Annotated in this window: 45 protein-coding genes and 1 pseudogene; 29 read left to right on the top strand and 17 right to left on the bottom strand. The window is 61.4% G+C overall.

Translation table 11 applies throughout. From position 1 onward, the window contains the following. Positions 1-353: MFS transporter (locus tag GCT13_RS34600; protein WP_152766083.1), on the bottom strand; the 353-nt coding region annotated here is incomplete at its 3' end. A 779-nt stretch (positions 354-1,132) separates the two neighbouring features. On the opposite strand from GCT13_RS34600, the gene GCT13_RS34605 reads away from it, so the two are divergent. The 6 genes from GCT13_RS34605 (at position 1,133) to GCT13_RS34630 (ending at position 7,066) form a co-directional block, all read left to right on the top strand. Then, positions 1,133-1,978 carry an ABC transporter substrate-binding protein gene (locus GCT13_RS34605; protein ID WP_152766085.1) on the top strand — a complete coding sequence of 282 codons (846 nt, stop codon included), beginning with the start codon at positions 1,133-1,135 and terminating at the stop codon, positions 1,976-1,978. A gap of 49 nt (positions 1,979-2,027) precedes the next feature. After that, positions 2,028-2,723, top strand: a complete 696-nt coding sequence (locus GCT13_RS34610; RefSeq protein ID WP_152766087.1) for an amino acid ABC transporter permease — start codon at positions 2,028-2,030, stop codon at positions 2,721-2,723. A 2-nt stretch (positions 2,724-2,725) separates the two neighbouring features. After that, on the top strand, positions 2,726-3,418 hold the full coding sequence (locus GCT13_RS34615) for an amino acid ABC transporter permease (protein WP_152766089.1): 693 nt from the start codon (positions 2,726-2,728) through the stop codon (positions 3,416-3,418). Positions 3,419-3,420: 2 nt separating this feature from the next. Continuing rightward, positions 3,421-4,170 (top strand): amino acid ABC transporter ATP-binding protein, encoded by a 750-nt coding sequence (locus GCT13_RS34620; protein ID WP_152766091.1) that lies wholly within the window; start codon positions 3,421-3,423, stop codon positions 4,168-4,170. Between the two features lie 72 nt (positions 4,171-4,242). Next, the gene (locus GCT13_RS34625; protein ID WP_152766093.1) at positions 4,243-5,481 is read left to right on the top strand and encodes a Zn-dependent hydrolase; all 1,239 of its coding nucleotides are present in this window, start codon (positions 4,243-4,245) and stop codon (positions 5,479-5,481) included. A 214-nt stretch (positions 5,482-5,695) separates the two neighbouring features. Beyond that, entirely contained in the window at positions 5,696-7,066 is a 1,371-nt protein-coding gene (locus tag GCT13_RS34630; RefSeq protein WP_152766095.1) for an MFS transporter, read from the top strand. 128 nt (positions 7,067-7,194) lie between these two features. Here GCT13_RS34630 and GCT13_RS34635 read toward each other — a convergent pair whose 3' ends face one another. Beyond that, a complete protein-coding gene (locus GCT13_RS34635; RefSeq protein ID WP_227747162.1) occupies positions 7,195-9,639 on the bottom strand; it encodes a mechanosensitive ion channel family protein in 2,445 nt (814 codons plus the stop codon). A gap of 500 nt (positions 9,640-10,139) precedes the next feature. Here GCT13_RS34635 and GCT13_RS34640 point away from each other — a divergent pair, with 500 nt between their 5' ends. The 5 genes from GCT13_RS34640 (at position 10,140) to GCT13_RS34660 (ending at position 15,377) form a co-directional block, all read left to right on the top strand. After that, entirely contained in the window at positions 10,140-11,192 is a 1,053-nt protein-coding gene (locus GCT13_RS34640; protein ID WP_152766097.1) for a hypothetical protein, read from the top strand. A gap of 230 nt (positions 11,193-11,422) precedes the next feature. Further along, positions 11,423-12,871 carry a DUF3300 domain-containing protein gene (locus GCT13_RS34645; protein WP_152766099.1) on the top strand — a complete coding sequence of 483 codons (1,449 nt, stop codon included), beginning with the start codon at positions 11,423-11,425 and terminating at the stop codon, positions 12,869-12,871. 12 nt (positions 12,872-12,883) lie between these two features. Continuing rightward, the gene (locus tag GCT13_RS34650) at positions 12,884-13,801 is read left to right on the top strand and encodes a DUF2950 domain-containing protein (protein WP_152766101.1); all 918 of its coding nucleotides are present in this window, start codon (positions 12,884-12,886) and stop codon (positions 13,799-13,801) included. A 68-nt stretch (positions 13,802-13,869) separates the two neighbouring features. After that, positions 13,870-14,748, top strand: a complete 879-nt coding sequence (locus GCT13_RS34655) for a hypothetical protein (protein WP_152766103.1) — start codon at positions 13,870-13,872, stop codon at positions 14,746-14,748. A 125-nt stretch (positions 14,749-14,873) separates the two neighbouring features. Then, positions 14,874-15,377 (top strand): hypothetical protein, encoded by a 504-nt coding sequence (locus GCT13_RS34660; protein ID WP_152766105.1) that lies wholly within the window; start codon positions 14,874-14,876, stop codon positions 15,375-15,377. 63 nt (positions 15,378-15,440) lie between these two features. Here the strand turns inward: GCT13_RS34660 and GCT13_RS34665 are convergent, their stop codons facing one another. The 3 genes from GCT13_RS34665 to speC form a co-directional block, all read right to left on the bottom strand. After that, positions 15,441-17,756: an Orn/Lys/Arg family decarboxylase gene (locus GCT13_RS34665; protein WP_152766107.1), complete on the bottom strand. Its 2,316-nt coding sequence runs from the start codon at positions 17,754-17,756 to the stop codon at positions 15,441-15,443. Between the two features lie 85 nt (positions 17,757-17,841). Then, the gene (gene potE, locus GCT13_RS34670) at positions 17,842-20,091 is read right to left on the bottom strand and encodes a putrescine-ornithine antiporter (RefSeq protein WP_152766109.1); all 2,250 of its coding nucleotides are present in this window, start codon (positions 20,089-20,091) and stop codon (positions 17,842-17,844) included. A 32-nt stretch (positions 20,092-20,123) separates the two neighbouring features. Continuing rightward, a complete protein-coding gene (gene speC / locus GCT13_RS34675; RefSeq protein WP_152766111.1) occupies positions 20,124-22,487 on the bottom strand; it encodes an ornithine decarboxylase in 2,364 nt (787 codons plus the stop codon). An 866-nt stretch (positions 22,488-23,353) separates the two neighbouring features. Between speC and arcA the strand changes: the two genes are divergently transcribed. The 3 genes from arcA to arcC all read left to right on the top strand — a co-directional run bounded on the left by arcA (position 23,354) and on the right by arcC (position 26,692). After that, the gene (gene arcA, locus GCT13_RS34680) at positions 23,354-24,607 is read left to right on the top strand and encodes an arginine deiminase (protein ID WP_152766113.1); all 1,254 of its coding nucleotides are present in this window, start codon (positions 23,354-23,356) and stop codon (positions 24,605-24,607) included. A 54-nt stretch (positions 24,608-24,661) separates the two neighbouring features. After that, entirely contained in the window at positions 24,662-25,672 is a 1,011-nt protein-coding gene (locus GCT13_RS34685) for an ornithine carbamoyltransferase (RefSeq protein ID WP_152766115.1), read from the top strand. Between the two features lie 81 nt (positions 25,673-25,753). Then, positions 25,754-26,692 carry a carbamate kinase gene (arcC, locus tag GCT13_RS34690; protein WP_152766118.1) on the top strand — a complete coding sequence of 313 codons (939 nt, stop codon included), beginning with the start codon at positions 25,754-25,756 and terminating at the stop codon, positions 26,690-26,692. A 49-nt stretch (positions 26,693-26,741) separates the two neighbouring features. Here arcC and GCT13_RS34695 read toward each other — a convergent pair whose 3' ends face one another. Further along, positions 26,742-27,743: an AraC family transcriptional regulator gene (locus GCT13_RS34695; protein ID WP_152766120.1), complete on the bottom strand. Its 1,002-nt coding sequence runs from the start codon at positions 27,741-27,743 to the stop codon at positions 26,742-26,744. A gap of 225 nt (positions 27,744-27,968) precedes the next feature. Between GCT13_RS34695 and GCT13_RS34700 the strand changes: the two genes are divergently transcribed. From GCT13_RS34700 to GCT13_RS34750, 11 genes and pseudogenes are all read left to right on the top strand, one after another. After that, the gene (locus GCT13_RS34700) at positions 27,969-29,024 is read left to right on the top strand and encodes a BKACE family enzyme (RefSeq protein ID WP_152766122.1); all 1,056 of its coding nucleotides are present in this window, start codon (positions 27,969-27,971) and stop codon (positions 29,022-29,024) included. Between the two features lie 164 nt (positions 29,025-29,188). Beyond that, positions 29,189-30,511, top strand: a complete 1,323-nt coding sequence (locus tag GCT13_RS34705; RefSeq protein ID WP_152766124.1) for an MFS transporter — start codon at positions 29,189-29,191, stop codon at positions 30,509-30,511. Between the two features lie 116 nt (positions 30,512-30,627). After that, positions 30,628-31,608, top strand: coding sequence for a quinone oxidoreductase family protein (locus GCT13_RS34710; protein WP_090873278.1), 981 nt, complete (start codon positions 30,628-30,630; stop codon positions 31,606-31,608). 10 nt (positions 31,609-31,618) lie between these two features. Next, complete coding sequence (locus tag GCT13_RS34715) at positions 31,619-32,467, top strand: TauD/TfdA dioxygenase family protein (protein WP_152766126.1); 849 nt, start codon at positions 31,619-31,621, stop codon at positions 32,465-32,467. Positions 32,468-32,486: 19 nt separating this feature from the next. Beyond that, positions 32,487-33,047, top strand: a complete 561-nt coding sequence (locus tag GCT13_RS34720) for an RBBP9/YdeN family alpha/beta hydrolase (RefSeq protein WP_152766128.1) — start codon at positions 32,487-32,489, stop codon at positions 33,045-33,047. 36 nt (positions 33,048-33,083) lie between these two features. Further along, entirely contained in the window at positions 33,084-33,437 is a 354-nt protein-coding gene (locus GCT13_RS34725; RefSeq protein WP_152766130.1) for a Rieske (2Fe-2S) protein, read from the top strand. Then, on the top strand, positions 33,425-35,053 hold the full coding sequence (locus GCT13_RS34730; protein ID WP_152766132.1) for a 3-(methylthio)propionyl-CoA ligase: 1,629 nt from the start codon (positions 33,425-33,427) through the stop codon (positions 35,051-35,053). Before GCT13_RS34725 ends, GCT13_RS34730 begins: the two co-directional genes overlap by 13 nt. A gap of 84 nt (positions 35,054-35,137) precedes the next feature. Further along, positions 35,138-36,283, top strand: a complete 1,146-nt coding sequence (locus GCT13_RS34735) for a porin (RefSeq protein WP_152766134.1) — start codon at positions 35,138-35,140, stop codon at positions 36,281-36,283. A gap of 30 nt (positions 36,284-36,313) precedes the next feature. Continuing rightward, positions 36,314-36,703, top strand: a complete 390-nt coding sequence (locus tag GCT13_RS34740; RefSeq protein WP_152766135.1) for a BON domain-containing protein — start codon at positions 36,314-36,316, stop codon at positions 36,701-36,703. A gap of 129 nt (positions 36,704-36,832) precedes the next feature. After that, positions 36,833-36,958: pseudogene (locus GCT13_RS51385) on the top strand (AI-2E family transporter); the annotation flags it as partial. Positions 36,959-37,342: 384 nt separating this feature from the next. Continuing rightward, positions 37,343-38,698 (top strand): epoxide hydrolase family protein, encoded by a 1,356-nt coding sequence (locus GCT13_RS34750; protein ID WP_152766136.1) that lies wholly within the window; start codon positions 37,343-37,345, stop codon positions 38,696-38,698. Positions 38,699-38,779: 81 nt separating this feature from the next. Here the strand turns inward: GCT13_RS34750 and GCT13_RS34755 are convergent, their stop codons facing one another. The 5 genes from GCT13_RS34755 to GCT13_RS34780 form a co-directional block, all read right to left on the bottom strand. Beyond that, complete coding sequence (locus GCT13_RS34755; protein WP_227747165.1) at positions 38,780-39,208, bottom strand: nuclear transport factor 2 family protein; 429 nt, start codon at positions 39,206-39,208, stop codon at positions 38,780-38,782. A gap of 303 nt (positions 39,209-39,511) precedes the next feature. Beyond that, entirely contained in the window at positions 39,512-40,282 is a 771-nt protein-coding gene (locus tag GCT13_RS34765) for a TerC family protein (RefSeq protein WP_152766138.1), read from the bottom strand. Between the two features lie 243 nt (positions 40,283-40,525). Next, on the bottom strand, positions 40,526-42,043 hold the full coding sequence (locus tag GCT13_RS34770) for an MltF family protein (RefSeq protein WP_407670906.1): 1,518 nt from the start codon (positions 42,041-42,043) through the stop codon (positions 40,526-40,528). 367 nt (positions 42,044-42,410) lie between these two features. Beyond that, on the bottom strand, positions 42,411-44,147 hold the full coding sequence (locus tag GCT13_RS34775; RefSeq protein ID WP_152766139.1) for a PHA/PHB synthase family protein: 1,737 nt from the start codon (positions 44,145-44,147) through the stop codon (positions 42,411-42,413). A gap of 13 nt (positions 44,148-44,160) precedes the next feature. Then, positions 44,161-44,631 (bottom strand): MaoC family dehydratase, encoded by a 471-nt coding sequence (locus GCT13_RS34780; RefSeq protein ID WP_152766140.1) that lies wholly within the window; start codon positions 44,629-44,631, stop codon positions 44,161-44,163. 576 nt (positions 44,632-45,207) lie between these two features. Between GCT13_RS34780 and GCT13_RS34785 the strand changes: the two genes are divergently transcribed. Next, positions 45,208-45,387, top strand: coding sequence for a hypothetical protein (locus tag GCT13_RS34785; RefSeq protein ID WP_152766141.1), 180 nt, complete (start codon positions 45,208-45,210; stop codon positions 45,385-45,387). A 52-nt stretch (positions 45,388-45,439) separates the two neighbouring features. On the opposite strand, the gene GCT13_RS34790 is transcribed toward GCT13_RS34785, so the two are convergent. Further along, positions 45,440-45,739 carry a hypothetical protein gene (locus tag GCT13_RS34790; protein WP_152766142.1) on the bottom strand — a complete coding sequence of 100 codons (300 nt, stop codon included), beginning with the start codon at positions 45,737-45,739 and terminating at the stop codon, positions 45,440-45,442. A gap of 395 nt (positions 45,740-46,134) precedes the next feature. Between GCT13_RS34790 and GCT13_RS34795 the strand changes: the two genes are divergently transcribed. Both GCT13_RS34795 and GCT13_RS34800 read left to right on the top strand, forming a co-directional pair. Further along, entirely contained in the window at positions 46,135-46,566 is a 432-nt protein-coding gene (locus GCT13_RS34795; RefSeq protein ID WP_152766143.1) for a hypothetical protein, read from the top strand. Beyond that, the gene (locus GCT13_RS34800) at positions 46,567-47,043 is read left to right on the top strand and encodes a c-type cytochrome (protein ID WP_227747163.1); all 477 of its coding nucleotides are present in this window, start codon (positions 46,567-46,569) and stop codon (positions 47,041-47,043) included. A gap of 519 nt (positions 47,044-47,562) precedes the next feature. Here the strand turns inward: GCT13_RS34800 and GCT13_RS34805 are convergent. The 5 genes from GCT13_RS34805 to GCT13_RS34825 form a co-directional block, all read right to left on the bottom strand. Beyond that, entirely contained in the window at positions 47,563-48,282 is a 720-nt protein-coding gene (locus tag GCT13_RS34805) for a DUF1223 domain-containing protein (protein ID WP_152766145.1), read from the bottom strand. Between the two features lie 54 nt (positions 48,283-48,336). Then, positions 48,337-49,182: a YkgJ family cysteine cluster protein gene (locus GCT13_RS34810; protein WP_152766147.1), complete on the bottom strand. Its 846-nt coding sequence runs from the start codon at positions 49,180-49,182 to the stop codon at positions 48,337-48,339. A 716-nt stretch (positions 49,183-49,898) separates the two neighbouring features. Further along, positions 49,899-51,086: a beta-ketothiolase BktB gene (bktB, locus tag GCT13_RS34815; RefSeq protein WP_152766149.1), complete on the bottom strand. Its 1,188-nt coding sequence runs from the start codon at positions 51,084-51,086 to the stop codon at positions 49,899-49,901. A gap of 60 nt (positions 51,087-51,146) precedes the next feature. Beyond that, entirely contained in the window at positions 51,147-52,841 is a 1,695-nt protein-coding gene (locus tag GCT13_RS34820; RefSeq protein ID WP_193727830.1) for an electron transfer flavoprotein-ubiquinone oxidoreductase, read from the bottom strand. Positions 52,842-52,856: 15 nt separating this feature from the next. Further along, positions 52,857-54,647, bottom strand: coding sequence for an acyl-CoA dehydrogenase (locus GCT13_RS34825; protein WP_152766151.1), 1,791 nt, complete (start codon positions 54,645-54,647; stop codon positions 52,857-52,859). Between GCT13_RS34825 and GCT13_RS49765 the strand changes: the two genes are divergently transcribed. After that, positions 54,646-54,867: hypothetical protein (locus GCT13_RS49765; protein WP_227747164.1), on the top strand; the 222-nt coding region annotated here is incomplete at its 3' end. The two genes, GCT13_RS34825 and GCT13_RS49765, sit on opposite strands and share 2 nt — an antisense overlap.

Here is a 54,867-nt window from a genome sequence, read left to right on the forward strand (position 1 = left end):
GTGCCGAGCGCCATCATGATCATCGTCATCGCGAGCACGCGCTGACGGCCGATGCGGTCGCCGAGCGGGCCGAACACCATGCCGCCGATCGGGCGCACGAGGAACGCGGCGGCAAATGTGCCGAAGGTCGCGATCAGCTGCGCGGACGGGCTGCTCGACGGGAAGAACACTTTGCCCAACGTGACGGCGATATAGCTGTACACACCGAAGTCGAACCATTCCATCGCATTGCCGAGGGCCATTGCGCCGACGGCACGCCTGAGAAGGGTGTTGTCGACGACCGTGATGTCGTCGAGGGTGAGGGGCACGGCTGCCGAATAGCTTCCCGCGATGCTCTCTTGCGAAGGTCTCAATTGACGCACTCCTGGAATGGCGCTGCAAACCCGCCGGACGGAAGAAGTGTCCGACCGGACGAGGTGCTGATTGGGCGCGAGGCCTGGTGGGATGTCGATGGCGCGAGCGGGCGTTGGCATGCAGCCGTGTCGAAAGCTGCGGACGACCATGCAAGCCAGCGCGACACCCGGCAAATTCATGTGTCAAGGAGAGTGTGCTGTCGCGCTTGCAGCGAGGCCTTCGCTCACGCGTCCAGAAAACGGCGGAAAACGACACCTGTGAACGGGATGTCGAGACCGTCAGGGATTACCCTGAGCTTGAAATAAATATTTTCGGATCGGCTAGAATCGAAAACCACGGTCTATTTTTTCAAAGAATCGGCAGTTTCTTTAGAAACAAATTCCCATATCGGCTCCGTAACATAGTTGTGGATGGGAACAAGAAAGCGGGACGCACAAGCGGAACAATACAAGCGCGGTAAGCAACACTACAAGCAGAGTCAAGATTGCCCGATATGAATACATTGGCCCGCGTTTTCGAAGCACTCAGCACGTCAGCAGGGGGTCTGTTCTTTTCAAAGGCCAGTGCCCGTTCCGATCTTTTCTTTTTTCATGCGTCCGGCTGACCACGGCGGCTATTCCGCCGTCGCTAAGGTTCGCAAGTACGCAGTTCACCGCAGTACCCCCTCACGCCATTCAAACCGGCAGTCGCTCAGGCTGCGGGATGCGAATGTCGTATGCTTCGGCTCGCGACGTCAAACGAAAACTGATTAGTTGTACCACCAAAAAGAGGAGATTCCATGAAACGCATCAACACACTTCGCGTCGTTGCACAAGTTGCCGCATTGTCGGTGCTGTCGATCACGACGCTCGCCGCGAAGGCCGATCAGCTTGCGGACATCAAGCAGCGCGGCGAGCTCGTATGCGGTGTGCTGGGCACGGACGAGCCTTTCAGCTTCATGAAAGACCCGATGAGCCGCGAGATCGTCGGCTATGACGTGGACATGTGCAACGCCGTGGCAAAGAGCATCGGTGTCAAGCCGGTTCTCAAGCAGCTGGCCGTGGCCGCGCGCATTCCTGAACTGCAACAGGGCCGCGTCGATCTGCTCGCCGCTTCGCTCACGCACAACAAGGAGCGCGAAGCGCAAATCGACTTCTCGGTATCGACCTTCATCACGGGCCAAAAGGCGATGGTCAGGAAGGACAGCGGCATTACGACCCTCGCTCAACTCGATGGCAAGAAGGTGTTGACGGTCAAAGGCTCCACGATGGAGACCAACATCGCGAAGACGATCAAGAACGCGGATGTCGTATCGTTCGACACCAGCCCTCAGGCGTTGCTCGCGCTCCAGCAGGGCAAGGGCGTGGCCTATGTGAACGACGAGACGACGCTGGTCGGCAACCTCGCGAAGCTCGGCCCGGCAGGGAAAGACTACGCACTGGTGACGGAGAACATCTCGACGGAACACATCGCGCTGGGTATCCGCAAGAATGAGCCGGCATTCCGCGAGCAGGTGAACAAGGTGCTGCTCGGCATGGAAGGAGATGGCCAGGCGCAGCAAGAGTTCAACAAGTGGTTCGGTCCCGGCACGAAGATGAACTTCCCGCCGCGCACGTTCAAGATCGCAACCGACAAGATCGACTAACTCCAACTATGGCCGCCGCCCGCTCCGACGACGGGCGGCCAGATACTTCATGCCTACATTCAATCTGTCGGCGCTGCTTTCGGGGCAATATGGCCAATGGCTCGTCAGCGGCTTCCTGATGTCGATCAAGCTGTCTGTGCTTGCCTTTGCATTCTCGCTTCCGCTCGGCATCGTCGTTGCGTTGACACGCCTCGCTCCCATCGCGTTCATTCGCGGGCTCGGTCAGGCGTACGTCGAAGCGATCAGAAACGTTCCGTTGCTTGCGCACATGTTGTTCTGGTACTTCGGCGCGCCGGAGCTGCTGCCGCTCGTCATCAAGACATGGCTCTATAACAAGAATTACGAGGCGGCTAGCGCATTGATCGCACTGGTTCTCTATACGTCCGCCTATATGGCCGAAGACATTCGCAGCGGAATTCGCTCGATTCCGAAGGAGCAACTCGAGGCGAGCCGCGCGCTCGGTTTCGGCTTCCTGCAGGCGATGCGGCTCGTGGTGTTGCCGCAATCGTTGCGCGTCACGGTTCCGCCACTCGTCAACCAGACGCTCAATCTGTGGAAGAACTCGAGCATCGCGATGGTGATCGGCGTGGCTGAATTGATGTACCAGGCGCAGCAGGTGGAAAGCGCAACCTTCCGGGGCTTCGAATCGTTTGGCGTGGCAACGGCCGCGTATCTGACGGTGTCGATCGCCATCACGCTGTTCTCTGCGTGGTATCAGCAACGCTATCCCGTCCGGAGCATGTAGCGATGATCGACATACTCCAGACTTACGGCATGTACTACCTGGTGGGCCAGTATCCGAATGGGCCGCTCGGAGGACTCGTCCTCACGCTGATGCTCGCTTCCGCAGGTCTTGTGCTGGCGCTGCCCGTGGGCATCGTCTTTGGATTGTGCCGCATCAGCCCGTTTCGCGTGCTGCGCTGGCCCGCCACCGCGCTCGTCTATGGCGTGCGCGGCACGCCGCTGCTAATGGTCATTTTCTGGGCGTACTTTCTGCTGCCGACGCTCACCGGCCATCGTACGAATCAGTTCAGCACGATGCTCACGGCACTGGTCGTTTTCGACGGCGCGTATCTCGCCGAAATCGTGCGGGCGGGTATTCAGGCTTTGCCGAAGGGGCAGATGGAAAGTGCGCGCTCGCTTGGCCTGTCGTATATGCACGCGATGGCGTTCGTGATCCTGCCGCAGGCGTTGCGCAACATGCTGCCGTCGCTCGTGAACCAGCTGGTCTCGACCATCAAGGAGACATCGCTCGGCTACATCATCAGTCTGCCGGAAGTGTCTTTCGTGGCAGGACAGATCAGTACTCAGGCGCTGACGCAATCTGCACAGATCTATCTGCTGCTCGCATTCAGCTACTTCGTGATGTGCTTCGGGCTGACCCGTTGCGCGTATCTGCTCGAAAGGCGGCTTGCGTCACGCTTGCCGGCAAAGGTGTGAACATGATCGAGATCGAAAACGTCAACAAGTGGTATGGCGAATATCAGGCACTCGTGGACGTTAGCGAGAGCGTTGCGAAAGGCGAGGTCGTGGTGGTGTGCGGGCCATCGGGCTCCGGCAAGTCCACGCTGATTCGCACGCTGAACCGGCTCGAACCGATCCAGAAAGGCCGTATCGTCGTGAACGGCCAGGATGTGCATGCGCGCGGAATTGACGTGAATGTGCTGCGCTCGGGAATCGGCTTCGTGTTCCAGCAGTTCAACCTCTTCCCGCATCTGACGGTATTGCAGAACTGCGTGCTCGCGCCTATGCGTCTGAAGCGCATGTCGCAGAAGGATGCTCGCGAGTTCGCAATGAGCCTGCTGGAACGCGTGGGTTTGCCGCACAAGGCGAACACGTATCCGGGTCAGCTATCGGGCGGACAGCAGCAACGCGTCGCGATTGCTCGCGCGCTTGCGATGAAACCGCCCGTGATGCTATTCGACGAACCGACATCGGCGCTTGACCCCGAAATGGTGAACGAGGTGCTGCTAGTGATGAAAGACCTCGCTCGCGACGGCATGACGATGATGTGCGTCACGCACGAAATGGGTTTTGCGCGCGAGGTGGCCGACCGCGTGCTCTTCATGGACCAGGGCAAGGTACTCGAACGCGCGGAGCCCGACCGCTTTTTCCAGCGGCCCGAGCATCCGCGCGCGCAGCGTTTCCTGTCGGATATCCGCTCGCCGTGGGCGAGCGCTGTCACTGTCTAGTGTGTAGAGAGACGGTGCACGCGCGGTTACGATGTAGCTTTACCGATTGCGCGGGAAAGAGGAATTGCAAAGTTGAAGATCAACGCAGACCGTTTGTTGAACGACCTCAAGCAGCTTCGCAGTTTTGGTGCAACAGGGCCTGGAGTCGTGCGTCTCGCGCTGTCGCCCGTCGATATGGAGTCGCGCCGCTGGCTCGCCGAGCGGATGATGGATGCGGGCCTGGATGCCGTCATCGATGGTGTGGGGACGGTATTCGGGCGTTCTTCGAAGAGCGGACCGGCGCTGCTGATCGGCTCCCATACCGACACGCAACCGACGGGCGGCTGGCTCGACGGCGCGTTGGGCGTGATCTACGGCATCGAGATCGCTCGCGCACTCGCTGAAAGCGATGCGACCCGTCATCTGGCCGTCGATGTCGCGTCGTGGATGGATGAAGAAGGCATGTTCTCGTCCTTTCTCGGTAGCCGCAGTTTTGTCGGGGAGCCGGTCGACGAGTCGATTCTCAACGCGAGGGATAGGGAAGGGCTGCTGCTGCGCGACGCACTGGCGAACGCCGGACTCGACGGGACACCGCGTGTGCGCCTCGACAAGAGCCGGCACAAAGCCTATATGGAGCCGCACATCGAACAGGGCGGCCGCCTTGAAGCCGCAGGCAAGTCGATTGGCGTCGTGACCACCATCGTCGGCATACGCGAGTTGAGGCTGCGCTTCAAGGGGCAGCGCAATCATGCGGGTACTACGCCGATGTCGATTCGCCGCGATGCCGGCGCGGCTCTCGTTTCGTTCATCTCGCGGATGGACGAAGTGTTCGGCGCGCTCGCCGACGCCGATACTGTATGGACGGTCGGGCGTATCGAACTCGACCCCGGCTCGTTCAGCGTGGTGCCGGGCCAGGCCGAAATGTATTTGCAGTTCCGCGATGCAAACGCTCAGCGACTCAATGCAATGGGGGCAGCGCTCGCGACGCTCGTTAGCGAATTCAACACGGCACACAAGGTGACGGTTGAAATCATCGCATGCGAACAGCCGGAAGAGCCTGTCGTCATGGATAGCGCGCTACAGCAGCATCTCGCGAGTGCCGCGGAGGCGCTAGCGCCGGGGCAATGGGAGCGCATGCCGAGCGGCGCTTCTCACGATGCCCAGGTGCTCGCGCATCATTTGCCGGCGTGCATGCTATTCGTTCCCAGCATCGGCGGAGTCAGTCACGACTTCATCGAAGATACGGCCGAGGAACATATCGTGCTGGGCTGCCAGGTCGCGGCGAACGCGGCCGTCGCTATTCTTCAGGACTTGTGGGCACGGCAAAGCTGAAGAATGGTTGCCGATTCATCCGATCGTTCGGCTTTGAAACTCAAGTATCGTTGCGCGCCGAAAAAACGCCTGATTTGAAGCGGAATTACGTTGCCTGGTAGTAACCATTAAGGTATTTCGAGCAGATCGGAATCACTCATGTTGTGATCCATTTAGGAACCTCTCAATGGGCTCAATGTCCATATTGGATGTTGCCCTCTTTTAGGGGATCGAAATGGCTGCCACGCAATCAGGGGCCGTGCCCCTTACTGCTGAAGACTACCGGCGTCAGTTGCGCCGCGCCGTGATTGCCAGCACGATCGGCACAACGATCGAATGGTACGACTTCTTCCTCTATAGCACCGTCACTGGCCTGGTTTTCGCAAAGCTGTATTTTCCGGAATCGGACCCGCTCGTCGGTACGCTACAAGCATTTCTCATCTATGCCGTCGGCTTTCTCGCAAGGCCGGTCGGCGCGGCCATTTTCGGTCACTACGGCGATCGCATCGGACGCAAGGCAACGCTGATCGTCACGCTCTTGCTGATGGGACTCGCCACATTTGCCGTTGCATTCGTCCCCACCTACGCGACGATCGGCATCTGGGGCGCCGTCATTCTGACGGTGCTGCGCTTTATTCAGGGCGTCGGCGTCGGCGGCGAATGGGGCGGTTCGGTCCTGATGTCGATGGAGTGGGCACGCACCAACTCGCATCGCGGCTTCGTCGCTTCGTGGCCGCAATTCGGCGTGCCGGCGGGTTTGTTTATCGCCAATCTCGCCGTGCTGGCGATGAGCCAGATGTCGGGCAACGCGTTCCTCACGTGGGGCTGGCGGGTGCCGTTCTTCCTCAGCATCGTGCTGGTCGCGATCGGCCTGTACATCCGCTTGAATATTCTCGAAACGCCGATCTTCGCAAAGCTCCTCTCTGAGCAGAAGATCGAGAAAGCGCCGATGCTCGAAGTGCTGCGCAGACAGCCTAAAGATATTTTTCTTTCCGCTTTTGCACGGATGGCCGAACAGGCGCCTTTCTATATCTTCACCGCCTTCGTCTTCACCTATGGCGTCAGGACGCTGGGCGCGACGCGCGATCTGCTGCTCACTGCTGTTCTAGTAGCGTCGGTTCTGGAGTTCTTCACCATTCCGTTCTTTGGCCACGTGTCGGATCTCATCGGGCGGCGGCGGATGTATATGATCGGCGCGGCCGCAGCCGGCATATTCGGCTTCATCTATTTCGCCATGGTCGACACGAAGGACCCGGTGTGGATCTTCGTGGCCATCGTGCTCTCACTGGTGCCGCATTCGATGATGTACGGTCCGCAGGCGGCGTTGATCGCGGAGTCCTTCACGGGGCGTCTGCGGTATAGCGGGGCGTCGCTTGGTTATCAACTGGCTTCCGTCATTGCGGGCGGTCCCGCGCCGCTGATTGCGACTGCGCTTTTCGCGTACTACCACTCGGGCTACGCAATCGCGGGCTATATCCTCGTGTGTGCGCTGTTCAGCCTCGCCGCCTCGTGGCGAATGGGCGATTACACGAACAAGGACATCTCGCGCGAATATGACGAAGGGCGCATGATGGACGACCACGGACACGCAAGGCCGGCACACTGATCGATTGGCACATTGACCCGGCGCGCGTTTGTCACGACGCGCGCCGCGACACGCGTGGACACGCGGCTCAAGCAAGGCGTGATCTGGCAATCAAAGCTCGATGCATTTCCGGATCGGGTCACAAGCCGTCATTCACGCCGCTTATGGACGCTATCGTCGCCAGCGGAACCGGCTTGCGACGTAGAAGCCGTCTGGCCGACAGGCGACTCGGCGAGAGTCGGCTCCTTCAGCACGCGAAGCTCCTGTGGCACAGCGATGTCGTGACTGCGTCGGGCCGCCTTGCCCGTATCCATTGCCTGTCGGTTCTCGCGATGGGCGAGATCGTCAGTCTGCGGCCACACGTTGCGCTCGTTCGGCGATGTGTGTAGCTGCATTTGCGGCAGAGGAATCTCGATGCCGGCCGCGTCCATCTTGAGCTTGAGCCGCGCGTTGAAAGCACGCGCCACGCTCCACTGCTGAAGAGGCCGCGTCTTGATCTGTCCTTTGACGACGATGCAGTTGGTGTCGAAGCGGTCGAGTCCCCACACTTCGACCGGTCCGAGTATTTCGTTGCGAAAGCGAAAATCGTCGATCAGATCGGCGCCCACTTCCGCGATCATGCGTGTCACTTCATCCATGTCGGCGGAGAAGGGAACCCGCACTTCGAATATCGCATTGGCGAAGTCGCGCGACAGGTTCTTCACGATCTTGATCTGCGAAAACGGGATGGTATGAACCGCGCCTTGTCCGTCGCGCAGCCGTACAGTGCGGATCGTCAGATCCATCACAGTACCCGCGTGGCCGCCGTCGACGTCGATCCAGTCGCCCACCGAGATAGTCTCCTCGATGATGATGAAGAGTCCCGTGATCAGGTCAGTGACGAGCGACTTTGCGCCGAAGCCGACCGCAAGCCCGATCACACCTGCGCCCGCGAGCAACGGCGTCAGATTGATGCCCAGGCTGGCGGCGGCAATGACGGCCGCAAGGCTTGCAACCGTTACGAAGATTGCGTTGCGCACGAGCGGCAACATCGTGCGCGCACGCACGCCTGGATCGAGTGCCTTGTTGCGTGAACTGCTCGGGCCCAGTGCTTCGAGAATCACGGTGTCGATCAGAATCCACATGAACCACGCGCCGAAGACCGTCGCAACGACTGCGATGAGCGCATGCCTGAAACCGGGCGTCATCGCGCTGTGCTTGATCAGCCGTGCAATCGGTCCGCTCCACAGTTCCATTTCGAATCGAATGTACGCGAGCCACATCAGGAGGACGAGCAGCGTGCTCGCAAAGCGCAAGAGCCGCATCAGATGAGGTGCCCGGCGCCGTGCGCGGGTCTCCCGTCGACGCGTCAGATGCAGCAGCAGCGCCGACACGAACAGCGTGAGGACGAGCAGCAGCGCACTGAGCAGCGACGGCCTCAACACGTTTCCTTCTTCGCCGCGCCCGTCGATGATCGCGACGACGGAAGCTATTGCGATCAGCAGCATCGGGATGTGCCACAGCGATGCGAGGATATCGAGCGATTCAGTGGCGAGCTTGTGGTCGCGCCTTCGCGAATAAGGACGGTTGCGGATCAGATGCGTGACGGGCCGCCGGTACGCAATCGCGAAGAATCCGCACAGAACGGCCGCAGCCAGGTTTGCGAGGCTCGATATGAGCCCCGCGAAGTTCGCGCCGAGAAGATGCGTGACGTCGGGGTTGGCTGCCGCGTCGCCGAGTGCGGCGCACGCGCCTATCGCGAAGAGCGGCCAGAGGCTGCGCGCCAGCAGGCGATGCACGGCGACACGCCGATGCGCCGTGTTGAACACCGAGAAAACGATCAGGCATATCACCGAAAAAATCGAACCCGCGACGATCGCATAAGCAATCACGAGCCCTAGCGTGCGGCCGAGCGCATCAGGCATTCCGCGCACGAACACCAGTACCGCAACGAAGGCGACGATCCACGGTCCTGACTGCCGCAACGCAAAGATCAGCAGGTCGATCGACGTCGGATTCGGCTCTAGCGCGAGGTCTCGACCATAGCGCGCGAGGACGCGCCGCTGCAGATAGATCAGCAAGCCGGCACACGCGCCCCATCCCGCAAGCGTCGAGGCCATGCCAACCAGAACCTCACCGAACGATTCGCCCCTTGACCCTGCGAGAATCATTCGCAGATCACTGGCTGCCCCGCTGAATCGGGCCGCCCAGAAATGAAGCGGTGTTCCGCCGCCGTTCAGATTCGTTTCCACCGATGCGATGCCCGACGCAATCGCGCCGAGCAGATCGCTATTGGTCTGCGCGCGCGGCACGGGCGCGACACCTTGCGTGGCTTCCCGAAGTCCCTTCAACTGCTCGACGAGCGCTTTGCGTTGGGTATCGTTGTCGAGCGTGCCGATCAGGTTGTTTAGCGAGCGCGTCATCTCCGCCTGGCTGGCGGGCGCAGGAGCGGATGCAGCCTGTGCCGCCGAGGCCGGCTGTGTCGATGCTCCCTTCGCAGTGTTGAGAATAGTTTGCAAGCCGGCGGGCAGTGGTCCGGCGACAGCGGGGACGATCGATCCCGTCAACAGCATGACAATGCCTGTTGCGACCAGCCACGCGTGAGCGCAGCGCATCGCGCGTCCTGCGACAAGGCGCACCGCCGGCGCCGTCGGGGCGCGCGAGCCGGCAGAGGGAAGCGCGAGATTAGTCGGCCGCGGCGAGAGCATGGCTGGCTTCGCGCCGCATGAACGCGTTCATGGAGATCCCTACAAAAGGTCCCCCTCGTTGAGAGCCGGGTAGTTGAGAGCGGTAGTCAGTCTGACGATGGCGCGATTCGATCGCCAGAAATAATGCCTTCAAAGTCCCGCGCAAAGATTAGCTCATTAGATGCCGCCATGCCATCTCCATCGACACTGCGATGAAATGGGGGACGAGAGATGAGTAAGGTTCTCCATCGAATGACGCACGACGTTCGAAGTAATCAAGTACTCCGTTTAACAGATTTCGCATAAACACAAGCTCGATACTCGACGCAAAGTCTCCACATAATTACGCTTAAATCGAATATAGAGTTGTGCATGGCTCCGACAGGAAGTGAAGAGTGCGATAAAGGCCGCAACAACAGGAGTTCGTCATGCGTGGTCGATACGACGAGTCAGCTCGCAGTCTGCCGCGTCACTGGCGACGGCTTCTGGATTGTTTTAGTCAGTGGAAATTCTCCCGGCATACATTGGCCGGGGCATGCGCTGGTCTGATCGCGTTCCTGCTGCCTCTGCCGTCACACGCACAGGCGACATCCGAGCCGCCACTTTCGAACCGCACGGTGATTGGAGGCAATGTCAAGCAGCACGCCGATGCCGTGCTCGCGATCATGACTTACACGACGGTTCCCGATGTCACGACCAGTTCCCTGTCGATCAACAGCGGTTCCAGCGGCAACCCCGGCTTCGGCCAGACCCAGTTCGGGGGAGGATTCACGATCAGCAAGTCCTTCCCTTTGTATCTCGAGGGCACGCTCGCATACAGCCGATACGACCCGACATTCGTCGCCTCGGATGGCGCCGAGCAGCGCTCACTGCCGACACGATGGAACACATTCAGCACCACGGTCGGCGTCGGCTGGGATTTCCATATTACCGATGAACTCGTATTCCGTCCGATCGTGAACGGCACGATTGGGCGCGTCGCGAGCGACCTGAAGGTCGGACAGACGATCGTCAATCACGTCACGGACAGCAACCTTCAGTTTCTGAACAGCGGATCGCTCGACGCATATGGCTACGGCGGCTCGCTGGTGCTCGATTACGAACATTACCGCGAGGAACACGAGATCGACGTCGAACTGCGCGCGACGGACATCTACCTGCGAAGCTTCGGTGGTTCTTCGACGGCCGTGCAGGGCTCGGCGATGGCGCAGCAACTGAGTCTATGGACACGCTGGCGCGCGCCGACAGGCTGGCGCGCGCTCGATCGGCCGGTTCGCTATGTACTCGAAGCGGCCTACTCGCATTATTTCGGCGACAGCGCCGGCGTGCTCGGCTTTAACGATCTCACGTCGCTCGGCGTCGGGCTCGAGCTCGACAGCAGCAAATACCCGATCGTGATCACGCGCACGCGCGCGCTGGTCCGCTATGTCTTTGGACACAATGTACATGGCGTGTCGTTTGGTTTCGCCGTGAGCTTTTAGGCCGATATTCGCCGTTCATTAGACGGCAAGTTCTGCTTTATCAAACGCAACAATCACGACCATTATTCGTTGAGTCAGTACGCTGAGTATTTGCATCCATAACGCGACGAATGTTCTAACATCAAATTGAGTCGACGCCGCAATCCGCTGCAAACCCATTTTGCAATTGCCATCAGTCCAGACAGGGCCGATTAGTCGGGACCCCTGTCATACCGTCTGAAGGAGCGGCCATGTCCCTGTGGAACCAGCGACGAGCCAAAGTCTCGTGCTTGTGGTTTCTCTTTGTCGCGCTGACGTTGGGAGCGGGCGCCGCGCGCGCCCAATCGCAACCGCAACCGCAACCGCAACCGCAACCGCAACCGGAATCGCAGTCGCAACCGGAATCGGCACAGCCCGCGTCATTCAAGCCTGAAGAACTCGAAGCGCTCGTCGCGCCGATTGCGCTCTATCCGGATTCCGTGCTCGCGCAGGTACTGATGGCATCGACGTATCCGCTCGAAATCGTGCATGCGGCGCGCTGGGTGAAGGCCAATCCGAACGTCAAGGGAGACGCCGCCGTGAAGGCCGTCGGAAACGAGCCGTGGGATGCCAGTGTGAAGTCGCTGGTCGCGTTCCCGCAAATTCTCGAGCCGATGAACGACAAGCTCGACTGGACCCAGAAGCTCGGCGACGCTTTTCTCGCGCAGCAAAAAGACGTGTTCGCCGCCGTTCAGCGCTTGCGCGCCCGTGCGAAGGACTCGGGCAACCTCAAGTCGAACGAGCAGCAGAACGTGGTCGTCGAACAGCCTCCCGCCGGCGGCGGGCAGACGATCGTGAAGATCGAGCCGGCGAATCCGCAGGTGATCTACGTGCCGGCCTATAACCCGACCGTCGTGTATGGCGCATGGAGTTATCCGGCCTATCCGCCGACCTACTGGCCGCCGCCCCCGGCCTACTATCCGGGCGGGGCACTGATGACGGGTTTCGCCTGGGGGATCGGGCTCGCTGCCGCCGGCGCGATTTTCAGCAATTGCAACTGGGGCGGCGGCGACGTCAATATCAACGTCAACAAAGCCGCGAATATCGACCGCAATTTCGACCGGACCAAGGTCGAGGGCGGCGGACGCTGGCAGCACGACGGGAGCCATCGCCAGGGCGTGGCCTACCGTGACAACGCGACCCGCGACAAGTACGCGCGCAACGTCGGCGGCGCCGAAGGACGCAACGATTTCCGCGGCCGCGACACGGGCGCGGGCGGGCGCGCCAATACAGCCGACCGGGCGGGCGCAGGCAACCGCGCCGGGACGGCGGACAGGGCCAACGCAGGCAACCGTGCCGCGACCGCGGACAGGTCCAACGCGGGCAATCGCGCATCGGTGGCGGACAGGTCGAATGCCGGCAATCGCGCGGGCGGCGGCGCAGGCGTCGCGGACAGATCGGCCGGCGGCGGCGATTTCGGCGGCGCCTCGAACCGCGCGGGCACCGGCGACGTCTCGCGTGCGAGCGATCGCGTGGGCAGCGGCGGTGGCGGCGGTTTCAGCGGCGGCCGCGACAACGCATTTCAGGGCGTAGGCGCGGGCGGCGCGACGCAGCGCAGTTATGACCGGGGACGCTCCAGCATGCAGGGCTCGGGCTTCAATCGACCGAGCGGCGGTGGCGGCATGCGGGCGGGCGGCGGCGGACGTGGCGGAAGACGCTAGGGAGACGCGAGCATGAGAGCATCGTCACGATTTCGGCTGGGCTTGCTGGCGCAAGCGCTGCGGGCGGTCGCTGTGATGGGCGCGCTGTATTTGGGCGTCGTGCCTTTGGCGCATGCGGAGAAGGACTTTAGTTCTCCCGATGCCGCGATGAACGCGCTCGGCGAAGCCATCGGCAACAACGAGGAGGCCACGCTGCAAGCCATTTTTGGACGCAACTTTCGCGATCTGATTCCGCCTGTCGGCGCTGAAATACGCGGCCGCTTCCTCGATGAATGGGGTAACTCGCACCAGATCGAGCAGACGGACGACGGCCATGCGCACATTGCAGTGGGCAACGACGGCTGGACTTTCCCGATTCCGCTCGTGAAAAGCGACAAAGGATGGCACTTCGACATGCGCGCGGGTGCGGAGGAAATGCGCTTGCGCCGCATCGGCCGAAACGAGCTCGCCGTCATCCAGACGATGCTCGCGGTCTACGACGCGCAGCGCGAGTACGCGCTCACCGACCACGACGGCGTGGGCCTGCTGACGTACGCGTCGAAGATGTCGAGTTCACCGGGCAAGCACGACGGTCTGTACTGGCCGACGCCGCCGGACGCGCCGCCCAGCCCGCTCGGACCGGCCTTCGTTCAGGCGAGCGCGCGTAACACCGAGGACGCCGGATATCACGGCTATCACTACAGGCTGCTGACGTCGCAAGGCCCGCATGCGCCGGGCGGCGCATACGACTATGTCGCGCATGGCAAGCTGTTCGGCGGCTTTGCCGTCATTGCATGGCCCGTCCGGTACGGAGAGACGGGGATCAAGAGCTTCATGGTCAGTCACGCCGGGCAGGTCTATGAAAGCGATCTCGGCCCGGATGGTGCGGCGAGGGCGAAGGCCATGTCGTCGTTCGATCCCGGACCCGGCTGGTCGAAGGTGCAGCCCTGACATCCCGCCCCGGTGCCGACATTCACGGGCAAACAGACGCGTATAGCGCTTCAGTACCGCGAGGCAACATGAGACGTTTCGCCTCTCACGCCGCTACGCTGATCGTGGCACTGGCGGCAACGGCATTGGCCAGTGCCGCGATACGCAGCTATCCGGACGTCCGTCCGCCGCCCATCGATCCCGCAGCGGCGGCTAGTGCCGACTCGGGACAGGCCGATCTGGAGGCGCTGTTTTTCAGGCATGGCATCGACCCGGATTCGAACAAGGCTCGCATCATCGTCGCGTGGGTGGAGAAGATCCGCGAGGACCCCGTCATCGCGACGGGCATCGCGGGTGGAGCGCAGAGCGTCGGACAGATCTTTCTTGATCCTGCCGCACGCGAGAACCTGATGTCGCAAGGACTCGTCCGTCTCGCACCACCGGACCGCCTGAAGTATGTGCAGCTTGTGACGAAGTTCCTCGACGAACTCGTCCCCGTCAACTGCTTTGGTCTTTCCAACATGCGCGCGGTGATGAACCAGGTCTCGCTGCGCGAGATGACGGACGCCGACGTCGACCAGTACTTCAATCTTCTCTTCAAGGTTCTGCTCAGCGATGCGTCGAATGCGCCCGTCCCCAATCCGACGCCGCAACAGTACGCCGCTGCCGAGCGGCAACTGACGCGCATGCTCGTCGCTGAGCTTCACGGCGATCAGACGAACCTGGCGCGGTTCGCGTCATACACGTCGAATCCGTCGATGGCGACGCCGTCGGACGCGTGCTGGGCCACCAGAGTGACCTTGCACGCGATCATCGCGATGCCCGACCCCGAACGGGATCTCGTTCTGCTTCGGACCATCATGCCGAACAGCGCACATGATGCTTCATCTCGCGGGCAACCGGACGCGCCGGGCACCGCCGCACCGTTGCGCGCGGCATCGCAACCAGGCGGCGCCGATGCGCCGTAGCGCTTGCCAACCGGCGGCGCGTCGCCTCGATGCCGCGGGCCGCTCGTGTCTTTGAATGTCGAGTCGCTCAAGAGGACTTCGCGGCCGCTCCGGCTGCGATGAACTGTCACTGCGGGAGAAAGGTGATGAATAATCGAACCGCACGCGTACTATTTTTTGCGCTGACATCGGCGCTCGTGGGATGCGCGCAGCCTTATCAGCAATTGCAGTCGGGCACGGACCAGTCGACGGTCATCGCCCGCCTGGGACCACCAAAGGAAACCTACAGTCTTCCGAATGGCGGCAAGCGCCTGATGTGGCCGACCCAGCCGATGGGCACGACAACGACGGCAGCCGACTTCGACGCTTCCGGAAAGATGGTGAGCGTCCGGCAGGTGCTTCAGGAAAGCGAGTTCTATCGCGCCGAAGTCGGCAAATGGACGCGCGACGATGTACTCGTCAATTTTGGCCGTCCATTCGAGACGTCTTATTTCCCGCTGATGAAGCGCGAGGTCTGGTCGTATCGCTATCAGGAAAGCAACGTCTTCTACATGATCTTCAACTTCTATTTCGACGATCAGGGCATTGTGCGGCAAACGCAAAAGTCGCCTGATCCAATGCGCGATCCGAGTCGGCGCGGCATGTTCTAGCGGTTCGCCAGAACCTGTGATGCAGGGCGGAAGCCGATCACTCGCCGCGCGCGCGGCGAATCCCTACGGTTTGCGTATGCAGGCGATTCGATAGACTCCGTCCTCGACTTCGACGCCGTGCGTATCGTGAGTGAAGCCCGGAAAGCGCAGGTCGAACTTTTCGAGCGCCTTCAGGTAGCCGAGCAACGGGCCATCGTCGGGGCCCGCATTTTCGCCGGGCATCAGCAGCGGAATACCCGGCGGATAGGGCACGACCGCGTTAGCGACCGTGCGGCCTGCCATTTGCGACAGATCCAGCGTTTCAACCTGGTTGTGCACGAGCAGCTCGAATGCCTCCTGCGGACTGTATTCCGGATCGGGAAGCGTCGAGAAGCCGCGCGACATCATCTCCGTCGTCTTCAGATCGCCCATCGCGCGGAACATGAGATCGCAGAGATCGCGCAATCCGAGGCGGCTATAGCGTTCCGGATAGCGAGCGACCAGATTCGGCAATGCCTGATCGAGCGCGAGATTGGCGTCATAGTCTTTCTTGAAGTCGAGAAGCGTGTTGACGAGCGTTCCCCATTTGCCCTTCGTGATGCCGATCGAGAACAGCAGCAGAATCGTGAAGTCGGTTGTTTTCTCGACGACGATGCCGTGGCGGTCCAGGTAAGCCGTCACGACACATGCGGGAATTCCGACGGGCAACAGCCCGCCTTGCGGCGCGACGCCGGGTGTCAGGATCGACACCTTGATCGGATCGAGCATGCAGTAGCCGTCTTCGATGGTCCCGAAGCCGTGCCACGCGTCGTTGGGATGCATGACCCAGCACGACGGATCGGTCGCGAGCAGTTCTTCGTCGGCCTCATGGAAAAGCGTGCGCCGGCCGGTGTGACGATTGACGACGATTTCGGGTTGCCAGCCGTTGAAGAACCAGTCGCTTTGCTCGTCGAATTGCGCATGAAGCCTGCCGAGCATCTGGCGAAATGCGATCGCCTCGCGGATCGCGTCTCCCGTCAGCGCTTCGCCACCGGGGCCGTCCATCATCGCGGCGCTGACATCGTTCGATGCAATGATTGCGTATTGCGGCGAGGTGGATGCGTGCATCATGTACGCTTCGTTGAAGCGCGCGTGCTCGATCGGATTGCGCCCGTCGCGAATGTGTATGAATGATGCCTGCGACAACGCTGCGAGCAGTTTGTGCGTCGAGTGCGTCGCAAACACCGTCGGCTTCGAAGCGTCATGATCGGCGGGGTCGCCGTGCATCGCAAAGCGGTCCTTGTAGAGCGGATTGAAGCGCGCATAGCCGTACCAGGCTTCGTCGAAATGCAGCCGGTCGACGCTTTCGCCCAGCAGTTCTTCCAGTCGCGTCACGTTGTAGCAAAGTCCGTCGTAGGTCGAATTCGTCACGAGCGCGTGAACGGGCGTGGGGTCGACGCCATCGCGATTCCTGACGAGCGGGTTCTGTTCGATCAGAAGGCGAATAGCCGCAGCCGTGAGCCGCTCGGGCATGATCGGACCAATGATGCCGTAGTGATTGCGTGAGGGCACGAGATAAGTCGGTATTGCGCCCGACATCGTCATCGCGTGCTCGGATGACTTGTGACAGTTGCGATCGCATAGTGCAATCTGATTGCGCGTCACGCTCGCCATCAGGATCACGCGGTTCGACATCGACGAGCCATTCGTTACGTGATACGTGCGATGCGAGCCGAAGACTCTCGCCGCATAACGTTCGCTTTCGCCGATGGGCCCGCTGTGGTCGAGCAGCGAGCCGAGTTCTCCGACTGAAATCGACAGGTCCGAGCGAAACAGCTGTTCGCCGAAGAACTCGAAGAATGCCTGTCCGACCGTCGACTTCATGAAGGCCGTGCCGCCCGTATGACCGGGCGTATGCCACGAGTATTCGAACACCTTCGAGAATCGCGCCAGTGCGCCGAACATCGGCGGCAGCACGGTCTCGCGATAGCGCTCGATCGACGCGACGATTCTTCCGGCGATAAATGCCGTGGTGTCTTCCAGCATCCAGATGAAGTCGTCGGCTTTTTGCATCGCGTCCACGGGGACGGTCGATGCGCTCGTGCGGCTCGCGAGCAGGAAGATCGGCACGGTCGCGCTGCGCACCCGCTGCGCATCGAGCACGCGCTGGGCTTGTCGATGGCTTTCGTCGTTTTCGAGTTCCCAATCGAGCAGCAGACACTGAATCAGCGGGTCGGAGCGGATGACCGACACGGCGTCGTCGGCCGAGGTCGCTATCACGACGCGCACGCGCCGTTCTTCCAGTTCGGCTGCAAGCGACTGGGCGGCGCGGCCGCTCGCGGTGCGGGCATCGACTTCGTGATGCACCAGCAACGCTTTCATGCCAAGGCGGCGATAGATGGATTCGGACGAGGCGGACATGTGCATTCCCCTGGTTCGCATACTGACGGCAAGCGGCCTGGCGCGCGATGCAAGCGGACGCCAGGCCGGGGCCTCGGGTACGTACTTACTCGGGCAAGACAGCAAGACGATAGAAGTTCTTTGTGTATTCGTCCGGCTCGCCGAACCACTTCACGAAAAGCCCGCGATAGTTGCCCGATGCGTACATCTTGCTGAGCGCGCTGTCGACGAAAAGGCGCATGTCCTCGTCGTCGCGCGCGACGCCCAGCGAAACGGGCACAACGGTGAAGCGGCGCTGAAGGACGAACAGGCTATCCGACGCGGTGCTCCGCTTGACGGCATCCTGCAGGATCTGCCGCTCCGCGAAGAAGACATTGATTTTCCGGTCGAGCACGAGCCGCACGCCCTCTTCATAACTCGACACGTTGACGACGCGCGCTGTCAGCTTGAACTCGTTGATGCGGTCGTTCAGCCATCGCTGCGTGGGCGAATCCTTGATGGTCGAAAATGTCTGCGCATTCAGGATCTCCGCCGGCGATGCGCGCCATACCGGCCGGTTGGTCTGCGTGTCGCCGCTGAGTATCGCCTTGAGGCCGGGTGATGCGTCGGCGCGCATCAGCGCGGCAATACCGCCCGGATAGACGGGCAGCGAATAGCTGATGAACTTGCGGCCCGTCAGTGTTTCAGCGTCGCCGCACAGCAAGTCGATCCGGTGTTCTTGCAGCGCGCGGTAGCGGTCGTCGGATGAGACCTGCGTCCAGTTCACCGTCAGCGCGGGAAGGCCCAGTCCGCCTTTGATCTGATCCGCCACGCCCTGGCACATCCCCGCGAGAAAGCCGACGGCACGGCCCTCGTTGTCCCGGTACACGAACGGGCTCGCCACGTCGACATAGCCGATGTTGACCTTCCCCGATTGCTTGATCCGTGCGAGCGCGCCCGACAGGACGGCGCTCGCCCCCGCTGCGTGCGCGGGACGCGGCGCCGGCGCGCACAGCACGGCGAACGCGATGATGCTCGCGGCCGCGATCGCCGGCTTGCGCGCCTTGGCGCCCAGCAGCGAAAGCCGTGGCGCGATGAAGCCATAGATGATGTAGCCGATCGCCATGACCAACATGCCGCCCAGCACGGCGTCCTTACCGGATGCATAGAGCGCGTAGACGGAGTACACCATCGCGATGACTGCGACCACTGCGTTACGCCTGTAGACGGCGGGTTCCGTCCCTGCGTCTCGCATCATGACGAACAGCGCGGACAGCGACACGATATACGGCACCACGTTCGTCACGACGGCCAGATTGACGAGCGCCGCGAACTGTTCGGACAGATTCGGCGAAATGGTCGACAGCGCCATTAGCGACTGCACGATTCCCATGATGATCATGCCCGCGATCGGTGCGCCATTGTGGCTGGCCTTGCTGAAGATCGACGGGAACATGTTGCTATCGGCGGCGTCCTTTGCCGTCTGGGCCAGCGTGAACTGCCAGCCGAGCAGAGAGCCGACGCACGCCATGGCCGCGAGCGCCATCACGATCGAACCGACAGCCGGGTTGAACATATGCGCGAAGGCGAGACCGAACGGGCCCGTCGATTTCGCGAGGTCCGCATTGGGGACGATGCCCTGGATCGCCGTCGTCGAAAGAACGTAGATGACCGCGGCGCCCAGTGTGCCGAACATGCATGCGAGCGGCACATCGCGCTTCGGGTTCTCGACAGCCGACGAGTTCTGCACCGCCGATTCCATGCCCAGAAATGCCCACAGCGTCAGCGAGATGCTGGAGCCCATGCCTTCTATGAGCCGCATTCCTTGCGGGTTCCAGGCGGCTGCAAAGGTGCTGGAGTGAAACCAGAACCATCCGGCAAACGACATGAATCCGACGGGCAGAATCACGCCCCAGACCGTGATGGAGCCGATACGCCCCGTCAGCTTCGGACCGCCGAAGTTCGCGACCGTGGTGATCCACAACAGCGCGATCACGCCGATGCACGTTGCGACGGGCGACGACGTCAGCACGGGGAAAAAGGCGGCCAGATAGCCGAGCGCCGAGCTTGCGACGGCGACATTCGCAATTGCAAGCGACAGGAAGTAAAGGAAGAACACCTGAAAGTAGCCGGGCTTTCCGTAAGCGTCTTCAGCGTACGCCGCCATGCCGCCCGCACGCTGGTTGAGAATGCCCGCTTGCGCGAAGCCGTAAGCGATCGCCATCGAGCCCAATGCCGTCACCACCCATGACAGCAGCGAAATGGCACCGACCTTCGCCATATTGGTGGGCAGCATGATGATGCCCGAGCCCATCATGTTTACGGTAACGATGAACGTCAATTGCACGACACTCATCTTCTTCGGTTCAGCAGCCATGGCGCACACTCCTTAGTGGCTTTCCTTGTCGGTTATTCACTGACCACGTAGGTATAAAAACGGATGCGACCGTCTTCGCGTTCCTGGAACACGCCCTGAACTTCGTAATTGAAGCCGGGAAACCGATTGAAGGATTCCTGGAACGCCATGAAGTAATCCAGCATCGGTTGGGCACGGTCATCCCAACGCTCGCCGGGGAGCACGACACCGATTCCTGGCGGATAGATGAGCGCCAGAGTCGCGGAGACGCGGTTTTTGACACGATCGAGCGGCACGTACTCGACCCGGTTTGCGACGAGCGCCTCATACGCTTCTTCCGGCGACATTGCGAGTTCCGGGAAGCTCGACGCGCGGAAGCACAACCGCTGCAAATTCTTGACGTTCGCTTCTCGATAGAAGTTGTGCATCTCGTTGCACACGCGCCGCAGCGTGTAGCCCTCGTAGCGTTCGCTGTGAGCGGCGCAGAGCGTGGGCAGTACTTCGGGCAACGAGGCATCGCGATCCCACAGGTTCTTGAACTTGACGAGACGTGCTATCAGCGTATTGAGCTTGCTTTCGTCTTCTGCCGGTGTCATCAGAAAGAGAATGCTGTTCAGGTCGCACTTTTCGGGGACGATTCCTTCTTCGCGCAGGTAGTTCGCCACGACCGTCGCGGGCACGCCGAAACTCAGATATTCGCCTGTGCTCCGGTCGATCCCGGGCGTCAGCAGATTCAGCTTGTTCGGATCGGCCATCACGTAGCCGTCGGCGTAGCCCGTATAGCCGTGCCAGGTTGCTTCCGGGCGGAATTCCCAGCACTGCTGCTCGCGCTTGATGACGTTGATCGGAATGTCTTCCCACGCGACATTCGATGCATCCGCGATGAAATTCGAATTGCTGATATCGACGACGTCGGGAACGAAAGGATCGAAGAACCACTGTTCCTGTGCGGTCTTGCCTGTCTCCTCATAGTGGCGGGCGAACTGGCGGAATTTCTTGCGCGCTTCGATGCCAAGCTCGATACAGCTGTCCCACAGCACTTCGCCCGCTTTTCCTTCGTGCACCTTTGCGTTGACGTCGAGCGACGCGAACAGCGGATAGAAAGGCGACGTGCTTGCATGAATGAGGAACGACTCGTTGAAGCGCTTGTGCTCGATGTAGCGCTGTTGCCCCCGGATATGCTCGTCTCGCTTGTGAACCTGCGACGCCTGCGAAAAGCCGGCTCCCTGCTTATGTACGGACTGGGTCGAAAAGAGGCCGGGCATTTCCGGTGTCAGATCTTTCAGGCGCATCGGGCTGTGATCGTCGAACAGCGGATGGAACGCGTTGTAACCGATCCACGCCTCATCCCACAGCACGTAGTCGCATAGATGACCGATCTTCTCGAGCACTTTGCGCACGTTGTAGATCGTCCCGTCGTAAGTCGCGAGCTGAATGCACGCGAGCCGGAATGGGCGTTCCGCCTGGCTGCGTTCCGGGTCCTTGACCAGCGGGTTGTTACGGATCTGCTCGCGCAGGTAGTCTTCGTTCCAGGCTTCCCAGTCGACAGCACCGATCATCCCGAACGCGTTGCGCGAAGTCGGCAGGAAGACGGGAATCGCGCCGGCCTGAACGAGAGCGCCCTGATGCAGCGACTTGTGATTGTTGCGGTCGAACAGAACGAGATCGCCGCGCTTGAGAACGGCGCCCGTCACGATCTTGTTGGATGTACTGGTTCCATTGAGAACGAAGTACGTCTGGTCCGCGCCGAACACTTCGGCGGCGTGACGCTGCGCTTCTGCGGCGGCACCTTCGTGTATCAACAGATCGCCGAGATCGACATCGGCATTGCACAGATCATTGCGAAAGATGCTTTCGCCGAAATGCTTAAAGAACAACTGCCCAGCCGGCGACTTCCGGTAGAACTGTCCGCCCTGATGGCCCGGACAGTCGAATGCGATATTGGCTTCGGCATCGTACGCAACGAGTCCGCCGAAGAACGGCGGCAGCAGGCTCAAGCCGTATTTGACGAGGCTCGCCATGACCTGCTTGGCGTAGAAGGCGGGCGTTTGCTGTCCGAGGTAGATATAGCCGTCGACTTCGCCGAGTCCCGCTGTCACCGCGAGATCCGACAGATGGTGCGAGTTTGCGAGCGCCCAGAGCGGCGTCCTGAAGCCTAGCGAGCGCACGGAAGCGGCGAGTGTCCGCGCCGCTTCCAGGCGGGCGCCGTCGATCAGGACGATGTAGGCGCCGACGTCGGCATCTTCATTGACGTCGCGTGCGAAGCTATCCGTCACTTCGACGCGGAAGTGCTCCGCCGTGATCTGCTCCAACAGCTCGCTGGTCTGCGCGTCATTTCGGTCCACGATCGCGACTACCTTCAGAAACTTGTGGAAGGGAATCGGGATGGTGGGCGCCTTCAAAGGGCGAGGGACCATGGTCACTCCTTCTTCAACCGGCTTCGCGAATCCGCTTGATTTGTCGCTCATGCGCCGGACGTCAGCGGAAATCGGGCGCAGGCATCTGTACCGCGAACTTTCGGCAATGCAATTTTTCGTTCAGATCGACAAGTAACGGGAAGGCAGAACGCACAACCGGGGGCTACCGAGGTTTCCGGGTGTCAGTGGTCATCGGGCAGAAGGCGGCATGGCGATACCTTGCCGCGGGTCTCTCTCGGCTATTCCTGTAGCTCGAAAGCGGGGCCGCCAGAGGCGCGTCGATATAGTCGTCGTAGGTGCTAGGTATATAGTTGGCGAGCTTATCGCTTATTGCAAATTTTTTTGTCAGAACGAGAACCTGGCATAGCCAATAAAGAAGACCCCATTCGTATTCGCATTCGTTGAATATCGCTGCCTCATCAAGTAACGATGTCTGGTCATTCATTTTTTAGAAAATATCCCGCGTATATTTTCAATTGCTGTCGTGCTATTCGATGTTCGCAATAGCTGATATGCGGTTCACGTGGAATCTTGAACAATGCGGTTTTATCAACCAGAATGATCTGCAGATGACGTGCCGGTTTTTTCACAGAGCATGTCCAGGACGCGCTTTCGCTTTCGTTCATTGCCTGATAAGAGTCCGCGTGTGTCGAGATGCAGCCGCATAAATAAAATCCTGGCCGCACGTCAGTCCACGCGTGTTGCAGGGCGGCAGATCGAAGCCGCGTGACGCCCTCGCGAGTGCGATGACTTTCTGTCAATGAACACGCGCAAACCGTCTTTCGCCTGAAGGCAGTAAGTCGATAAGCGGGCTTCCGTTGCAATCGGCAAGCCGCGACGCGCTGGTTCGCACATAGGAGACAGCGATGAATACAGAGGTCACCACGCTCGGAGCCTACTCCGAGGTTGGCAAGCTGCGCATGGTCATGGTTTCTGCGCCCGGACTGGCGCATCAACGCTTGACGCCAAGCAATTGCGACGAGCTGTTGTTCGACGACGTCATCTGGGTGAGCCAGGCCAAGCGGGATCACTTCGACTTTGTAACGAAGATGCGCGAGCGCGGGGTAGAAGTTCTCGACGTGCACAACCTCCTGACGCAGACGCTGGACAATCCCGAAGCGCGTAAATGGATACTCGACCGAAGGGTCTCCGACGACAGCGTCGGCGTAGGGTTGAGCAACGAAGTGCGCGCGTGGATGAACGAACTGGAATCGCGCAAGCTTGCCGAATTTCTGATCGGCGGCGTCTCGCTCGACGACATTCCCGGCAGCGATGCGCCCGTCGTCAAGCTCTTTCGTGATTATCTGGATTACTCCAGCTTCCTGCTCGCGCCGTTGCCGAACATGGTCTTTACGCGCGACACAACCTGCTGGATCTACGGCGGCGTGACGCTCAATCCGATGTATTGGCCTGCGAGGCGGCAAGAGACGCTGCTCGAAGCCGCGATCTACAGGTTTCACCCGACGTTCGCCAACGCCGACTTCGAGACCTGGTACGGCGATCCCGACAAGGACCATGGTGCATCGACGCTGGAAGGCGGCGACGTCATGCCGGTCGGCAAGGGGACAGTGTTGATCGGCATGGGCGAACGCACATCGCGGCAGGCAATCGGCCAGGTCGCGCGGGCGCTGTTCGACAAAGGCGCGGCTGAACAGGTGCTGGTCGCGGGTATGCCGAAGTCGCGCGCAGCCATGCATCTCGACACGGTGTTCAGTTTCTGCGACCGCGATCTTGTGACGATATTTCCGGAAGTGGTCGGGAAGATCATTACGTTCACGATCAGGCCCGACGACAAGAGTGCCTATGGCATGAGCATCCAGCGCGAAGACAAGCCCTTCGTCAAGGCGGTGGGCGATGCGTTGGGGCTGAAGGAACTGCGCGTCGTCGAAACGGGAGGAAACCAGTTCGCGGCGGAACGCGAGCAATGGGACGACGGCAACAACATGGTGTGCATCGAGCCCGGCGTCGTCGTCGGCTACGACCGCAATACGTTCACCAACACGCTGCTGCGCAAGGCGGGCATCGAAGTGATCACGATCGCGGCCAGTGAGCTTGGACGCGGCCGCGGCGGCGGGCATTGCATGACGTGCCCGATTGCGCGCGATCCCGTTGATTACTGAAGCGTTTGCCCGTGTCGAGCCAACGCTCAGTCACCCGATCGATGGAGACAACTCATGGCTTTCAATCTGCGAAACCGTAGTCTTCTCAGCCTCATGCATCACAGCGGCCGCGAGCTGCGCTATCTGCTCGATCTGTCGCGCGATCTCAAGCGCGCGAAGTACGCAGGCACCGAGCAGCAGCATTTGGAGCGCAAGAACATTGCATTGATCTTCGAAAAGACATCCACTCGAACGCGCTGTGCATTCGAAGTGGCCGCGCACGATCAGGGCGCGCACGTCACCTATATCGATCCGACATCGTCACAAATCGGACACAAGGAGAGCATGAAGGATACGGCGCGCGTGCTCGGCCGCATGTTCGACGCGATCGAGTACCGGGGATTCAGCCAGGAAATCGTCGAGGAACTGGCGCGCTACGCATCCGTGCCCGTCTTCAACGGATTGACGGACGAATATCATCCGACGCAGATGCTCGCCGACGTGCTGACGATGCGCGAGTACTCCGACAAGCCGCTGCATGAGATCAGCTATGCGTATCTCGGCGACGCGCGCAACAACATGGGCAACTCGCTATTGCTGATCGGCGCAAAGCTCGGCATGGACGTGCGCGTGGCGGCGCCGAAGTCTCTATGGCCGCATGAGGAGCACATTGATGCATGCCAGCAATTCGCAAAGGAAAGCGGCGCGCGCGTTACGCTCACCGAAGATCCGAAAGAAGCGGTGAAAATGGTCGATTTCATTCACACCGACGTGTGGGTGTCGATGGGCGAGCCGGTCGAAGCCTGGGACGAAAGGATCAAGGCACTGCTGCCGTATCAGGTGAACCGCGCGCTGATCGAGTCGACAGGCAACCCGAGAACCCGCTTCATGCATTGTCTGCCCGCCTTTCACAACTGCGAGACCAAGGTCGGCCAGCAGATCGCGGAGCGTTATCCAGATCTTGCGAGCGGGATCGAAGTGACGGATGACGTGTTCGAGTCGGATTACAACATCGCATTCGAGCAGGCAGAGAACCGGATGCATACGATCAAGGCCATCCTCGTTTCGACTCTGGCCGATATCTGAGCGTATCCGTTTCGCCCCATGTTCGTCGCCGTGCGGCGCAAGCGTGCCGCACGGCCAGGCATTCCGCAGGAGGATCGCATCATGCGCCTCGTCATCGCACTGGGCGGCAATGCGCTGTTGCAGCGCGGCCAGCCCATGACGGAGAGCCAGCAGCGCGAGAACGTCAAGATTGCCGCCACGCAGATCGCCAGTGTGGCAACGGGCAATGAGATCGTTATCGCGCATGGCAATGGTCCGCAGGTCGGCTTGCTTGCGCTGCAAAGCGCGGCCTACAAGGACGTATCGCCGTATCCGCTCGATGTGCTCGGTGCGCAGACGGAAGGGATGATCGGCTATCTGATCGAACAGGAGCTGGGTAATCTGCTGCCGTTCGAAGTCCCGTTTGCGACGATCCTGACCCAGGTCGAAGTAGATCTCGCGGACCCGGCGTTCCAGCATCCGAGCAAGCCCATCGGTCCCGTGTACTCGAAGGAAGAGGCTCAGAAGCTTGCGGATGAAAAAGGCTGGAGCATCGCGGAGGATGGCGACAAGTATCGCCGCGTGGTCGCGAGTCCGCGGCCGCAGCGCATCTTCGAAATCCGTCCGGTGAAATGGCTGCTGGAGAAGGGCACCATTGTCATCTGCGCGGGCGGCGGCGGCATCCCGACGTGCTACGACGAGAACCGCAAGCTGCGTGGCGTGGAAGCCGTGATCGACAAGGATCTGTGCTCCGCGCTGCTCGCACAGGAACTCGAGGCGGACGTGCTCATCATCGCGACCGACGTCAACGCAGCCTACGTCGATTGGGGCAAGCCGACGCAAAAAGGCATTGCCCAGGCGCATCCGGACGAACTCGAAAAGCTGGGCTTTGCGTCGGGGTCGATGGGGCCCAAAGTCCAGGCCGCCATCGAGTTTGCGCGCAAGACGGGCAAAGATGCCGTGATCGGCGCGCTTCGCGATATCGTCGCGATCACGCAAGGCACGGCGGGTACGCGGATCAGCGTGCGCGAGCCTGGGATCGAGTTCTACCCGCTCGCGTAACGCGGTCGGCGGTGTTTGCTTGCACCCATGCGACCCGCACGCCGATCCGTCATTTGGCCTGGCTGGCGCGCCAGTCGCGCGGCGTCATCTGGAAGTTCGCGACGAACCAGTTCGTGAACGATCCCTGCTGCGCGTAACCCAGAAGTGACGCGACGCGTCCGATCGGATAGCGCGGGTTGCTCATGTAGCGCACGGCAAGCTCGCGCCGCACTTCCTCGACCTGATCCGAGAAGCTGGTACCGGATGATTTCAGCTGACGTTGCAGCGTGCGCACGCTCACGCGCAAATGGCGGGCGACCAGTTCGACGGTGGCCTGTTCGAGGGGCAACAGCAGATAGATCGCCTTGCGCACTTCCAGCGCGGCCGAGTCCGGACCTGTCGCGTTGAGGGGAGCGGCCAGGCTCTCGGCGTAGCGCACGAGTTCGGGGTCCGCTGCGGGATTGGGGTAGTCGAGATCGGCGGTGGCGCACACGAACCCGTTGAAGTCGCTGCCGAACTCCAGCGGACAGCCAAAGAATCGCCGATGAAACGTCAGGTCTGCATGTGCGGCGTGAGTGAAATGGACAGCGCGAGGTTTCCAGAACTGGCCGAGCAACGCGCTCGAGTGGCGCGCGAGGACGCCGAGCGCAAGTTCGATCGCCTGCGTGGTCGGCGTGCCCGGCGCGACGACGAGTTCCTCGCGGATCGTAACCGTTTCGCCTGTCGTTTCGACGTAGATGGCCAGGGCTTCGTTGAGCAGATGCCGGTATTCGGCTGCGGCCAGCAACACCTCGCGCAATGTGCGTTTGTGCGCGAGCAGCACGTTGATCACGCCGGTGCCGAATTTCTGCCGGGTTTCGGCCATCTGCAATGCGAACGTCGGGCACGACGCCTTGTTTGCCGTGAGTTCCAGCAGCCGGCAGCAGGCGGCGGCGGGCACGCGGTCGTTCGGATTGGCAAGCGCGGCGGGATCGATTCCGGCCTGCTGCGCGAGCTCTACGGGGTTCAGTCCGAGCCGCCGCGTCACTTCGAAATAGCCGTTCATGGCGATCGACCCGAGCATCGTTTCCATTGTTCTTTCTCCGCAATCTCCAACGGGCTGCGCCTCGCCTTTCAGCGATGCTCACTGCGGGCCTACTAAGTGTTAACACGCAGTGGCACGGATCGCTAAAAGGATGGCGCCTGATCATAAAAGTCTAGCGCGTGGATGCCGTATTGTGCGAGCACGACGATTCGAGATGTTCCGTTTTCACGCGATCCCGCGGCATCGGTACGTCATTCATATCTGGAGGAAAACATGCAGTTTCTCGACGATTCGCTGCACCCTGAGAATCAGGACAAGGTAGTCATCACCACCGCGCCGTACGGCCCGGAATGGATGCCCGAAGACTTTCCGGAAGACATCCCGGTGACGATGGACGAGCAGATCCAGAAGGCTGTCGACTGCTATAACGCGGGCGCCACGGTACTCCATCTGCATGTGCGCGAACTGGACGGCAAGGGTTCGAAGCGCCTGTCGAAGTTCAACGAACTGATCGCGGGCGTGCGCGCGGCCGTGCCCGACATGATCATCCAGGTCGGCGGCTCGATTTCGTTTGCACCGGAAGACGAAGGCCAGGCCGCGAAGTGGCTGTCCGACGACACGCGTCACATGCTGGCCGATCTCGACCCGGCGCCGGATCAGGTGACGGTCGCGATCAACACGACGCAGATGAACATCATGGAGCTGCTCTATCCGGAGTACCTGGAGGGCACCTCGCTGTCCAATCCCGCGTTCATGTCCGCGTACAGCGAAATGACGGTGCCGGCAGGCCCGGCATGGGTCGAGGAGCATCTGCGCCGCCTGCAGGCCGCGGGCATCCAGCCGCACTTCCAGCTCACGGGCATTCACGCGCTCGAAACGCTTGAGCGCCTCGTGCGCAAGGGCGTCTACAAGGGGCCGCTGAACCTGACGTGGATCGGCATCGGCGGCGGCTTCGACGGCCCGAACCCGTTCAACTTCTTCAACTTCGTGCATCGCGCGCCGGATGGCTGCACGCTCACGGCCGAATCGCTGCTCAAGAACGTGCTGCCGTTCAACATGATGGCGATGTCGATGGGCCTGCATCCGCGTTGCGGCATCGAAGACACGATCATCGACCAGCACGGCAAGCGCTTTACGTCGGTGCAGCAGATCGAGCAGTGCGTGCGCGTCGCGCGTGAGCTCGGCCGCGAGATTGCCAGCGGCAAGGAAGCGCGCGACATTTACCGCATCGGCGTGCAGTATGAGACCGTCGACGAGACGCTCGCCGCCAACGGCATGGCGCCGAACCGCCAGACGGGCGTGAGGAACCTGCCGCTGCGCGCAGCGTGACAGATGGAAGCCCGGCCGACGCATCAACGGATGCCGGGCTTCGAAGGCAGGACTCCCCGGTACGCGCCGGGGAGCATGAGGACATATCCATAGTCGGCCGCTTTGCCCTGCTAACAGGGACGCAAGGACGGCCGACATAGAGGCGGACGGGAAGGAGACAAATCATGCTCATGCAGCATGCCGAGCCCACGACGGGCGACGTTACGACAACAAAAACTGATGTACGCGCGTATGCGTGGGTGGTATTTGCGCTGACGGTCGGGTTGCTGCTCTCCGACTACATGTCGCGGCAGGTGTTGAATGCCGTGTTTCCGCTGCTCAAGGTTACGTGGAATCTTTCCGACGCGCGGCTGGGTTCGCTGAGCAGCGTGGTTGCACTGATGGTCGGCGTGCTCACGTTTCCGCTGTCGGTGCTCGCGGACCGCTGGGGCCGCGTGAAAAGCATCGTCCTGATGGCGGCGATGTGGAGTCTCGCGACGCTGGGCTGTGCGATCTCGACGAACTACGGCGAGATGCTGCTTGCGCGCGCCTTCGTCGGCATCGGCGAAGCGGCGTACGGCAGCGTCGGAATCGCCGTCGTGCTCAGCATCTTTCCGGCGCGGCTGCGCTCCACGCTCACGGGCACCTTCATGGCGGGCGGCGCGTTTGGTTCGGTGCTGGGCATGGCCGCCGGCGGCGCGGTCGCGGCTCATCTCGGCTGGCGCGCGGCGTTCGGCGCGATGGCAGTCATGGGGATCGTGCTGGTCGTGTGCTACCGGTTCGTCGTCACCGAAAAGCGTCTTGCGCCGCTGCAGCCTGCAAGCGCGAACCGGCAGGCAGAAGGGCCCGGCGTGCGCATGAGCTTCCGCGCGCTGATGAAGGGACTCTTCTCGACGAAGTCCGTCGTGTGCGCTTATGTCGGCAGCGGCATTCATCTGCTCGTTCCCGCCGCCATCTGGGCGTGGATGCCGAGCTTCCTGAACCGCTACTACGGCATGGCGACAGGCAAGGCGGCCATGAGCGCGGCGCTGTTCGTGCTGTTGACGGGCTTGGGCATGGTGGTGTGCGGCAACCTGGCCGACCGGCTCAGCAAGAATGTGCGCGAAAGAAAATGGCTCGCCGCGATCGCGTTCTGCCTCGCGTGCTTCACGCTGCTCGCGATTGGCTTCCACATGCCTGCGGGTCCGTTGCAGCTCGTCGTGATCGGCATTGGCATGTTCTTCTGCGCAGGTGCAAGCGGCCCTTCGGGCGCGATGGTGGCGAACCTCACTCCGCCGTCGATTCACGCATCGGCGTTTGCGACCCTCACGCTCGCGAACAACCTGCTGGGTCTCGCGCCCGCTGCCGTGCTGACGGGAATGGTCGCGGACCGGATCGGGCTGCTCGGCGCGTTGCAACTCGTTCCGTTCGCACCTCTTGTCGCGGCCATCGCATTCTTTATCGGCAAACGGAATTACGCAGGCGACCTGGACCGCCTGAACGCCCTGCGCGAGCAGGCGATGCGCTGACGATAGCGCTCGACGCGCGCAACGGCGGCGCGCTTTCAACGCGGCAGCCTGAAGTTGCGCGCGACAGATGAAACGAAACGGACTTTGCAGTTCGAGTAATGGATAGGAGATTCAACATGGCAAAAGCAGTGCGCTTCCACGAAACGGGCGGTCCCGAAGTCTTGCGCTACGAGGACGTCGAAGTGGGCGATCCCGGCCCCGGACAGGTCCGCCTGCGCCATGAGGCAGTGGGCCTCAATTTCGCGGACACCTACTTCCGCAGCGGTCTTTACCCGGTCCCGCTGCCCGCGGGGATGGGCGTGGAGGCTGCGGGCGTGGTCGAAGCCATCGGCCCCGATGTGACGAACGTCGCAGTGGGCGATCGCGTGACCTACACCGGCTTTATCAACACGCTCGGCGCGTACAGCACCGAACGCCTGATTCCGGCCGCTCCGCTCATCAAGCTGCCCGATGCGATTTCGTGCGAGACGGCTGCTGGCATGACGATGCGCGGGCTGACTTCGGCGTATCTGATGCGCCGCATTTACGACTTCAAGGCGGGCGACACCATCCTGTTGCATGCAGCCGCCGGCGGTGTCGGCCTGATCGTGTCGCAATGGGCGAAGCTGCTCGGCCTCACGGTGATCGGCACGGTTTCCACGGAAGCCAAGGGCGAAGTGGCCCGCGCGCATGGTTGCGACCACATCGTCTACTACAGCCGTGAAGACGTCGCGAAGCGCGTGCGCGAACTGACGGGCGGCGTCGGTGTGAACGTGGTGTTCGACAGCGTCGGCAAGGACACCTTCGAGGCCTCGCTCGATTCGCTCAAGCGTCGCGGTTTGATGGTCTGCGTCGGCACGGCGTCCGGCCCGATCCCGCCGTTCAATCCGCAGATGCTGGCGATGAAGGGCTCGCTCTATCTGACGCGTCCGGCGCTCGCGGACTATATCGCTGACCCCGCCGAGAAGAACGATCTTGCCGGCGAGATCTTCGGGCACATCGCGGCGGGACGCATCAGGATCGAGCTGAACCAGCGTTACGCGCTCGAAGATGCGGCGCAAGCCCATCGCGACCTGGAAACGCGCAAGACGACGGGCTCGTCGGTCTTCGTCATCTGAGGAAACAGTCATGCGAATCGAACAACTGACATGCTCGATCGGCGCGGAACTGGTCGGCGTGAATCTCGCCGATGCCATCCACGACGATGCGCTGTTCGCCGAAATCCGCGCCGCGCTGCTGAAGCATCGGGTGCTGTTCCTGCGCGACCAGGACATCACGCGCACCGAGCATGTGGCGTTTGCGCGCCGCTTCGGCGAACTGGAAGATCATCCCGTCGCGGGCAGCGATCCGGAGCATCCGGGCCTCGTGCGCATCTACAAGAACCCGGATCAGCCGAATGACCGCTACGAAAACGCGTGGCATGCGGACGCCACCTGGCGCGAAGCGCCGCAGTTCGGCGCGGTTCTGCGCTGTGTGGAGTGTCCGCCCGTCGGCGGCGATACGATGTGGGCGAACATGGTCCTCGCATACGAGAACCTGCCGGATCACATCAAGAGCCAGATCGCGGAACTTCGCGCCCGCCACAGCATCGAGGCGAGCTTCGGCGCCGCCATGCCGATCGAAAAGCGCCTCGCGCTGAAGGAGCAGTTTCCGGACGCGGAGCACCCCGTCGTGCGCACGCATCCCGAGACGGGCGAGAAGCTGCTGTTCGTGAGCGCCTTCACCACCCATATCACCAACTATCACACGCCGGCGCGCGTGCGCTTCGGGCAGGACGCGAATCCGGGCGCAGGCGACCTGCTGCGCTATCTGATCAGCCAGGCCTACATCCCCGAGTACCAGGTGCGCTGGCGCTGGCAGAAGAACAGCATCGCGATCTGGGACAACCGCAGCACGCAGCACTATGCGGTGATGGATTACGCGCCGTGCCATCGCAAGATGGAACGCGCCGGCATTATCGGCGACAAGCCGTACTGATTGCGCAGGACACCGCTTCATGACTCTCGATACGACGCCGACCATCCTGATCGTGCCCGGCTTGCGCGACCACGTCGCGGAACACTGGCAGACCCTGCTGGAGCAGAAGCTGCCCAAGGCCGCCTCGGTGCCGCCGCTCGAACACGACAAGCTCAGTTGCGCGGCACGCGTCGCGGCGCTCGATGCAGCGCTCGCGAAGATTGACGGCCCGGTGATCCTGGTCGCGCACAGCGCGGGCGTGATGATCACCGTGCACTGGGCGCAGCAGCACAGCCGCAAGATTCACGGTGCGCTGCTTGCGACGCCTGCGGACCTTGAAACGCCGCTGCCGGCAGGCTATCCGTCCATCGATGCGCTCGCGCAGAACGGCTGGCATCCCGTCCCGCGCAAGCCGTTGCCGTTCCCGAGCATCGTCGGCGCGAGCCGCAACGATCCGCTCGCGCAGTTCGAACGTGTGCGTGCAATGGCGCAAGACTGGGGCAGCCGACTCGTCGACCTCGGCGAAGTCGGCCATCTGAATCCCGCTGCGGGCTTTGGCGAATGGCCGCTGGCGCAGACGCTGATTCGCGAATTGCTTTGATCTGCGCTGCGCGGCGGATCAGGAAAGGAAGTTGAGATGTCACGTCAGATCGTGGTGGGCCTTGCCGATGAGCTCGCGTCCGGCCAGCGGAAGCTCGCATTCGTCGATGGACGCAGCATCGTCCTCTTCAACATCGGCGGCGCGATTCACGCAATCGACAACTCGTGTCCGCACAACGGAGCGTCGCTCGCGAGCGGACAGCTGGAAGGATGTGTGTTGCGTTGCCCCGCACACGGACTGCGCTTCGATCTGCGCACAGGCTGCATGCCGGGCACCGGCGGTTTGAGCCTGACGACTTTCCCGGTGCGGACAGTCGATGGGCAACTGGTCGTCAGTCTCGATGAGCCGGACGCCACCACCAATCAGGAGAAGGAAGGATGCAAGGTTTGATGATGCAGCAGCCGCTGCTGGTCGCTTCGCTGCTCATGCACGCCGAGCGCCATCACGGCAAACAGGAAATCGTGTCGCGCCGGGTCGAAGGGGATATTCACCGCTATACGTATCGCGATCTCGCGCAGCGCGCGCGCCGCATGGCAAACGCGTTGACCAGCCTCGGCGTCAGGCCGGGCGATCGGGTAGGGACGTTGGCATGGAACGGCTATCGGCACATGGAGCTGTATTTCGCCGTGTCGGGGTCCGGGTCCGTGCTGCATACGCTGAACCCGCGTCTGCACGTCGATCAGCTCGCGTACATCATCGAGCACGCGGAAGATCGCGTCGTGTTCTTCGATCTCACGTTCTTGCCGCTGATCGAGAGTGTTGCGCCGCGCGTCAAGAGCCCGAAGGTGTTCGTCGCGATGACCGACCGCGCGCACATGCCGCAAGAGCATGGCCTGTCCACGATGCTGCTGTGCTACGAGGATCTCATCGATCTTCACGACGACGAGTTCGACTGGCCGGTCATCGACGAGAACAGCGCTTCGTCGCTGTGCTACACGTCGGGCACCACGGGCAATCCGAAGGGCGTGCTGTACAGCCACCGCTCGACGGTGCTGCACACCTACGCAGCGGCGCTGCCGGATTCGCTGAACTGTTCGGCGCGCGACGCGATCCTGCCCGTCGTGCCGATGTTCCATGTGAACGCATGGGGACTGCCGTACATCGCCTGCATGGTCGGCGCGAAGCTGGTGTTTCCGGGGCCGGCGCTCGACGGCAAGTCGCTCTACGAACTGATCGAAACCGAGCAGGTCACGCTGTCGGCGGGTGTGCCGACTGTCTGGCAAGGACTGCTTGCGCATGCCGACGCGATCGAGGGTGCGTTCTCGTCGATGAGGCGCACGATCATCGGCGGCGCGCCGTGCCCTACGGCGATGACGGCGGCGTTCCAGGAGCGCTATCAGGTCGACGTTCTGCACGCATGGGGCATGACGGAATTGAGCCCGGTCGGCACGGTGTGCGCGTTCAAGGCTCATCACCTTGCTCTGCCCACGGACGAGCGCTATGCCGTTCAGGCGAAGCAGGGCCGCTCGGTGTTCGGCATCGACATGAAGATCGTCGGCCCCGATGGCGAAGAACTGCCGTGGGACGGCCAGGCGGCCGGCGATCTGCTCGTGCGCGGCCAGTGGGTCGTGCAGCAGTACTTCGGCAGTTGCGACGCGTCGCATTTGCGCGACGGCTGGTTTCCGACGGGCGACATCGCGAAGATCGACGCCGACGGCTTCATGCAGATCACGGATCGCAGCAAGGACGTCATCAAGTCGGGCGGCGAATGGATCAGTTCGACCGACATCGAAAACGTCGCGTGCCTGCATCCGGAAGTCTCGACTGCCGTGTGCATCGCCGCGCGGCATCCGAAGTGGGACGAGCGGCCACTGCTGCTGATCGTGAAGAAGCCGGGCAGCGCGCTCGCCGCGGAAGAACTGCTGGGCTTCTTCGATGGCCGGGTCGCGAAATGGTGGAAGCCCGATGCGGTGGTGTTCGTCGATACCGTTCCCCTTGGTGCAACGGGCAAGGTGCTCAAGAACCTGTTGCGTGACCAGTTTGGAGACTACTACCTGACGGCCTGACGCGTCGGGCTTTTGATAACGCTGTTCTATTCGATGAAAAAACAGCCGGGTGCGCCCGGCGATCCAAGGATTGGAGGAGACTGAATGAAAATGAAGTTAAGCAGCGCTGCTGCACTGGCGATTTTCGCCACGGCCGCTCATGCGCAATCGTCCGTTACGCTCTATGGCGTGATCGACACGGGATTCCTGTATCAGAGCACCTCTGCGGCGACGTTTCAGCCGCATGCGCCCAACCTGGGTCACGTCTATCAGCTCAAGGACGGCGGCATCTATGCGAGCTTCTGGGGCATGAAGGGAAGCGAAGACATCGGTGGCGGCTACAAGGTCAACTTCAAGCTGCAGGGCGTATTCAACTCCACGAATGGCAAGTTCGGCCTGTCCGATACGCCGGGCACGACCGCGATCTTCAACCAGTTCGCGACGATTGGCTTGTCCGGTCCGTTCGGCACGTTCGACGCCGGCCGGCAGATCATTCCGATGATCTACGCGATGGCTGAAACGGATGTGCGGGGCGCGCAGTATTTCGGCAGTATTCTGACCGCGTGGCTGGGCGTGAATCAGGCGGCCGGCTGGCCCGGCACGAGCACGAATGCGCCGATCGGCGCGCTCTATGACAGCAATGCGCTGGTCTACAACTCGCCGAAGTTTTATGGCGCCTCGCTCGCACTGGAGTACGCTCCGGGCGGCGTCCCAGGGCACTTCCAGGGTGGCACGCGCGAGTCGGCCGTGCTCAAGTATTCGAACTATGGTCTGAATCTCTCTGCCGTCTACTACAACGGGCACGATACCAATCCGTTCCCGCTGACCTACCCGGCGGCTCCCGCAGTGCCCGCGACAGGAGTCGACAACAATCGCTTCTACTATTTCGGAGCGATGTACACGATCAGCGGATTTTCGATTTCTGCTTCGTACGGTGTCGGCAAGAACCCGGCTCATAGCAATACCGCGGACTTCGAAATGGCGTCGGGTGGCCTCGGCTATCAGTTCAATCCGCGCTTCAAGATCACGTCCGGCTACTACTACCTGAAGGACAAGAACAATTCGTCGAACCATTCGAGCGAGTTCGCAGTGGGCGCGGAATACAACCTGTCGCAGAGGACCAAGGCTTACGCGCAAGTGGGCTATGTCAGCAACAAGGGAACCATGAACCAGACGATCATCTACGGGGCTCCTGTTGCGCCGGGCGAGTCCACTACTGCGGCAATGGTCGGCATTCGCCATATCTTCTGATTGCATCACACATATAAAACGGAGTAGTCGATGAAAAGCATTCAGGTACTCGAAATGGCGGTCGCCGTACTGCTCGTCGCGATGTCGATCGGTGCATGGTCCCAGCCGGGCCAGACGGCCAGCGCGCCGGCCACTGCGCCGGGCGCATCTGCAATGGCCGCGTCCGGTGCCGCGGCGCCCGCAACCGGAAGGAAAGCGGATCGTGCGCTGCGTCGGAAGATTTATGCCGCGATCGGGACGCACAAGGAGATCGACGCAGGAAACATCAGTGTGATCGCGAAAGGCGGTGCGGTGACGCTGAACGGCACGGTCGAGGACGCTTCGCAGATCGACAAGGTTGCGGAGATCGCGAAGGGCGTGCCGGGCGTGACTTCCGTGACCAACAAGCTGACGGTGAAGAAGCCGTTCGGCGGCATGTAAGCGTCTGTCGTCGGCAAGCGGCTTCTATCTGAACAAGGGCAACGGTCGCTGGTGTTCGCGGCTCATTGGACCAGAGTCCAATATCAGCCGCGGACCGCTGTTCTGACCTCTGGACAGCCGGGACCATCGATGTTGCCCATCGAAAGCAATGAGAAGCCGCTTGCGCGCGGATCGCCGGATGGACTGATCCGCGCGGGCCTCATCGCCATATTCGCGATCTTCTGTTTTCGGATCGTCGTCCCATTCCTGAATCTGCCTCGCCGATAATCCGCGCCTTCCACAGTTTGGCGCGGAACATCAACTTCGCTCGTTTGAGCCTTCTGATCGACCGCACCCCTGCTTCGCACGTTTATGAACGTGCTGCGAATGCCGCGCCGAACTGCGAACATGGCGTGGCAGTTCCGAACTCCACGGTTGCCTCGGTATCCGCAACACGCAGCTGAAGGAGTTCGTGCGCATATATCTGTTCGGCGCGTCGATACGTGTGCGTACAAAAGCGGCGCTTTCGGAAACGCGCGAGATACATTGATGCGTTCCAATCGCATCACACCGAACGCGCCGCGCGTATCGCTTTCGACGCTTCGCAAACTCATGCTCCGAACGAACGCGAACCGGGCTTCACTGCAATCAGGAGTTCTTATGTCAGACGACATCTTCCCCCAATCGCAATCTCGCCGCCGTTTTGTCGGCGTCGCGGCGGCGACTATCGCGGCCGGCTCGCTGAGCCAGCTCGCGTTCGCTGAAACGAATCAGTCGATTCTTTCGGTTTCGAAACCAGCGGGCGGCGACAAGACTGCAATTCGTCCGCTTCGTGTGCATGCACCCGAGGCGCAGCTTACCGATCTGCGCCAGCGCATCAAGGCAACACGATGGCCCGAACGCGAGACAGTCACGGACGACTCGCAAGGGGTGCCGCTCGCGATGATGCAGGAACTCGCTCGCCATTGGTCGACAGATTACGACTGGCGCAAGTGCGAGGCGAAACTGAATGCGCTGCCGAACTTCGTGACGGAGATCGACGGGCTGGATATCCACTTCATCCACGTTCGCTCGAAACACGGAAGCGCGATGCCGCTTGTCGTGACGCACGGATGGCCCGGTTCCGTCATCGAGCAGTTCAAGATCATCGATCCGCTGACCAATCCCACCGCATACGGGGCGAGCGCATCGGACGCATTCCATCTCGTCATCCCTTCGTTGCCGGGCTATGGGTTTTCAGGCAAGCCGACAGGGACCGGCTGGGGTCCGGAGCGCACTGCGCGCGCGTGGGTCACGCTCATGAAGCGCCTCGGATACGAAAAATTCGCGGCGCAAGGCGGCGACCTGGGCGGCGTGGTCGCGAACGTGATGGGCAAGCAGGCGCCGCCCGAGTTGCTCGGCATTCACGTCAACTTCCCGGCCACCGTTCCCGCCGATATCGCCAAGGCGCTGCAGGCAGGCGATCCACCGTCCGCAGGACTGTCCGACGACGAAAAGCACGCGTACGACCAGCTCAGCAGCGCGGCCAAAAAGCGCCGCGCCTATGCACTGGAGATGGGGACACGCCCACAAACGCTCTATGGACTGTCGGACTCGCCGATCGGCCTCGCAGGCTGGCTTCTCGATCACGGCGACGGCTATACGCAGCCGGCGGCGGCACTGACTTCGGCCGTGTTCGGACGCACCGTCAACGGAGAATCGTCAGGCGCGATGACGCGCGACGACGTCCTCGACGACATTACGCTCTACTGGCTGACGAATACGGGGGTTTCCTCGGCGCGCTTCTACTGGGAGTCGCACTTCAACTTCCTCGCCGCCGCCGATGTGTCCGTACCCGCCGCCGTGAGCGTGTTTCCGCGCGAGAACTATCAGGCGCCGCGAAGCTGGACCGAGCGCGCGTATCACAACCTGATCTGGTACAACCGGCTCGACAAGGGCGGACACTTCGCGGCGTGGGAACAGCCGCAATTGTTTGCCGATGAAGTGCGCGCGGGTTTGAGGCCGTTGCGCAAATAAGCGGATCTCGTCGCGACAACCCGTTCGTATTTTCATTCGACGCGCGCCGCGAGCGTGAGCGCTAACCGCGAGCGGTGTCGCCTAATCGCCTTCTGGCATCTTCGACGAATGATGGCTGGTAATCAGCCATTTTTTCCCATTCCACTCATAGGTGAACGTATAGCGAGCCTTGACAATTGTGCCGTCCCCGTACTTGAACGAGTAGAGACCCGCGTCGACCGCCATGTTGCATTCGATCATGATTTCGCGGAAATCGATCGTGCCAACCGGTTTGTTCTCGAGAAAATGCCTGAAATAGTCGACCTTTTCCTCAACCGTCAAACGTGGCTTGTTGGAGACGGTCGGCAGCAGGATTGAGTGCGGCGCGTAGTTCGCCACGACCTTATCCGGATTGCCAGTCTTCAGCGAATCGTTCCAGCGATCGAAAAGTGCGGCAATCTGTTTCTTCGATGTCGGATGGCAGGTTTCGGTCTTCGCGAATGCGCTGCCATGGACGACAACCACGAGCATCGCAGCAAGTACGCCCGGCCTCGATACGCAGATTTTCATGATTCACCTCGCTGGAATCGAACAGGTTCGCGCCACGCGCGAACCTGTCATTGGCTATCTCGGTCGTGCACCTTGCTCCAGCCCGACCCCGGGTCGAATGACTTCGTGGCCTCTGCTTTAGCTGAACTATCCGGTTCGAGATTCTCTTGCGCAAGGACGCGCGTTTCGAGCAACGACAGCAAGTTGCAGGCGTAAAGCCGCGATTAAAAGCGGACGCAGAATGTCTCGCTGACAGCGATGCGGCTACAGTGTCGCGCGCATCTGCTAACTCGCGCAATCGTGAGTTTCCCTTTGTTGTTCACGCTTCCACTTCTTGCGCCTTGCGAGCATGTTCATGCCTTCGACGAACGCCGAGAACGCCATCGCCGCGTAGATATAGCCCTTTGGAACGTGTGTGCCGAAGCCCTCGGCGATCAGCGTCATGCCAATCACCAGCAGAAAGCTCAGCGCGAGCATCACGATCGTGGGGTTGCGATCGATGAATCGCGACAACGGACCTGCCGCAAACATCATGGCCGCAACGGCCACGATAACGGCGACGTACATGATGGCCACATGTTCGGTCATGCCGACTGCGGTGATGATGCTGTCGACCGAGAATACCAGGTCGAGCACCAGAATCTGACCGATTGCAGAGCGTGGCGTGAGACGGGTAGGCCCCTCGGTGCTGGTGGCACGCCCCTCCTCATTGCTTGCGACGTGATAATGGATTTCCCCCGTCGCCTTCCAGACGAGAAACAGTCCGCCGCCGATCAGGATCAGATCGCGCCAGGCGAAGGCATGGCCAAAGAGCGATAACGCCGGCTGGGTCAAGTGCGCGATCCACGCAACCGTGCCGAGCAATGCAAGGCGCATCACGAGGGCAAGCGCGATGCCGATTCTCTGGGTCCGGACCCGCTGCGATGGCGGCAGTTTGTTGCTGAGAATGGAAATGAAAACCAGGTTGTCGATACCGAGGACGACCTCCATGACAACGAGGGTCACGAGCGCGGCCCACACGGCCGGGTCGACAGCGAGAGCGAGGAGATAGTCCATAAGCGCACGAGTAGTTCAAGCACCGGTCGCGAGGCCCGTCGAGACATGTTGAATCGACCATGACAGGATAGGAGAGATTTGCGGATAAATCGTTACACGAACGGCAAAATGGCGGCCCCGAACGCGCTTTCGCGAGGGGCATGGACCCGGCGCCACCTCTACAGACGGCTAACGGCCTTCGAGACATCCGGGTCGGCTGGCAAATCTCTGCCCAATTGCTACTCGCGGTACGGGAAGACCGATTCAGCGGCGCAGCTGCTGAACCGTGCGGCTGCGCTGCGCTTGCGCTTCCTTAAGGAGCCGATAGGAGGCGTAGTACTTGTAGATGTTTCGTACATAGGTGGTCGTTTCGACGCCGATCTTCTCGGCCACCACAATCTCGACGTTGTTGAACCAGACGTCGGGGTTGAGTCCGCGGGCCGCAGCCTCCTTGCGCATCTTCGCGATGTTCCCCGGCCCGGCGTTATAGCTGGCGAAAGCGAACAGCGGCCGGTCTACCTCAGAAAAATGGGCATCCTGGAAGTAACGGGTCATCAGTTGATCGAGGTACTTTGCGCCGGCATGAATATTCGATTGCGCGACCTTGATGTCCCCGACGTTGAGCTCCTTTCCCGTGGCCGGCATCAGTTGCATGATGCCGACCGCGCCCACCCGACTCTTCGCATCCTGATTGAGCTGCGATTCCTGAAACCCCTGGGCCGCGAGCATCAGCGGATCGAAATCATATTGCTGGCCATACTTCTCGAAGAAGGCCACGGTCTGCCTGAATCGCTTGAGCTCCGCGCTCTCCGTGTTGTTGTGAATCTGCTTGACGCCCTGCACATACTGCTTGAGGCGGACCTCCGCTACGCTCTGCTTCCTGATGAACTTCTCGTAGAAGTTGCTGATCACCGCCTGCAACTGGGGGCTGTTCTTGCGAATAGCCCAACCGATGACACCGCCCTCGCGCACCGCGATGTTGTCGTGCACCTTGATCTGCGGCAGCATCTGCGCCCACATGCGCGCCTTCCAGTCATCGACGATCAGGATCTGGAGCAGGCCGACGTTCAACATCTCCATCGCATCTTCATCCTCGAGCGCATCCGGCAGCAGCACGATCCGCATTGGCGGCTTGCCGGCTTGCTTGAAGCGGCTGTTCAATGCGTTCAAGCTCTCGTAATAGCTGCTATGGCGGCGGACGTCGACTGTCTTGCCGCTCAGGTCATCGAGCCTGGACAACGCGGGTGACTTCGGACCCGTCACAACGAGCTCGCGCGTCGGCTTGAGCGCGTGCGCAGTAACGAAGTCAGCCTGCTTCAGGCGATCCTCGGTCACAGTCAGATTGCCGGCCGCAATATCGCCAATGCCTTCCGCGAGGGCCGGCAGCAGCCGGTCGCGTGTCATCGGAATCATGACGACCGTGATCGGACGCTTGCCGAGACGGTCGGCGTAGGTCTTGTTGACGAATCGTTCAAAGTCGCGCACGGTGTCCGCAGTTACGCCGCGCTCATGTCCACGGTCATTGAAGTACAGCGTCCGGCTAAAGGGCGTGAGAACTCGAATCAGGCGACGCTCGACCATCGCGTCAAAATCGCCGCGCCAGGGCTTGTTGGTCAGATCGATCCGCCGCGTCGCACTCGCAGGGACGGGCGCGGAAGCCGCCGGCGGCAATGACGCCGATGATGGCGCGGACGCCGGCTGAACCGCGGCGCACAGGGCACTCCATACCCAGAGCGAAGCTCCGAACAGGGCTGGCACCAGCCACGCGCGGGTGGAACGCATCATACAGACACCGTACTTTTTCGGTTTCATCGTGACGCGCCGGCCCGCCCTGGACAGCCGCCGCGCGTAATGATCTGAGCTTTAGAGGCGTTTCTTTTCGAGTGATCGGCCTCGACTCTTACAGCATAGTTGCGCATGAAAACGGTTCAAGACCTGTTGCAGCAGGACGGGCCGTGTCAGCCGTTATGTCCGCCGTTTCGCCCGATGTATGTGCCTCGCGATCTATTGGTCTTTGGACCAGTACCGGGTTGTTCAGGTTGTCGATGTCGCTGATGCACCCGGCCTGATCGGATTTGCGGGCTTTAAGGCACGCGATCCCGGAAATAACAAACGACAAAGCGGCACTAGCCGCTTTGTCGCTCAGCGCTTAATCAGCACGCACTTTCACATACCGGCCTGGTGCGGCCTCGATCGGCTTGTGCTTCGCGTTGCCAAGTGTCGTACGCGCTTTCACTTGCTCACCGGCATGTCGCTTGACCCACTCGATCCAGTGATTCCACCAGCTGCCCGGCTGCTTTGCCGCTGATGCGAGCCACTCGTCGGCGTTGCTGCCCGCCGCATCGTTCGTCCAATAGCTTCGCTTGTTCTTCGACGCCGGATTGATCACGCCCGCGATATGACCGCTTGCGCCAAGCACGAACTCAGTTTCGCCGCCCAGTAGTTGCGTCGAGCAATACGCGGATTTCCACGGAACGATGTGATCTTCTTCCGTCGCGAGCAGATAGCTCGGCATGTCGATGCGCCCGAGGTCGACAGGCGTGCCGCACATCGTGAGCTTGCCCGGCACGCGCAAATTGTTCTCCAGATACATGTTGCGCAGATACCAGCTATACATCGGCCCGGGCAGATTGGTCGTGTCCGCATTCCAGTACAGCAGATCGAATGCAGCCGGCGTTTTGCCCTTCAGGTAGTTGTTCACGACATACGGCCAGATCAGATCGTTGGCGCGCAGTGTCTGGAAGACGAAGCCGAGCTCGCGTCCGGGGTAGAGGCCGCCGCGTCCAATCGTCTGCTCGCGCATCGACACGCCCATCTCGTCGATGAACACGCCCAGATCGCCCGGCTCGCTGAAGTCGAGCAACGCCGTCAACAGCGTTACGCTCGCCACCGACTCGTCGCCGTTCGCGCGCATCACCGCGAGCGCTGACGAGAGCATCGTGCCGCCGACACACCATCCCAATGCATTGACCTTGTCGGCGCGGCTGATCGTGCGCGCGATTTCGATCGCCTTCATCACGCCCTGTTCGAGGTACGCGTCCCACTCCGTCTGCGCCATGTCCTGTTGTGGATTGCGCCAGGACACGAGAAAAACCGTGAGCCCCTGTTCGCACGCAAAGCGTACGAAGGAGTTTTCCGGCTGAAGGTCGAGGATGTAGAACTTGTTGATGCACGGCGGCACGATCAGGAGCGGACGTTGCGCGACCGTTGGCGTGAGCGGCGCGTACTGGATCAACTGGAACAGATCGTTTTCATAGACCACCGACCCTTCCGATACGGCAACGCTGCGGCCCACTTCGAACGCGCTCTGATCGGTGATCGAAATCGTGCCTTGCTTCAGATCTTCGAACAGATGTGTGAAGCCTGAAAGCAGACTCGATCCCTTCGACTCGACCACTTGCCGGATGACCTCGGGGTTCGTTGCGGCGAAGTTCGCGGGACTGGCCAGGTCGATGAACTGACGCGCGAAAAAACGCAGCTTGTGCTTTTCTTTTTCATCGAGCGTGCTCGCCTCGACCAGCTCTTCGAGCATCCTGGCATTGAGCAGGTAGCTCTGTTTCAGAAGGTTGTACCAGACGTTGCTGGACCAGTCTTCCGCGTGAAAGCGCCGGTCGCCGCGCTCGGGCTCGACCACGGACTTCGGCCGCGCGCCGATTACGCCTGCAAACGCGCCGCTCCATAATTCCGTCTGCCGTTGCCAGTAGTTGGCGCTCGCCTGCATCACGAGGTTGCGCGCACCGGATGAAACGGGGTAGATGTCCTTGCCGTTGACGTCGAGCACGGTCATGTCATGTGCGTTGGTGACGGGCAATGACTGCCAGAAATTGAATCCGGCCTTGAGCCAGCCCATCGCGAACTCGTCCGGCATGCTGAATGGCATTCTCATATCAGACCCGCTGTTATGCGCCGATTGCGGCGGAAACCGCGCTGTCTTTGACCCGATCGCTGCGCGAAGTCGGCATAACGATCGCGTCTCCTTCGATCACGACTTTACTGCCGACCGTGCAAACAGTGGACAGCACGACGCGGCGCTTTTCGTGCAGCAGTTCCTTGATGGTCACCTCGGCCTGAACCGTATCGCCAGGGCGAACGGGCGCCTTGAAGCGCAGGTTTTGTCCCAGGTAGATCGTGCCTGGACCGGGCAGGCGGCCCGCAATCGTCGCGGAGATGATGCTCGCCGTCAGCATGCCGTGCGCAATGCGCCCCTTGAAGGGCGTCGTTTGCGCGAACTGCTCGTTGATGTGCATTGCGTTGATGTCGCCAGATGCGCCAGCGAACATCAGAATGTCCGCTTCCGTGATGGTCTTGGCGAAGGTCGCGCTCATGCCTGGTTGCAGGTCTTCGAAGTCGTATCCGTTAAGCTCGTTCATGGTTCTTCCGTTTGCTGGGTTGGCGTACAGTCGCGTCAATAGTCGTGCTACGCCATGGTCTTGTATTGACCGCTGATTCGGCCTGTATCTCAAGGCTGAATCGTACTGTCAGGACGCGTCCGTCCGATGTCCAAAGCTGCCGATGTAGTGACAAAACATGCCATCGTGGTCTTCGCGGGAAGAGACGATGTGCGAGAACCGCGAGCCGCCGTCGGTTGCAAGACCGCGCAGTGAAGTACGCGTGCTTCTCTGGTTCGCCTTGGCGTTTGGGGGCCATCTCATACGCGTTATGGCGAGTATGCGTCGCACGGATCAGCGCGTTTCGAGTCGCCGTAATGCATGGGAATCCAGATGATTTGGTGCATGGATATGAAGATTCCAAGAAAGCAAATCAGTGCGATCAAAACTGAAATTCACGGATGCAATTCTGAAACAACTGGAAATGCACGGCGTCAGAGAAAGTCTTTTAGATCAGGCGTCTAACGGTGCTCCCATCGAAGTGGCCCGGTACTTGCTCATATGACCGTTCGCATGATTTGGCAGCAACGGACATCAGGTCACTAATGGGAGATAGCGATGAGCCACGAACTGAGAAAGACGGACAACACAGAACTGGAGCGCAGCGAACAACAGCATGTCGATGGAGCGGGCAGGCATGGTGCGCCGACGCATTCGCGTGCGAACTGGGCGTGGACGGGTACAACGGAACACTATGACTGGATGGATTCGCACGGGCCATTCGCCAGCCTCGACTGAACCGCATCGTCGATTGAAGAACAGGCGCGGCGCGTTCGTGTGATCGTATCGATCATGCAGAATGGCGGTTGCGGTGCGGAAGCGTCCGGTCTTGCGTGATGCGGTCGGTGTAGCAGTCGGCGAACAGGAATTCGCCCACGGCGCAGCGGTCGATCCAGCCGCGAGACGGCCGCCCGTGCTCATCGCGCGTCGTCAGGAGGTCGACCACGCCGATCATGCGGTCGCACCACGCCAGGAGCTGCTGCCAGATGGGCAGCGCGCAAACGTCGAAATGCCGGTGCGCGATTTCGAGCCGTTGGGCCGGGTCGAGGGCGACGGGCAGATCCTGAAAGTGCGTCTTGACGGCGGGCATGGCGAGGATTGGGTGGTTTGATAGTAGATGGACTTCCCGAATACAGCCTGCCTACCGGGATGGGGCAGCACATGCGGGGCGCGTTGGGTCACTGCAGATATTCTTTGCGGCTTGCGCTGTTTTTCACCTGAACACCCGATCCTCCGTTAGTGAGTTGACTTCGGATTGTATGTCGGTCCCGCGAAGCGCGAACTTGAGTTCCTGCGCGTGTGGGAATGATGGCTCTCCGGAAGAGCGAATGTGCGCAACGGGCCGACCTGAGCCTGTTACTGTGGACCGGTGCAGCCAGTTGAAGACCCTCGACGTCTCCACCAGAATGACGACAATGTTCCCAAGAACGATTGATTGCCGGTTGGCCTCCATCGTCGGGGACGCGGCTGAATCTAAAGGAAAACATGAGACGACTGTTCCTCGCTGCGCTCGCCGCCACCTGTTTCGTGACTTGCGTTCGTGCGCAAAGCAACGCGCCCGGCCCGCTCGTCACGCCCTCGGGCGAACTGCAATTCGTGCGCGTCGACCGCGATTTCGTCGGGATGCTCGACAAGGAAATTTTCGATCGCTTCGGCGCGAACACGCTCACGCATTTCGATGATGTCGGCAACGTAAATCACACCGTCACGCGCACGCTTGTGCAGACGGATTCCGGCCCAGTGCTGTACGACTTTCGCCACCATCCGCCAGTTGTGCAGCGCTCGGGTAAGCGCATGACTGTCAAGCGCGTGTTCTGGCAAGACGATGAAGTCGTGATGCAAAGCTCGCAGGGCTGGTTCCGATTCAAAAGCGGCGTGTTGACTAAGCTGCAGTCGTCTACGACGACTTTCCATTGAATGCGCGCGCATCCCGAACATACGCTCGCCGGCGATGGCATACACCCGCTCGCCGCGCGGCACTGTCGAAAAATGTCGGCATTGTCGGCGATCGTGCCAAGGTGCTGCGCGGTTGCCGTCGTAGTCGTGATTGCGGCTGCAATGCCGACCTGGGCTGATGCGGACACCGGGCGTACCGGTTCCCGGCTGACCGATGACGCCGTCGTCAGCACCTGGCGTACCCTGCGCGCCGTCGATTGCGCCCGCTGCCATGGCAAGGACTATCAGGGGCTGGCGGCACCCTCGATTGTCGAGTACGCGCGCACACAGAGCCGTGAGATGTTTGTCCGGATGGTCCTTGACGGTGAGCCGTCCCGCGGAATGCCCGCATATCGCGACAACCCTTTGATCGCTGCGCACATTGACGATATTTACCGGTACTTTCTCGGCCGTGCCGACGGCACCATTCCCGCCGACCCGCGGCCTGCGCAGCGTTAGTCAGAACGGGGTCGCCTGATGACGATGCGGGAGTCCGTTACGTGCGGTTCAAAAACTCGATTCGCGTTATCTCGCCGGGGACGCGCGTTATGCGGTAAATAGCCTGGCGGTAGATGGGGCACACGTTAAATGCTTTAGCGCTGATCCGTGCGCCCACGAAGTGATGTGTGAAATATTTTGGTTCACGCAATACGTGTTCAATAGCGCGAAGCACGTGACTCCGGGAAATTTTGGCGAATTAGCTATCGAAACTCATGGCATGAGTCGGTCCGTTTTTTGGCGGCCGGGGTTTGAACTCGTTCGTCGGGGGCGTCCTCCTCAAGCAGAGACATCTTGAAGTTGTCCGGGTTTCACTGCACAACTTCACTGCACGGGTACTGCGGGTAGCGGTCCATGATGGACGTCATCGACTATCGGAGATATCTCGCCGCAGGTGAAGGATCAGGGATGAATGCGCGATAAGGAAAAATCCCTCCAGCAATCATCTTTGCAATCAGTCGAGCCGACCGACCCGATCGTTCAACGCGCAGGCGCTTGCTGTCCATCGGCGACGCGCGCGGCGCCGACGATCGTGCCATCGGACGCTTCGAGCAGTACCGCCATGTGTTCGCCGGTAACGGCGTTCGCATGCAGTGTGAGCGGCGCGCCGGACCATTGGCCGATCGGCGCGAAGCTGCGCACGATGTTCGACTCGGTGAGCGTCCGGCCTGCGTTCTCGCCGAGTCCGATCGGCGTGACGTGGCGCGCGTCGTAGCCGACCAGCAGTACGCGCGCGCGTCCTCGCCCAGGGCCGATCGACACCGATACGCCGCTGCCTTCGCGAGCGGCGTTGACTGTCGCGGCCGTGACGCCCGTCGACTTCGCATCGTCGATGGCAGAACTGGCTGCGCCGCGATTCGAGCCGACCACTTCGGCCTTGCCGTCAATCACCATTTCCGGCGTGTACGCAAAGTCGCGGAACCGCTTGACGTACTGCGCCTGGCGCGCATCGACGGCTTCGAACGAAAACGGATCTTTCCAGCCGAGCTGGTTCCAGTATGTGACGTGAAATGCCAGTGGCAGCACGTCGGTGCGCGTGTCGCTCAGCTCCGACAGATAGCGGTCGGCGGGCGGGCATGATGAACAGCCCTGCGACGTGAACAGTTCGACGACGACGGGACGCGGCCCGGCGGCGAATGCATGCGATGCGAGCAGCGCCGCAGCCCCGGCGCAGATGACAGCGAGAAAACGGGCGGACATGTGCTGACTCCAGATGACGACGGTATCGTTAGTTCGATTGCCGGCGCGGGCAGGTTACAGTTGATCCGTTCCCGGCGCGTCAGGTGATTCGCGTCGGTCGCCGTTGGCGGTGTCGTCAGCGAAGAAGCCGAGGTACGCCGGCGTGTGCGCGGACTGTGGCGCTTCGGCGGCCGGGTTGGCCGTCGCGCCGATCGAGCGCAGCGTGGCAAGCGTCGTCGAACGATTCGTGATGACATGCCACGGATGCGGTGAACTCGGCTCGGCATCATCGACGTGCGCGCTTGCATGTTGCGCCGCCTGTAACGCGGCCTGCAGGCGCATGCGCTGCGGCGCATAGACGGCAAAGCCTTCGTTGGCGAGGGCAGCCGTGTCGTAGCCGAGCAGCATGCACAGATACGCCTTGGCGACGCGGTCGCGCCGATCCGCTTCACGCGACTGCGCGATCAGGGCAGCGGTGTCGGCATCGACAAGCTGGCCTGCGTGCATCAACAATGGATGGGCGCCGGACCACGCATCGGAAGGGCAGGCCTTCACGGCGGGATCGAGCGGCACGAAAGGATTGATTTCTGCGGGATAGATCCGGCACACCCGCGGGCGCTGATCGTACGCGCCGCAGGCCATGTCCGCGCGCAGATGGGGACACGGTCCCGCAAATGCCGCAACCAGCGTCACCGTCACGCGCACGGGCAGCACGCCGCTATACGCCGCGAAAGAGCGGTGGCGCCGGTGTTGCGCGAGCGCGTCGCGTTCGGGCGGTTCTTGCGGCCAGACGATAGCGTCACAAAACAACTGAACGTCGCCGCCGCGCGCAATCCAGGCGAGCGCCTCATCGACGGCGAGCGGCAGGCGCAGGTCATGGCAGCAACGGCCGCACATCGTGCATGAAAAGTGAAGGGACATTTCGCGGATTAGCGCGCGGCAGAGTGGTGGTTCAAGTTAGTTCGTCGGCTGCACGACAACGGTTACACGTCGACAGTCGACAGGCTCCGATGGGAGGCCATCGCGGTCAGCGGCCGAAATAGATGTTGCAGAAGCTGACAGGTCCCACACAGTCGTCAATGCGATGTGGGACGAGTCTGCATCGGCATCTTAGCGCTTTGCCGCGCCGCTGCTGCATCGGAGTGTTGACAGATCAATTGCGGTCTACGATATCGCCGCGCAACGGACGGGAGAAACTGGCGGCGCCGCTCGACGGTCGGCAGTTGTCGACCCCGCAACAGTCGTTCGGCTTGACGGGAAGTCAATGGTTGCTTGCGCCGGTGTAAAGGACGTTGGAATGCCCGTAGCAGATGCGGCTATCGAGTACGTCGCCAGCCACACTATCGGCGGCTACCGGCGCTCGCGACTCAATATTTGATGTCACGAGCCGTCTGCCGCCCCTGCTGCCTGGTCCGCCGCTTGTGCTGCCGGCAATGGGTGTTGTTTGTATTGTCGGCGGCGCGGCATTCCTGCCTGGTGTGTCGCGCTCTTTGACGCGTGTCGACGGACGTCGAGCCCCGCGCATATTCGCGAGCCCGAGTGCACCGATGGGGATGATGGGCCGGCACCGATCATCCCCATCGTTTCGATTGCCAGGTTGACTCTGTCTTGCGCGGCGAGCGCCGCGCATCATGCCTTTAGCAAAGGTTCTCGAAGATAGCGGCAATACCCTGGCCGCCGCCGATGCACATCGTGACAAGCGCATACCGCCCGTTGATGCGCTGCAGTTCGTGCAGCGCCTTGACAGTAATGAGCGCGCCCGTCGCGCCGATGGGATGGCCGAGCGAGATGCCCGAGCCGTTCGGATTCACCTTCGAGGAATCGAGACCCAACTCTTGCGTCACGGCGCACGCCTGGGCCGCGAACGCCTCGTTCGCTTCGACTACGTCGAGATCGCCGATGGAGAGGCCTGCGCGTTGCAGCGCGAGACGCGTCGCCGGCACGGGCCCGATGCCCATGTACTGCGGATCGACGCCAGCGTGCGCATAGGCGACAAGCCGAGCCATCGGTGCGATACCGCGCTGCTCCGCCGCTTCGCGCGACATCAGCAGAACAGCGGCGGCCGCATCGTTGATACCCGATGCGTTGCCGGCCGTCACCGTCCCGTTCTCCTTCGCGAAGACGGGCTTCAGCTTCGTGAAGTCGTCGGACGTTGCGTCGTTACGCACGTGCTCGTCGGTATCGAACACGACCTCGCGGCCCTTGACCATGCGCGTCATCGGCATGATCTGGCTCTTGAAGCGGCCTTCGGCAATCGCGCGTTCGGCGCGGCGATGCGATTCGAGCGCCAGCGCGTCCTGCTGCTCGCGCGAAATGCCGAACTTGCGCGCGACGTTTTCCGCCGTCACGCCCATCGGCATCGCTTGGAACGGATCGTTCAGCGCACCGAGCATCATGTCGATGAGACGCGAGTCGCCCATGCGCGAGCCGAAACGCGCGTCGGTCGAGATGTATGGCGCGCGGCTCATGTTCTCCGCGCCGCCGCCGATTGCGACGTCCGCATCGCCGAGCATGATGGTCTGCGCCGCGGACACGATCGCCTGCAGGCCCGAACCGCACAGACGATTGACGTTGAAGGCGGGCGTCGAGTCGGGGATGCCGGCATCGATGGCCGCGACGCGCGACAGGTACAGATCCTTCGGCTCAGTGGCAATCACGTTGCCGAACACGACATGGCCGACATCCTTTGCGTCGACGCGGTTTCGTGCGAGCACTTCGCGCACGACGGCAGCGCCCAGTTCGGTCGGCGCGAAGTCCTTCAGGCTGCCACCGAACTTGCCGATCGCTGTACGCACGCCGCCTACGACCACCACTTCCCTGCTCATAGTTTTTTCTCCACAGTTGACGCGTCTTTTCGAACGGGCACGGTCGCGCCCGCCGGAGACTCACATGTTCGGATAGTTCGGACCGCCACCGCCTTCCGGCGTGACCCACACGATGTTCTGCGTCGGGTCCTTGATATCGCACGTCTTGCAATGCACGCAGTTCTGCGCGTTGATTTGCAGGCGGTCTTCGTTTGTTTCGTCTTTGACGAATTCGTAGACACCCGCTGGGCAGAAACGCGCTTCGGGGCCCGCGTAGGTTTGCAGATTCACCTTGATCGGAACCGACGGGTCTTTCAGCGTCAGATGCGCGGGCTGGTTCTCTTCGTGGTTCGTGTTCGAGACGAACACCGAAGAGAGCCGGTCGAATGTGAGCTTGCCGTCAGGTTTCGGATACTCGATCGGCTTGCACTGCGAGGCCGGCTTGAGCATTTCGTGATCCCAGTGCTTGTGACGAAGCGTCCACGGCACCTTGCCGCCCAGCAGCTTCTGCTCGATGCCGACCATCAACGTGCCGAGGTACAGGCCTTTGCTCATCCACTGCTTGAAATTGCGTGCCCTGTGCAATTCGGTGTGCAGCCACGAGGTCTTGAACGACTCCGGATAGGCGGTGAGTTCATCGTTTTGGCGGCCAGTCTGGACGGCATCGAATGCGGCATCGGCGGCCAGCATCCCGGTCTTGATCGCAGCATGCGAACCTTTGATACGCGATGCGTTCAGGAAGCCCGCGTCATCGCCGACGAGCGCGCCACCCGGAAACACGAGCCTCGGTAGCGACATCAGCCCGCCTGCCGTGATCGCGCGTGCACCATACGACACGCGCTTGCCGCCTTCGAGGAACTTGCGGATTTCCGGATGCGTCTTGTAGCGCTGGAATTCCTCGAACGGCGACAGATACGGGTTCGAATAGCCGAGGCCAACGACAAAGCCCACCATCACCTGGTTGTTGTCGATGTGGTAGAGGAACGAGCCGCCGTACGTCTGCGTGTCGAGCGGCCAGCCGGCCGTGTGAATCACGAGACCGGGCTTGTGCTTCGACGGATCAATCTCCCACAGTTCCTTGATGCCGATACCGTAGACCTGCGGATCGGCGCCGTCGCGCAGTTTGAATTTGTCCGAGAGTTGACGGCCGAGATGCCCGCGCGCGCCTTCGCAGAACAGCGTGTACTTCGCGTGCAGTTCCATGCCGAGCTGGAAGTTCTCGGTCGGCTGGCCATCCTTGCCGATGCCGAGGTTGCCCGTCGCCACGCCCTTGACCGAGCCGTCGTCGTTGTACAGCACTTCCGCCGCTGCAAAGCCCGGGAAGATCTCGACGCCCAGCGCTTCGGCCTGCTGACCGAGCCAGCGCGTGACATTGGCAAGGCTGATCACGTAGTTGCCGTGATTCTTGAAGTTATCCGGCAGTGCCCAGTTCGGCACGGACTTCGCACCGGTCTCCGTGAGAAACAAAAACCGGTCTTCGGTCACTTCAACGTTCAAAGGCGCGCCCTTGTCTTCCCAGTCGGGAATCAGCTCATAGAGCGCGCGCGGGTCCATCACGGCGCCCGAGAGGATATGCGCGCCGATCTCCGAGCCTTTTTCAAGCACGCACACGCCGATCTCGACGCCTTTTTCCGCCGCGCGCTGCTTGAGCCTGATCGCGGCAGCGAGACCCGCAGGTCCGCCGCCGACGATCACCACGTCATATTCCATCGACTCGCGCGGGCCATACTGCTCGATCCATCCCTGCGACGGATCGACTTGCTGGTTTGCTGTCATGCCTGCGTCCCTGCTTTAGAACTGATCTTCCGACAGCGCCAGCACGCCGTCCGCGCCCTTCGCACTGACGATCGACGCTTCCAGCGCCACCGCCTGCGGCAGCACGTGCTCCGCATAGAACTGCGCGGTGGCGATCTTCGCACCGTAGAACGACGGGTCATCCTCACGCTTCGCTTGCGCGACCAGCATCGCGCGCGCCATCTGCCAGCCACCCAGCACAACGCCCGCGAGCTTCAGATACGGCACGCTGCCCGCGAACACCGCATTCGGATCGCGCTTCACGTTTGCGACGACAAAGGCCACTACCGATTGCAACGCATCATGTCCATGCGACAGGTGCCTGTGCATCGACGCGAACGCCGCGCCATCGTGCTGCTTCAGCGCTTCGACGGTCTGCGCGATCTCGGCGAGCAGCGCCTGCGCGACCGCGCCACCATCGCGCACCGTCTTGCGGCCGATCAGGTCGTTCGCCTGGATCGCCGTCGTGCCTTCATAGATCGGCAGGATGCGCGCATCGCGGTAGTACTGCGCCGCGCCCGTTTCCTCGATGAAGCCCATGCCGCCGTGCACCTGCACGCCGAGGCTCGCCACGTCGATCGACAGCTCCGTGCTCCAGCCCTTCACAATCGGCACCAGGTATTCGTAGATCGCCTGGTGTTCGGCACGCTTCGCGTCGTCGGGATGGCGGTGCGCGAAATCGCAGTGCGACGCCGCGACGTACGCGAGCGCGCGCGACGCTTCCGTGAGCGCGCGCATCGTTGCGAGCATGCGGCGCACGTCTGCATGATGGATGATCGACACGGCCTGCTTCGCCGAGCCATCAACGGGCCGGCTCTGTACGCGTTCCTTCGCGTACGCAACGGCCTTCTGGTAAGCACGGTCCGACACGGCGACGCCCTGCATGCCGACGGCAAAACGCGCCGCGTTCATCATGATGAACATGTACTCGAGGCCGCGATTCTCCTCGCCGACCAGATGGCCAATCGCGCCACCGTGATCGCCGAACTGGAGCACGGCCGTSGGGCTCGCCTTGATGCCGAGCTTGTGCTCGATCGACACGCAATGCACGTCGTTGCGCTCACCGGGCGAGCCGTYCTCGTTGACGACGAACTTCGGCACGATGAAAAGCGAAATGCCCTTCACGCCTTCGGGCGCGTCCGGCGTGCGCGCGAGCACCAGATGGACGATGTTCTTCGCCATGTCGTGCTCGCCCCACGTGATGAAGATCTTCGTGCCGAAGAGCTTGTACGAACCGTCGCCCTGCGGCTCGGCACGCGTGCGCACCAGCGCGAGATCGCTGCCCGCCTGCGGCTCGGTGAGGTTCATCGTGCCCGTCCACTCGCCTGAGATCAGCTTCGGCACGTAGGTGCGCTTCTGTGCTTCGCTGCCTGCCGTGAGSAGCGCCTCGATTGCGCCGTCCGTGAGCAGCGGGCACAGCGCGAACGACAGGTTCGACGCGTTGAGCATCTCGATGCAGGCCGCCGCGATCAGCTTGGGCAGCCCCTGGCCTTCGTATTCGACGGGATGCTGCACRCCCTGCCAGCCGCCCGCGGCGAACTGGCGAAACGCATCGGCGAAWCCGGGCGTGGCCGTGACCACGCCRTCCTTCCAGCTGCTCGGGTTCCGGTCGCCTTCGACGTTCAGCGGCGCCAGTACTTCGCCGCACAGCTTCGCGGATTCTTCGATCACGGCCTGGGCCGTTTCAAGGCCGGCCTCTTCGAAGCCGGGCAACTTTGCAATGTCTGCGATGCCGCTCAGCTCGCTGAGCACGAAAAGCATGTCTTTGACGGGGGCGGTGTAGCTCATGGTGATTCGTCCAATCAAGCGGTCGATGGATAACTGCCACGACGCCCGAAAAGGAAATGGCCAGGCGGTGACGATGCAGCCGATCGTACCGGCATCTGCCGTGCACAAGCTGTCCAAAGCTGCCCACGTACTGACAAATCCGGCCATCGCGAGCGGGCGCGCCCGTGCCGGCCCAGGGTTTTCACCCAGCCTCGATGGGCCTTCGGTAGGTGCCGGGCGT

It is taken from the genome of Paraburkholderia franconis, assembly GCF_009362735.1.
Lineage (GTDB): Bacteria > Pseudomonadota > Gammaproteobacteria > Burkholderiales > Burkholderiaceae > Paraburkholderia > Paraburkholderia franconis.

Excerpts from the sequence above, each read along its gene's own strand:
- GCT13_RS34635 (WP_227747162.1), bottom strand. The coding sequence starts at position 9,639 with ATGCGCTGCGCTCACGCGTGGCTGGTCGCAACAGGCATTGTCATGCTG.
- GCT13_RS34655 (WP_152766103.1), top strand. The coding sequence starts at position 13,870 with ATGAGACGTTTCGCCTCTCACGCCGCTACGCTGATCGTGGCACTGGCG.
- GCT13_RS34795 (WP_152766143.1), top strand. The coding sequence starts at position 46,135 with ATGAGACGACTGTTCCTCGCTGCGCTCGCCGCCACCTGTTTCGTGACT.
- GCT13_RS34685 (WP_152766115.1), top strand. The coding sequence starts at position 24,662 with ATGGCTTTCAATCTGCGAAACCGTAGTCTTCTCAGCCTCATGCATCAC.
- GCT13_RS34705 (WP_152766124.1), top strand. The coding sequence starts at position 29,189 with ATGCTCATGCAGCATGCCGAGCCCACGACGGGCGACGTTACGACAACA.
- GCT13_RS34640 (WP_152766097.1), top strand. The coding sequence starts at position 10,140 with ATGCGTGGTCGATACGACGAGTCAGCTCGCAGTCTGCCGCGTCACTGG.
- GCT13_RS34700 (WP_152766122.1), top strand. The coding sequence starts at position 27,969 with ATGCAGTTTCTCGACGATTCGCTGCACCCTGAGAATCAGGACAAGGTA.
- GCT13_RS34820 (WP_193727830.1), bottom strand. The coding sequence starts at position 52,841 with ATGACAGCAAACCAGCAAGTCGATCCGTCGCAGGGATGGATCGAGCAG.
- GCT13_RS34730 (WP_152766132.1), top strand. The coding sequence starts at position 33,425 with ATGCAAGGTTTGATGATGCAGCAGCCGCTGCTGGTCGCTTCGCTGCTC.
- GCT13_RS34615 (WP_152766089.1), top strand. The coding sequence starts at position 2,726 with ATGATCGACATACTCCAGACTTACGGCATGTACTACCTGGTGGGCCAG.
- GCT13_RS34660 (WP_152766105.1), top strand. The coding sequence starts at position 14,874 with ATGAATAATCGAACCGCACGCGTACTATTTTTTGCGCTGACATCGGCG.
- GCT13_RS34735 (WP_152766134.1), top strand. The coding sequence starts at position 35,138 with ATGAAAATGAAGTTAAGCAGCGCTGCTGCACTGGCGATTTTCGCCACG.
- GCT13_RS34780 (WP_152766140.1), bottom strand. The coding sequence starts at position 44,631 with ATGAACGAGCTTAACGGATACGACTTCGAAGACCTGCAACCAGGCATG.
- GCT13_RS34710 (WP_090873278.1), top strand. The coding sequence starts at position 30,628 with ATGGCAAAAGCAGTGCGCTTCCACGAAACGGGCGGTCCCGAAGTCTTG.
- GCT13_RS34715 (WP_152766126.1), top strand. The coding sequence starts at position 31,619 with ATGCGAATCGAACAACTGACATGCTCGATCGGCGCGGAACTGGTCGGC.
- GCT13_RS34770 (WP_407670906.1), bottom strand. The coding sequence starts at position 42,043 with ATGCGTTCCACCCGCGCGTGGCTGGTGCCAGCCCTGTTCGGAGCTTCG.
- GCT13_RS34720 (WP_152766128.1), top strand. The coding sequence starts at position 32,487 with ATGACTCTCGATACGACGCCGACCATCCTGATCGTGCCCGGCTTGCGC.
- potE (WP_152766109.1), bottom strand. The coding sequence starts at position 20,091 with ATGGCTGCTGAACCGAAGAAGATGAGTGTCGTGCAATTGACGTTCATC.
- GCT13_RS34695 (WP_152766120.1), bottom strand. The coding sequence starts at position 27,743 with ATGGAAACGATGCTCGGGTCGATCGCCATGAACGGCTATTTCGAAGTG.
- GCT13_RS34665 (WP_152766107.1), bottom strand. The coding sequence starts at position 17,756 with ATGTCCGCCTCGTCCGAATCCATCTATCGCCGCCTTGGCATGAAAGCG.
- GCT13_RS34740 (WP_152766135.1), top strand. The coding sequence starts at position 36,314 with ATGAAAAGCATTCAGGTACTCGAAATGGCGGTCGCCGTACTGCTCGTC.
- GCT13_RS34620 (WP_152766091.1), top strand. The coding sequence starts at position 3,421 with ATGATCGAGATCGAAAACGTCAACAAGTGGTATGGCGAATATCAGGCA.
- GCT13_RS34630 (WP_152766095.1), top strand. The coding sequence starts at position 5,696 with ATGGCTGCCACGCAATCAGGGGCCGTGCCCCTTACTGCTGAAGACTAC.
- GCT13_RS34810 (WP_152766147.1), bottom strand. The coding sequence starts at position 49,182 with ATGTCCCTTCACTTTTCATGCACGATGTGCGGCCGTTGCTGCCATGAC.
- GCT13_RS34800 (WP_227747163.1), top strand. The coding sequence starts at position 46,567 with ATGCGCGCGCATCCCGAACATACGCTCGCCGGCGATGGCATACACCCG.
- arcC (WP_152766118.1), top strand. The coding sequence starts at position 25,754 with ATGCGCCTCGTCATCGCACTGGGCGGCAATGCGCTGTTGCAGCGCGGC.
- GCT13_RS34755 (WP_227747165.1), bottom strand. The coding sequence starts at position 39,208 with ATGCTCGTGGTTGTCGTCCATGGCAGCGCATTCGCGAAGACCGAAACC.
- GCT13_RS34765 (WP_152766138.1), bottom strand. The coding sequence starts at position 40,282 with ATGGACTATCTCCTCGCTCTCGCTGTCGACCCGGCCGTGTGGGCCGCG.
- GCT13_RS34785 (WP_152766141.1), top strand. The coding sequence starts at position 45,208 with ATGAGCCACGAACTGAGAAAGACGGACAACACAGAACTGGAGCGCAGC.
- speC (WP_152766111.1), bottom strand. The coding sequence starts at position 22,487 with ATGGTCCCTCGCCCTTTGAAGGCGCCCACCATCCCGATTCCCTTCCAC.
- GCT13_RS34645 (WP_152766099.1), top strand. The coding sequence starts at position 11,423 with ATGTCCCTGTGGAACCAGCGACGAGCCAAAGTCTCGTGCTTGTGGTTT.
- GCT13_RS34605 (WP_152766085.1), top strand. The coding sequence starts at position 1,133 with ATGAAACGCATCAACACACTTCGCGTCGTTGCACAAGTTGCCGCATTG.
- GCT13_RS34775 (WP_152766139.1), bottom strand. The coding sequence starts at position 44,147 with ATGAGAATGCCATTCAGCATGCCGGACGAGTTCGCGATGGGCTGGCTC.
- GCT13_RS34790 (WP_152766142.1), bottom strand. The coding sequence starts at position 45,739 with ATGCCCGCCGTCAAGACGCACTTTCAGGATCTGCCCGTCGCCCTCGAC.
- bktB (WP_152766149.1), bottom strand. The coding sequence starts at position 51,086 with ATGAGCAGGGAAGTGGTGGTCGTAGGCGGCGTGCGTACAGCGATCGGC.
- GCT13_RS34750 (WP_152766136.1), top strand. The coding sequence starts at position 37,343 with ATGTCAGACGACATCTTCCCCCAATCGCAATCTCGCCGCCGTTTTGTC.
- GCT13_RS34725 (WP_152766130.1), top strand. The coding sequence starts at position 33,084 with ATGTCACGTCAGATCGTGGTGGGCCTTGCCGATGAGCTCGCGTCCGGC.
- arcA (WP_152766113.1), top strand. The coding sequence starts at position 23,354 with ATGAATACAGAGGTCACCACGCTCGGAGCCTACTCCGAGGTTGGCAAG.
- GCT13_RS34650 (WP_152766101.1), top strand. The coding sequence starts at position 12,884 with ATGAGAGCATCGTCACGATTTCGGCTGGGCTTGCTGGCGCAAGCGCTG.
- GCT13_RS34610 (WP_152766087.1), top strand. The coding sequence starts at position 2,028 with ATGCCTACATTCAATCTGTCGGCGCTGCTTTCGGGGCAATATGGCCAA.
- GCT13_RS34805 (WP_152766145.1), bottom strand. The coding sequence starts at position 48,282 with ATGTCCGCCCGTTTTCTCGCTGTCATCTGCGCCGGGGCTGCGGCGCTG.